The organism is Streptomyces sp. NPDC090442 (assembly GCF_044769405.1).
Taxonomy (GTDB): Bacteria; Actinomycetota; Actinomycetes; order Streptomycetales; family Streptomycetaceae; genus Streptomyces.
Window position 1 is genome coordinate 1 of record NZ_JBIVXW010000047.1, and the last position, 57671, is coordinate 57671.

The window sequence follows — 57671 nt, forward strand, 5'->3', positions numbered from 1 at the left end:
CGCCGTGGGGCGGGGGTGGCCCTGGTCCCGGGGGCGGGGGGGGGGGGGGCCCCCCCGGCCCCCCCCCGGGGGCCCCCCCCCCCCCCCGGCCCCCGGGGGGGGGGGGGTGGGGCCCCCCCCCCCCCCCCCCGACTGGGTACGGTCGCCACAGTCACGACAGGCACCCGGGAGCGGTGTCCCTGAGGTGTCTGTACGCGATCGAAGCGGCCGTGACCGGTGGGCGGCGTCTCGACCAGGGAAAACGTCTAAAATCAGACAACAATCACTGTTCTGTCTTCTGGTGCAACGCGGTCAACTGGCCCGCGTTTCAGAACGGTTGGTGCTTTTGGTGATGTACCAGGCAGTTTATTTCGGGCATGTGTTCTTTTTATGCCTTGCATGCGAAGGATCGTGATTCGTACCTTGTGGCGCGATCAAGGGGCATGACACCGGGCTCATGCCCACACGAGGGGAGGATCCGCCAGTGATGAAGAAGACGATCGTTGGGTTGGCCGTGGCTGGTGCGGCGTTGATGGGGGCGTCGCCGGCCTTTGCCGCGTACGAGAGCTACTCGCCGTCCTCCAAGGCGGGGTCGTGGACCCAGAAGAACGACACCCAGGTCGCGGTGATGATCCACAACAGGGGCACGCAGGCCCACGCGGACTACTACCGCACCACGGACTCGGGCAGCTACTACACGCACTGGAACAAGTCGGGCGTCGTCAACAACATCAGCTACAGCGGTGTCGGTGGCCGAGTGACGGACCTGCGGACCTGCAACTGGGTGCCGGACAACGACGATCAGTGCAGCCGGTGGGAAGTCCGCGGCTAGCGGTTCACGCGCGGTGGCATATGGCACCGCGAAGGTCGCGCGGTGCCATCGAGGAATCTACCCAGGGGGAAGAACACAAGATGATGAAGAAGACAATCGTCGGGCTCGTGGTTGCAGGCTCTGCGCTGGTGGGGGCGTCACCTGCTGTTGCCGCGTTTGAGAGCTACTCGCCTGGTTCCAAGGCGGGGTCGTGGACCCAGAAGAATGACACCCAGGTCGCGGTGATGATCCACAAGTTCCCTACGAAGGCTCACGCGGACTACTACCGCACCACGGATCCGGGCAGCTACTACACGCACTGGAACAAGAGCGGTAGCCCAAACAACATCAGCTACAGCGGTGTTGGTGGCCGGGTGACCGACCTGCGGACCTGCAACTGGGTGCCGGACAACGACGACCAGTGCAGTCGCTGGGAAATCCGCGGCTGATCCTCACCGTGCGCGGCCTGGCCGGCGGGCCGCGCGGCGAGAGAAGGCGTATGGGCAGGGTGGGAACGGCGGTGTGTGCCTCCCACCCTGTCGGTGTTGTGAGTGGATGTGAGAGAGGAACCAGTGGGGCAAGGCAATGGTGAACGGGCCGGCGAGTGCGTACTCGATATCAGCGGGCTCGACTATGCGGTAGCTGATCGTGTGTTGTTGGCCGGATTGGACCTGCGGGTCGGAACGGGAGAATCGGCTGCAGTGGTCGGTCCCAGCGGTAGCGGCAAGAGCACACTGCTCGGTTGCATCCTGGGGTTGATTCGACCCTCTCAAGGGCGAGTTGAAGTGGCCGGACACGATGTCGTTCGGATGCGGCAGCGTGCCCTGGAGCGTCATCGCAGCCGTCACATGGGCGTCGTCTTCCAATTCGGCGAGCTGCTGCCGGAGTTGACCCCCGTGGAAAACGTCGCCCTGGCAGCTTTGTTGGGTGGAGCGCCGACCGCAGACGCCTACGAGCGTGCGGAAGGTCTCCTCCGCGACCTGGGTGTTCCCTACGACGGTGTTCCGACCGGGCAGCTTTCCGGTGGGGAACGACAGCGGACTGCGGTGGCCCGCGCGCTGATCAATCAGCCCAAGATTCTGCTGGCGGACGAACCGACCGGCGCACTCGACCGTGCCACCAGGGATGCCGTCTCTGAGCTGCTGTTCGACGTTCCGCGCCGTTGGGGATGTGCGCTGGTGGTGGTCACCCACGATGTCGAAGTGGCGGAGCGCGCCGACCGTTGCCTGGAACTCACCGGTGCCACACTCGTGCCGCGGACGGCGGGAGAGTGTTCGTGAAGCACAACTCCCTTTCCTGGCAATTGCTGCGCATGGGACGAGCGGCCGGGAAGCGGGTCGGCGGCGGGCGTGTGCGTGCGGTGGCACTCCTGCTCGCCACGGTCGTGGTGGCACTCGGACTGACGTCGGTGGCGGCAACCTACGCCGCATACGGCGGAATTGAACAGCGGACGAACGCCCGCAGCGTCCAGTTCCACGACGCCCATCCGGACCGGTCGGTTGCGGCCCTGGCGAAGCCGACCTTCGACGAGATCGGAGGCAGGCAGTTCAGCCTGGTCTATGCGCGCCCGTTTTCCGGGCACGCGCCGTTGCCTCCCGGTGTCGAGCATTGGCCCGCGCCGGGCCAGGCGCTGCTGTCACCCGAACTCAAGCGCCTGCTCCAGGCAGAAGGCACACCGGACAGGTACGGCAAGGTCGTCGGGGTCATTCGCAACGAGGGTTTGGCGAGCCCCGGCGAGCGATACGCCTACGTCAATCCCACCGACCGGCAACTCGACAAGCAACGGGCCTTTCCCATCGTCGGCTTCGGCCCGGGAGGCATGCCGACCGGTGATGTGCGGTTCATCGCCGATCGCGGCAAGTTCCTGACCGCCCTCTACCTGCTCCTGCTGCCTGCCGCCGTACTCGTCATCGTCGCGGTGCGCATGGGGTCTGCCGGGCGGGACAAGCGCACGGCTCTGGTGAGCGCGCTCGGCGGAGGTTGGCGCCATCGCGCTTTGCTCAACCTCGGTGAAGCCGCCGTCCCCGTGGTGTCTGGCGCTGTCCTAGGGACACTTCCGGCAGTGGCCGTGTTGGCCGCCGGGGATGTACGACTGCCCTGGATCAACTACTGGCTGTCTTCCTCGGACCTGCGCCAGTGGTGGTGGGCCGTTGCTGCTGCTGGTCTTGCGGCCGCCATCGGGGTGCTGCTCCTGGTATGCCTGGCGCACCGCCCCGCAACGCGTCGCAGGTCCCGCTCGACGAGGCTTGCGGCAGGCAAGACCCGCGCGTTGCACTGGGCGGCCCTTGCCTGCCCGATCCTGCTCTTCGCCACTGTCTGGGGGCCGGCGCAACTCGATCCTTCGCACTACGCCGACCTGCGGATGAAGCTCTACAACGCCGGCGTCGTGGCGGTCATGGCGACGCTGCCGTGCGCGGTCGCGGTGGGGGCCGCAGCTCTCGGGCCTTCGCTGGCCCGGTGGTCGCGCCGCACGGGCGACGCCGGTGCTCTGATCTCCGGCCGCCACACTGCGGCGCACCCCGGTGTGGTAGCGCGCCTGGTCGCCGGAGTCAGCATTGCCCTGGTTCTGGTCAGCCAAGTACAGCTGAAGAACGCCCAGTTCGGGGAGAACGCGAAGGCGGCCCAAGCCACCGCTGACCGCGTCGGCCACAGTGTGTTGCTGGTGAACGTCACGGGGGACGTACCACGCAAGCGTCTGAAGGACGTACTCGGACGTCTTCCGGCCGGAGCGGAAATGTTCGCGGTGTATCGGCCGAAGAACCCCGGCGCCTCGGCGCCGGCTCGTATCCAAGGCCCGTGCCAAGCCCTCCGGACCTTGCAACTCCCTTGCTCCTCCAAGCCCGCGATCATCACGTCGCGTAGTGCCGATCAGCGTCTGACCGAGACTTTGCGATGGGTCAGCCCGGTCATCGACCGCGTTGAGGTGCAACAGGCCCCGCCGCTTCCGGACGACTCTTCCACCGCCCCCGAGAGGCTGGTCCTCGTCTCTGCCGACGGCCAGGATCTCCCTCAGGAGAAGATCAGGCAGCTGCTACGGGACGAACTCCCCGTTGCCGCGGCGATCGCTGATCCCCCGGGAGCGGAGTGGCTGGTCGGAGCCAGGGAAGCGGTCGCGCACGGTAAATGGGTGGTGTTCTTCGGAGTGCCGGGAGTGCTCATCGTCGCTCTGGCAGTCGCACTGGCCAACCTGGCGGAGTTCCTGCGGTTCAGCCGTAAGGTCGCACCGCTGAGCGTGCTCACCGGGCAGCGGAAGATCTACTACTCCACCGCGGCCTGGGCGCTCCTCGTCCCGTTGGTGGCCTCGATCGTCTCCAGTGTGATCGCGGCGAGTTGGCTGGCCGCTCCACAAGAAACCCCGGCCGACGGCATCGAGTTGTCGAACGGCGTCCTTGTCACCACGGCAGGCGCTCTTGCCGTCCTCGCCCTCTTCACCTGGTGGTGGGGAGCGCGAGCCGCGGTCCGGCAGTCGCGCGAGTGGCGCCCTTACGGGGAATGACGCACCGCTGTCGCGGGACCACCAACGGGCGGCAACCGCATCCAGGCGAGACACGAGTGGTTGCCACCAGGTCCCGCGCCAGCGCGTCAGGTCGAATCTCCCGGTTCACCAGGAACTCCGCCACGGTGAGGCCAGACACTCGTGCTCCGCACCGACGCCAACCAGCACCGCAGCGGCCCAACTAGATTTCCGCTTCTTCGCGTTGGAGGCGTCACCTCCTCGTCTGGTGTGGCCGCGGAGGACTGAACGCTGCCGCCCAGGAGTTTCGTCGGGCGGACTCCCTGATACCAGCAGTAGTTAATTGGAGGAGCAGTGCGGCACGGTCGCGTATCCGTCTGCGTCGGCCCCGCAGTCCTCGCGCTCGCACTCGGCTTGTGGGGCATCACACGCGAGCACAGCATGTGGCGGGACGAAGCGGCGACTTGGCAGGTAGCGCATCGACCACTGGCCGAGATAGGCCACATGGTCGGTCAGGTCGACGTCGTCCACGGCCTGTACTACACGGTGATGCACGGAGTGTTCGCCCTCTTCGACGACAGTCTGCTCACTCTCCGGCTACCTTCGGTACTCGCCACCGCCACCGCGTGTGGGCTGACCGCCCTGGTCGGTGCTCGGCTCTCGGGACGCTGGGTCGGGATGGGAGCGGGGTTCGCCCTGGCGCTCGTTCCGGCAGTTCAGGAACACGCCCAGGAGGGGCGGTCGTACGCCCTCGTCCTCGCCTTCGTGGTGCTCGCAACCTGGCTTCTCGTAGCCGCCGTTGAACGGCCGGCCGCTCGGCGGTGGGTCTGGTACACGGTGGCCGTGCTGGTTGCCGCGTGGCTCAACTGGTTCTCACTGTTCGCGCTTGTCGCGCATGGCGTCACCCTCGCGTACATCCGCCCTGGCCGAGCTCGATGCGTCGGGTGGATGCTCGCGGCTTCCGGGGCTGTCGTCGGAACCCTGCCGGTGATCCTCACCAGCCGTAGCCAAGTCTCGTTGGTCTCCTGGATCAAGCCGCTCGGCTGGTCAACCGTGCTCGGCGTGCTGATCACCGTGACGATCGCGGCCCTCTGTGCCCTTCTTCCTCGGGCGCGCGGGTCGGAGAGTACGGATGAAGAAGCACCATACAGGCGCTTGCACCTTGCGGCCGTCGCGCTGCCGCTCTGTGCAGTGCCGCAGATCGGCCTGGCGTTGGTATCCCTCGTCCAACCGCTCTACATCACCCGCTACGTCCTGTTCGCCTACGTGGGTCTCGCGCTCTGCCTAGGCGTCCTCCTGACCACCGCCGCCGCACGTCTTCGGACGCACGCCCGAATACTGCTTCCCTCCGCCCTCGTCTTGGCCTTCGTGGCGTTGCTTCCCATCGAACTCCGGCTGCGCACCATGGAGAGCCGCGTCGATGACGTACTCACTGCGGCGGCCACCGTCGACCACGTCCGCAGCGCCGCTGACGGTGTGCTCTTCATTCCCGCCGCACGCCGCGACACCGCCCTTGTCTCGCCCCGCTCGTTCGCGAGACTGCGGGATCTAGCCTTGGTCCAGGGGGCAGTTGAGTCCGGCACGTTGAAGGGGATAGAGGCCGGACCGCGTGACATAGAGCGGACGATGTTGGGCGTCCGACGCATAGTGCTCGTCACCGATCCGGGACCCCGCCACGCCGACACCGTACGTGACCGCACCAAGCAGCATGTCCTGGACGAACATTTTGTGTGCCGCTATGACAGCGTTGAGCGGGGCCGTCGGGTCAGCGTCTACGAACGACGTGAGCTGGGACAGCATGTGCCCAAGACCGGCTATCTCGGTGACCCGGCTGTCTTTGGCCATTTGCTGAGTGATTCTGTGGCCTGACGCTGATCATGCTCGCTGTTGGTGGCGCGTCCCCAATCGGTCCACTTCGAGGCGGTGCAACGGAGGGGGCTGAAGGTCGAGGCTGTCGGCCCCGGGGTGGTGCCGCATGCTGGATCGCACCCCGAATTGGACGATCACCGCAGGCCGCAGCCGAGTCGTCGATGTTCCGGTTCAACGCCCGACGCCCGCCGCAGCATCCCCATATAGCGAGCCCGTGAGCGTGCCAAGCCGACGGGGGGGTCCCAGGTGGTGGGATCGTCCCCGTTGGCCTGGTTGTTGCTGGGTTGTCTGGGCGGGGAGGGGGCCGTTATGGGGCCTGGCGGCGGGCCAGGGCGTTGGCGGTGGGGCGGCGGCCCGGGGCGAAGGCGTCGACGGTGCCCGCGCCGCTGCCCGGTTCGGTGCCCCAGGAGCGGATCTTGGCAGCGACCCGGGCCAGCTTCGTGTCGCCCGGGGTGACGTCGATCTGGAAGTGCGACTGCTTGGGCTGCGGCTCGTCGCCGCCCCAGCGCACGGTGCCCTCGCAGTCGGCCAGGATGTCCCGGATGACGGCGACGTCCTCCTTGGAAGAAGCAGTCCCGGGCCCCCAACGGGTAGGCGTCCGGGCGGACCGTGAAGGCGGTGCCGGAGAGGGTGTTGCTCTCGAAGCCGGCGGCCACCGCGCGGTCGACGGTGTGTCCGGTGACGTCCTTCCCGGTCAGGCGGTGGTCCACCTCGTAGTGGAGGCGGCGCAGCGCGGACAGCAGAACGGTGGCGACGTCGCCGCGCAGTTCCACGGTGAGGTCGCTGCCCTCCACGACGTGGTGGGCGATGCCGGCGTCGGTGATGCGCCAGCCGTTGGCGCTGGTGTCCCCGCGCCAGGTCTGCTTCTTCTCGCCAGGGGCGACTTCGGCGGCCAGTGCCGGGGTGGCCAGGGCCGTGGCGCCGGTGGCCAGGAGCAGGTCGCCGCCGGCGACGCCGAGCCCGCCCTTCAGCGCGCGGCGCCGGGAGAAGACCTTCGTATCGCTCGTTCCACTTCCTGTTCCGGTCGGTTTTCCCGTCGTGTGCGTGCTTGGTGTACGGCCATGCCGAGGCAGACCACCGCGGTGCCAATTCCCAGGTAAATCAGGGGATTTACGTAAGCGGGGACGAGCTCGTAGGTGGCGTTGCATTTGTTTGAGAGCGGGAACAGGCCGCCGGGCCCGGCGGCATCCGGATCCCATTGCCGGCCGTGAGCCAGTCGGCAGGTCTCCTCGATGTCGAACGGAGAACCCTCGAACAGGCCCCAGGCGTAACTTGAGACAGCGCCGAGCGGGCCGCAGAAGGCCCCCTCGACCCAGCGGCTGACCCGCATGCTCAACGAGACGGGACAGGATCCGGAACGCCCAGTACAGGCACACCAGCGCGACGGCGAAGCCCTGGCGGTATTCGTCGAGTTTGTCCTTCGGCAGCATGGAGGGCGCCGGCACCCCTTGACCTGGTGCTCGATGATGCCCGTCCGCATCGTGGTGACGAGGCCGTCGCTGCTCGTCAGTATCGAGTGGGCGGCGGCCTTGGCCTTTCCGGCGGTCCCGCCGAACCGGTCGTTGAAGAAGTGGGAGAACCGCTTGAGGAACCGCCCGCCGTCGCCGTAGTGCGCCTGGACGGCCTGCGCGATGTTCTTCTTCTTGGCCTTGCAGTCCTGGCCGAGGAGATAGCCGTCGGTGTCCTCGATCAGGACGGCGTAGCCGAAGGAGGAACGGACGCCCGGGCGCGCCATCTTGTCCTGGCAGTACTTGTAGCCCGAGGAGTAGCTGTCGGAGTCCCGGCGCCATTCCGCATACAGCATGTAGAGGCCTCCGGCCCATCGCATGAATTCGCCGTAGTACGCGAATTCCGGTCCGCCGGCCTTGGCTTGGCCCTCCGCGGCCGCCATGATGTGCTGCGGGTCGAGCGTGTACCCGGTGGACGGGTCGTTGAACTCCTCCAGCACCTCCATGCCCTTGCCCTTCGCGTACGCGATGATGCCGGCATCGGCGGGGTTGAGCAGGGTCTGCCACAGCTTGTCGTTGTACTTCTTGGACCGGCAGAACTGCATCACCAGTCGGTTCGGGTCGCCCTTGCCGTACGCCGTGGCGAGCTCGTAGAGCTTCGACACGTAGGCGACGAAAGTGCCCGCCGGATTGGCGGACTTGTCGACCGCGGCGACGCCCGGGTCGGTGCCGGGGCGCCAGATGTCCTTGTCCAGCGGGAAGGAACCCCCGTTGGGGCCGTTGAAGGAGGATTCCTGGATCTGGTTGAGCGACCAGTTGTCGGGGTGGGGGAACCCGAGGTTGCCGGAGAAACCCCAGGACATTCCGGAGACGAACGACCAGCGTGCGTAGGTGTGTTTCGACACCTGCGCACACACGTTGCGCGATCCGTGGACGCCGTGCAGGTACTTCTTGCCCCGGCTGTTCAGCGCGGCGACGACCCCGTTGAAATAGGGGACGATGTTGCTGGCTATCTGCTCGGTGGTCGCGTCGTAGTCGACGGCGCAGTGGATGACCGTGCCGGTGCCGAATCCGAGGCCCTCGGCGGTGTCATGGGCCCGCAGGCCGTGCAGGTATCCGGTCGGGTAGCCGAAGTCCTTCAGGTCCCGTGCGCCGTACTGCCAGATCGGGAAGACCTTGAGCTTGGCGGGGAAGATGTCCGCGAGCGCAGCACCACCCGCTCCGACGAGTTGAGCATCACCCCCGGCCCGCGTCCGGCCGGGATCGAAGGCGCCATCCTGCGCCAGGACTTGGCGCCCCTCCAGCCCTGCGGCGCCTGATCCGGGTGCCCCGGGCGGCCGCTCCGCTTCTGCTGCGCGGGGCGGCCCGCCGCTAATGCGGAAAGACCTCGAACAGGACCGCCGGCCGCCCCCGGTGACGGGCGGCCGCGGTGCGCAGCGAGCGGTCGAGGAAGTCGCTGGCGTAGGCGTGCGGGTCCTGGTCGGGGGCGACGAGGGCGGCGAGGTAGGTGGCGTGGGCGGCCAGGGAGGCGATGGCGCGGGGGACGCCGGGGCCCACTTCGACGGCGTGGGTGGGGCGGGGGGAGCCGGCCACCGCGGTCCAGCGGACGCCGGGCCAGGGGTCGAGGCCGTCGGTGTCGGCGAGTTCGGGGAAGATCCAGCGGTTGCCGGCGTCGGCGGCGGCGTCCAGGACGGCACGGCCCACCACCCGGTGGTCGGGGGTGTTCCAGTGGGTGCCGAACCAGGTGTCGCGGTGGTTGAGCGTGAGCAGCAGCTCCGGGCGGTGTCGGCGGACCGCGGCGGCGAGATCGCGGCGGAGCGCGGTGCCGGCCTCGATGACGCCGTCCCGGTGGCCGTCGAGGAACTCCACGCGGCGGACGCCGACATGGGCCGCCGCGGCGCGCTGTTCGGCCTCGCGGAGCGTGGCGCACGCCGGCGGGGCGAGGCCGTCGATGCCCGCCTCGCCCCGGGTGACCAGGAGGTAGCCGATCTCCCGCCCGGCGTCGGTCCATTCGGCGATGGCCGCAGCGGCGCCGTATTCGAGGTCGTCGGGGTGGGCCACGACGGCCAGCGCCCGCTGCCAGTCGTCGGGCATCGGGTGGAGGGAGCTGACGGCGGCGTTCTCGATCGGCATCGCGACCCCTTTCGTGCTCGGTCACGATGCTGACACGGTTGGACACGGACAGTGGTGAAGGGTGGGGTGGGGTGGGCGTTCGAGTGGGGCGTGGGGCGTGGGTGAGCTGCGCGCATCACTTTCGGTGAAGGCTTGCGGGGAGGTTGCGGACGGCAACGCGCGGTTGCCACGCTGTTGCTGACCGTCAAGCTGTTGGGAGGGGCACGTGCCTTTCGGTGAGCAGCCCGCATACCTCCGCGTCGCCGGTGACCTACGCCAGAAAATCGTCGACGGGGTGCTGGCCCCGCACACCCGCCTCCCCTCTCAGGCCCGCATCCGCGAGGAGTACGGCGTCTCGGACACCGTCGCGCTGGAGGCGCGCAAGGTCCTGATGGCCGAGGGCTTGGTGGAGGGCCGCTCCGGCTCGGGGACGTACGTACGGGAGCAGCCGGTGCCGCGCCGGATCGCCCGCGGTGGCTTCCACAGCCGGGGCTGCACGCCGTTCCGGCAGGAGCAGACGGACGAGCGGGTGCGGGGCACCTGGGAGTCCAACAGCGAGCAGGAACCGGCCAGTTCGGTGGTGGCCGCCCGGCTGCGGATCCCGGTGGGCGCCAGGGTGATGCGGACCCGCTACGTCTTTCGCGCGGAGGGGGAGCCGTCGATGCTCTCCACCTCCTGGGAGCCGCTGGAAATCACCGGGCGGACGCCCGTGATGCTGCCCGAGGAGGGGCCGTTGGCCGGGCGCGGGGTGGTCGAACGGATGGCGGCCATCGACGTGGTGGTGGACAACGTCGTGGAGGAGGTCGGGGCGCGGCCGGGCCTGGCCGAGGAGGCGATGGCGCTGGGCGGGGTGCCCGGCCACGCGGTGTTGGTCATCTCGCGGACGTACTTCGCCGGCCGCCGACCGGTCGAGACGGCGGACGTCATCACGCTCGCCGCTCGCCATCGGATCGCATACCACCTGCCGGTGAAGTAACGGCGACTTCCGGGCGCCGTGGGACATCCCGGAGGGCTCGCGGGCCCCGATAGGTGCCCGAAAAACTCCCCGTGTTCGCCAAGTCGACGCCCTGTATGGGGAACCCGTGCCATCCTCAGGGCCGACAGGCCGCGAATTCTGGCCGACTTACCTGTCCGTTTTGGCGCATTTCTTCAGGGTTTGTCGTCGGAAGAGCGGTGTTGGAAACCTCACAGACCCTCAACTCGGCGGGATTTTTTCATCGGTGTGGGAACCGGATCTTCGGTTTCGCTCATACGATGGCGAAGTTTGTGCACGGCACGGGGGAAGACCAGGAGACCAGCACGTGAGCACGACGAAGACAACGAGTGCGGAGCAGGGTTCGCACTCGAACTACCGTCGGTCCCTAGGGACCATTGCCCTGACCGCCACTGGTCTCGGATCGATCATCGGTTCCGGCTGGCTGTTCGGGGCCGAGCGCGCCGCGGCCATCGCCGGCCCGGCCGCGATCCTCGCCTGGGTCATCGGCGCGGTCGTCGCCCTGACCATCGCGCTGACCTACACCGAGCTCGGCTCGATGTTCCCCAAGGCGGGCGGCATGGTCCGCTACGGCCAGTACTCGCACGGCTCGCTCGCCGGGTACCTGGCGGCCTGGGCCAACTGGATCGCCATCGTCTCGGTGATCCCGGGTGAGGCCACCGCCTCCGTCCAGTACATGAGCAGCTGGGAGTTCGGCTGGGCCAAGGCGCTCTTCGACGGCAAGGAGCTGACCGGCTCCGGCGTCGCGGTGGCCAGCGTCCTGCTGATCTTCTACTTCTTCATGAACTGGTTCGCGGTCTCGCTGTTCGCCAAGACCAACACCGCGATCACGGTCTTCAAGGTCGTCGTGCCGATCCTCACCGCGGGCGCCCTGATCCTCGCGCACTTCGACACCGGCAACATCGACCGCGCCGGCGGCTTCGCCCCCAACGGCTGGAGCTCGATCTTCAGCTGTGTGGCGCTCTCCGGCATCGTCTGGGCCTACAACGGTTTCCAGTCGCCGCTGAACCTCGCCGGCGAGGCCCGCAACCCGGCCCGTTCGCTGCCCAAGGCGGTCGCCTTCTCGATCGTCATCGCGCTGGTCATCTACCTCGCGCTCCAGGTCGCCTTCCTCTTCGCGGTCCCCGCGGCGGACCTGGGCAAGGGCTGGGGCGGGCTCAACTACCACTCCCCGCTCGCCGAGCTGGGTCTGGCCTGGGGCCTGAACTGGCTGGCGCTGCTGCTGTACGCGGACGCCTTCGTCTCGCCGTCCGGCACCGGCATGATCTACGCCGCCACCACCTCGCGCATGATCCAGGGCGTCCAGGAGAACGGTCACCTGCCGGGCATCTTCGGCAAGGTGGACGCCAAGACCGGTATCCCGCGCCCGGCGCTGCTGCTCAACCTCTTCGTCGCGTTCCTCTTCCTCGCGGTGTTCCGCGGCTGGGGCTCGCTCGCCGAGGTCGTCTCGGTCGCCACCGTCATCTCGTACATCACCGGCCCGGTCGCCGTGATGGGTCTGCGGCGGCTGTCGCCGCACATGAAGCGGCCGGTGAAGCTGCGCGCGATGCCGGTCATCGCGCCGATCGCGATGATCTTCGGTTCGCTGGTCCTGTACTGGGGCAAGTGGCCGCTCACCGGCAAGGTCATCTTCATCATGGCCGTCGGTCTGCCGGTCTGGGCCTGGTACGAGATCGTCCGGCCGTGGAAGCAGGGCCGCAAGCCGCTGCCGGAGCTGCTGCCGCACCTGAAGGCGGGCGCCTGGATGGTGATCTACCTGCTGGTCATGGCGGCCGTCTCCTACCTGGGCGGCAAGGAGTTCGGCGGCAAGGGCTACCTGCCCCAGGGCGTCGACCTCGCCGTGGTCGCCGCGATCGCGCTGGCCTTCTACTTCTGGGGCGTGCGCAGTGCCTGGCGCAACCCGACGCTGATCAAGGTCGAGGCCGAGATCGCCGCGGCACAGGAGGCCGACGAGGCGGCCGGCGGCAAGACCCCGGCCGGGGCCTGAGCGGCCGCACCCGGCCCGCTCCGGTCCTTGTAACACGGACACAACTGACCCGAATTTCTCGGGTTTCCGGCCACTCGCGGTCGCATCTGGACCCCCAGAGCGCCCGTGGGTGGCCGGTTCGGTCTCTCTTTGTGTAAATCCATATCCGGTGTGTAAAGGTCGGGCGTAGGGTCGGGCATATGCGGATTGCGATTTCGGCATCAGCACAGGAGGGGCGCGCCGCGGCGCGCTGCGCGGCGGACGGAGGGGCGCAATGACCGAGAACGAGACCGCGTTGCCCTGGCTCGTCATCCGCCAGGACGAAGGCGGTAACCGCTATCGCGTCGGCCGCTACGCCACCCGAGCGGAGGCGGAGCGGGTCGCCGAGCGCCTCGACACCCGCGGCAATCGACGGCTCTACGCGGTCGAGCGGGTCGGTCGGGGCGCCTCGTAGGGGACGTCGTGCGGCGCGTGGAGCGGGAAGCGGGAGGCCGGCGGGAGACGTAGGCTGCCGCGCATGACGACGGTGCGCGTAGTGGTGGGCGGTGCGGTGTGCGAGCGGGGGCGGTTGCTGGCCGCCCGACGGAGTGCGCCGCCCGCGTTGGCCGGCCGCTGGGAGCTTCCCGGCGGCAAGGTGGAGGACGGCGAGACGCCGGAGCAGGCGCTGGTGCGCGAGCTGCGCGAGGAGTTGGGCGTCGACGCTGCCCCCGTGGAACGGATCCCCGGCGAGTGGGTGCTGCGGCCCGGCTACGTGCTCCAGGTGTGGACCGCCCGGCTGGTCTCCGGCCGACCCGAGCCGCTCCAGGACCACGACGAGCTGCGCTGGTTGCGGCCCGGCGAGGAGCGCGAGGTCGACTGGCTCGACCAGGACCGCCCGGCGGTCGCCGAGGTGATGCGTCGGCTCGGCGCGCGACCCGCGATGGGGATCCCGGGCGCGCGGTTGTAGCGCGGAGGTTCGGCGCCGGACGCGAGCCCCCGGCGGGCGGTGGGTCGCGCACCGCCCCGGATCGGCCGCCGGTGTCCGCCCGCTCGGGGCGTGCGCCACCGCCGTGACGGCCCGCCGCGAGATGCGCCATTTGTGCCACAGTGCACGGTTGAAGGCGGTACTTGCCGCTCGATACCGGGTATGTCCTGATTGGCCCTATTCGGCGTGGGCCGGGTACGACGGGGGACCCCTCGGCCTGGGAAGTGATCGGCGTGAGCGACAGCGCAGCGGCAGAGGTCCCGGAGTCCGGCCCGACCGATGTCCGCGGGCGCAGCCGGAACTGCGGTGCGCCGAGCGCGGAATGGAGCCTCCCGGCCGACCCCGGCGCGGTGCGCACCGCCCGCACCATGGTCCGTCAGGTGCTGGACGACTGGGGGTTGGACGGCGCCGCCGACGTCGCGGTCCTCCTGGTCAGCGAACTCGTCACCAACTCCCTGCGGTACGCCAGCGGCCCCATCGGCGTGCGGATGGTGCTGCTCGGCGCCGGCGCGCTGCTGGTCGAGGTCTCCGACCCGCTGCCCGACCCGCCCCGGACCCGCACCGCCACCCCCGATGACGAGGGCGGCCGCGGCCTCCAACTCGTCGCGCACAGCGCGCGTCGCTGGGGCACCCGCCAGGGGAAGAGTGGGAAAACCGTGTGGTTCGAGCTGGCGGTGGCTGGTTAGGAGTCATGAGGGGTCCTGATCGTTGCCATTTCATCGACATTTTGTAGATGGCCTGCGATCGAGACTGTGCTGTGATCGTGAAGACCGTGTTCCGGATAGCCGACGTACTGGAATACTCGGCAGGTCCGGTCCGGGCACGATGAGCTGGAGGGGACGGGGCTCGTGAGCGAGATGTCATCTGGCGGGGTGGTACCCGCGCGCAGCGAGGGCCTGGGCGGCGCGTACGGTCCGAGGGACCCCAAACGCCGTCACCATGCCCGCGAGCCGCAGGGTCCGCCCGTGTGGCAGAGCAGCCGACCCGGCTCCATCTACGACTACATCAAGGTCGCCTCGTTCTCGCTGGGCCCCGACGGGTGCATCGACCAGTGGAGCGAGCGCGCCGAGCAGATGCTGGGCATCCCGGCGCGCTACGCCCTCGGCAAGGACCCCGTCGAGGCGTTCGTCCCCAGCGAGTTCCGCGAGACCGGGCGCCGCAAGGTCTCCGAGATCCTCGACGGCCGGGAGTGGACCGGGCTGGTGCCCTACCGCCGGGAGACGGAGGGCGCGCCGGAGGGGCTCGCCGAGATCTATGTGATGCCCGCCGAGAACGAGGACGGCGCACGCGGCGCGGTCTGTCTGGTCGTCGACGTCCGGGCGCTGCGCGGCATCGAAACCGACCTCGCCGCCGCGCAGGCCGTTTTCGGTCAATCTCCCATGGGCTTCACCCTGTTCGGCACCGATCTGCGGCTGCTGCGGGTCAACCAGCGCTTCGCCAGCGTCTTCGGCGGACCGGCCAGCAAGTACCGCGGCGGCACCCCGCACGACTTCCTGCCCCGCCCCGAGGCCGACCGGATGACCGTCGCGCTGCGCCGCGTTCTGGAGACCGGCGAACCGGTCAGCGAGATGCAACTGGTCGGCGTCGTCCCGGGCGAGGAGGACCGCCGCCGCTGGTCGGTCTCGCTCTACCGGCTCCACGGCGCCAGCGGTCGCCCCATCGGCGTCGCCGCGCTCGCCTCCGACGTCACCGGCCGCCGCCGCGCCGAACGCGAGGCCGCCAACGCCCGCCGCAACCTCGCACTGCTCAACGAGGCCGGCGCCCGGATAGGCAACTCCCTCGACCTGGAGACCACCGCCCGCACCCTCCTCGACGTCGCCGTACCGCAGTTCTGCGACCTGGCGTCGGTCGACCTCTACCAAGGGCTGCTCTCCGGCGACGAGGCGCCGCCCGGGATGAGCGACGGCAGCGCGGAGTTGCGCCGGGTCGCCTTCGCCAGCGCGGTCTCCGACGCACCGCTGCCCGGCGGGGTGCCCGACGAGGCGGCCGTCGCGGTCGGCGCCGTGCACCGCTACCCCTTCAACTCCCCGTGCGCGGCCGCCCTGCGCACCGCCCAGGCGCAGGTCATCCCCGGCCGGGAGGGCGACGGCGGGCCGGAGCTGGGCGCGGTGGTGCACTCCACCCTCGCGGTACCGATGGTCGCCCGGGACACCGTCGTCGGCCTGGTGCGCTTCTCCCGCACCAAGGGCAGCGAGCCGTTCGGCGAGCGGGACACCGCGCTGGCGGTCGAACTGGCCGCGCGCGCCGCGGTCTGCATCGACAACGCCCGGCTCTACCGCCGGGAGCACGAGCGCGCCCTGATACTGCAGCGCAGCCTGCTGCCGCCCGGGGACCCGGAGGCCGCCGGACTCGACATCGCCTGCCGCTATCTGCCCGGCACCACCGCCACCGAGGTCGGCGGCGACTGGTTCGACGTCATCGAACTCCCGGGTCACCGCACCGCGTTGGTGGTCGGCGACGTGATGGGCCGGGGCCTGCGGGCCGCGGTCGCGATGGGCGAACTGCGCACCGCGGTACGGACGTTGGCCCTGCTCGACCTGGAACCGGCCGAGGTGCTGGGCGCGCTGGACGAGATCGCGCAGGGGCTGGGCGGCAGCGGGAACCGGGGCGCGGGCGCGCGGTCCGGGCGCGGCCGTCCGGGGGCCGCGCCCGGCCAGGACCGCCCGGCCCGGGACGCCGACCTCTCCGAGGTCTATCTCGCCACCTGCGTCTACGCCGTCTACGACCCGATCACCCGCAGGTGCACCTTCGCCAACGCCGGCCATCTGCCGCCGGTGCTGGTCGAGGAGGGCGAGGAGGCGATGCTGCTCGACGTCCCGCCGGGGATGCCGTTGGGCGTCGGCGGGGAACCGTTCGAGGAGATCGAGGTCGAGGTGCCGGACGGCGCGCTGCTCGCGCTCTACACCGACGGCCTGGTGGAGTCCCGGCACCACCCGCTGGACGAGGGGCTCCAGGCGTTCCGGCGCGCCCTCTCGGACGCCGACCGGCCGCTGGAGGACGTCTGCGACCACGTCCTGGGCGCCCTGGACACCTCGCACGGCGAGGACGACATCGCGCTGTTGATGGCCCGGGTGCACGGGCTGCCCAAGGACGCGGTGGGCGACTGGAGCCTGGCGCCGGAGCCGCGCTCGGTGGCCCGGGCCCGGGAGCTGGCCCGCGACCAGCTCACCGACTGGGGGCTGTCGGCCCTGGTGGACACCACCGAGCTGCTGGTCAGCGAGCTGGTGACGAACGCCCTGCGGCACGGCCACGGCGAGATCCGACTGCGGCTGCTGCTGGACCGGACCCTGGTCTGCGAGGTCTGGGACGCCGACCTCGCCCAGCCGCGGCGCCGGCGGGCCCGGGACACCGACGAGGGCGGTCGCGGCCTCCAACTCGTCGGCCTGCTGAGCGAGCGCTGGGGCAGTCGCCGCACCCCGCGCGGCAAGACCGTCTGGTTCGAACTCGCCCTCCCGGACGGCGAGACCACACCGGTGGACCCGGCGGAGGCCCTGCTGAGCCTGTTCTGAGGCGCCGGGCGCGGGGGCGTCGCCCACGGACGGGCGCGGCGCCCACGAGGGTGGCGGCGTCCACAGGGACGGCGGCGGGGACGGCCGCGCGCCTACCCTGGGTGAAAGGGGGGCCATCGGCCCCGTAGGGGATCTCCCGTACGGGCCGTCTCACGCCTCCCGGACGTGCCGGGCGGCCAACTCCGCCTCGTGGACGACGCGTTCGACGTCCACGTGCGGCAACGTGCCCCGCGACTTGCGCAGGTGGCCGTCGACGAAGACCTCGCTGACGTTCGGCGGCTGGCCGTTGAGGACGATCTGGCTGGTCCAGTCGGTGCGCGGGGCGAAGTTGAGGGTGCCGGGGTCCAGGACGACGACGTCGGCGCGCTTGCCCGGCGTCAGCGAGCCGACCCGGTCCGCCATCCCGATGGCCTCCGCGCCGCCCAGCGTCGCCATCCGCAGCACCGCCGGGATGGTCGGGTGGATCGCGGCGTCCTCGTGCCGGGCCCGCTGGACGCCGACCGCCGCCTTCATCAGGTTGAACATGTCCGAGGTGTCGTTGGTCCCGCCGTCGTGGCCGAGCCCGGCCTTCACCGCGTGCCGGTGGAACGCCGGCAGCGGGCAGATGCCGGACGCCAGCCGCATGTTGCTCAGCGGGCAGTGCGCGATCCGCACGTCGTGCTCGCCGGTCAGCGCGATCTCCGCGTCGGTGAGGTGGATCGCGTGGTTCATCAGCAGGTCCGGTCCGAAGGCGCCGATCTCGCGCAGCGAGCGGATCGGGTCGTCCCTGCGGTCGCGGCGGCTCTCCAGGACGTGGGAGTTGAACATCACGCCCAGGTTCCGGGCGATTTCGTGGAGCGTCCGCAGCTCCTTCAGCCACGGCGTTCCCGCGTGCGCGGCCACCTGGACGGAGGCCAGCGGCAGGGGGTCCAGGAAGTCCTTCTTCACCCGGGGGATGAGGGCGGCGTCGGCGGCGCCCTGGGTCGCGGCGTAGACGAAGCGCAGCCCGGAGTCGTCCAGCGCCCGGACGTACTCCGCGCTGGTGTCGTAGGGGAGGGGGTGCACCCAGTCGACGACCGTGGTGACGCCGGTCCGGAGGACGTCGAGCGCGGCCAGGTGGACGAAGCGGTACATGTCCCGCGGGTCGATCCTGGGCAGCGCGGTGCGCTCGCAGTCGCGCAGCCAGCCGGTGACGTCCTCGCTCGCGCAGCCGCCGCGGATGCTGGACTGCCACAGGTGGTTGTGGACGTCGACGAAGCCCGGCAGCACGATCCGGCCGCGGGCGTCCAGGACGCGGGCGCCGGCCGGCGCGGTCAGGCCGCGTCCGACGGCGGCGACGGTGCCGTCCCGGAGGAGCACGTCGACGCCGTTCTCCAACTGGCCCAGCGGGCCGTCGCCCACCCGGGGGTCCATGGTGAGGACGAGGTCCGCGCCGCGCAGCAGCGTGGTGCGGCGGTCGCCTGGGGCGTCCGCCGGGCCCGCCGGGCGGTCCGACTCGGGGAGGCCGGCGGCAGCGGCCAGCGGGGCGGTGCTCAACCCGGCCAGCACGCGCCGTCGGCTCATTCTCGGAAGATTCATTCCGTCCTTATACCGCGGGCGTTCGAATCCGCGGTAAGGACGTTTTCGGCCACCTGATGCCGCGTCAAGAAGGCGGCGTGGGCGACCACTTGGGCGCGAGCTGGGTCATTCCGTCCGGCGCCTGATCTTGTTCCCGAGCCATACCAGGGGGTCGTACTTGCGGTCCGCGGCGCGCTCCTTCAACGGGATCAGCGCATTGTCGGTGATCTTGATGTGCTCGGGGCAGACCTCCGTGCAGCACTTGGTGATGTTGCAGTAGCCCAGCCCGTGCTCGTCCTGCGCGGTGCGCTTGCGGTCCACCCCGAGGGCCGGCGCGGCGTCCAACGGGTGCATGTCCAGCTCGGCGACCCGCATCAGGAACCGCGGACCGGCGAACGCCGGCTTGTTCTCCTCGTGGTCCCGGACGACATGGCAGGTGTTCTGGCACAGGAAGCACTCGATGCACTTGCGGAACTCCTGCGACCGGTTCACGTCCTCCTGCCGCATCCGGTACTCGCCGGGACCCAGATCCGTCGGCGGCACGAACGAGGGAATCTCGCGCGCCTTGGTGTAGTTGAAGGAGACGTCGGTGACCAGGTCGCGCAGGACCGGGAAGGTCCGCATCGGCGTGATGGTCAGGGTCTCGGTGCGCGCGAAGACCGACATCCGGGTCATGCACATCAGCCGCGGCCGGCCGTTGATCTCCGCGCTGCACGAACCGCACTTGCCCGCCTTGCAGTTCCAGCGGACCGCGAGGTCGGGGGCCTGGGTCGCCTGGAGGCGGTGGATGATGTCCAGCACCACCTCGCCCTCGTTCACCTCCACCGTGAAATCGCGGAGTTCGCCGCCGTCCGCGTCGCCCCGCCACACCCGGAAGTGCGCCTGGTAGGCGCCGGTCCGCGCCTGTGTCTGCCGCTCGCTCACCGGCTCAGCTCCTCGTCCGTCAGATACTTCACCAGCTCGTCCTTGTCGAAGAGTTCGAGGAGGTCGCGCCGGATCGGCGGGGTCTCCCGGCGGGAGAGCCGGATCTGCCCCAGCGCCGGGTCCGGGCCGTCCGACTCGGGCCGCGCATCGGCGAGTTCGCAGACCAGGTTGACGTTGCGCCAGTGCCGGTCCATCTCCGGGTGGTCGTCGCGGGTGTGGCCGCCGCGGCTCTCCGTGCGCTCCAGGGCGGCCCGCGCCACGCACTCGCTGACCAGCAGCATGTTCCGCAGGTCCAACGACAGGTGCCAGCCCGGGTTGTACTGCCGGTGGCCCTCCACCCCGGCCCGCCGCGCCCGCGCCCGCAGCTTCGCCAGCCGCTCCAGCGCCTCGGCCATCTCGCCCTCCCGGCGGATGATGCCCACCAGGTCGTTCATCGACTGCTGGAGCTCCTGGTGCAGCGCGTAGGGGTTCTCCGGCCGGTCGCCACCGTCCTCGGCGCTGAACGGGCGCAGCGCCTCCGCCTCGGCCGCGTCGATCCCGCGCTCCTCGGTGGGCGGTCGGCGGTGCAGCGCCGAGACGTACTCGGCCGCGTGCAGCCCGGCGCGGCGGCCGAAGACCAGCAGGTCGGAGAGGGAGTTGCCGCCCAGCCGGTTGGAGCCGTGCATGCCGCCGGCCACCTCGCCGGCGGCGAACAGCCCGGGCACCCCGGTCGCCGCCGCGGAGTCCGGGTCCACCTCCACCCCGCCCATCACGTAGTGGCAGGTCGGGCCGACCTCCATCGGCTCGGCGGTGATGTCCACGTCCGCCAGCTCCTTGAACTGGTGGTGCATGGACGGCAGTCGGCGCTTGATCACCTCGGCCGGCATCCGCGTCGAGACGTCCAGGAACACCCCGCCGTGCGGGGAGCCGCGGCCCGCCTTGACCTCGGCGTTGATGGCCCGGGCCACCTCGTCGCGGGGCAGCAGCTCGGGGGGCCGGCGGTTGCGGTCGGGGTCGTCGTACCAGCGGTCGCCCTCGGCCTCGGTCTCGGCGTACTTCTCCTTGAAGACGTCCGGGACGTAGTCGAACATGAACCGCTTGCCGTCGCTGTTGCGCAACACCCCGCCGTCCCCGCGCACCGACTCGGTGACGAGGATGCCCTTCACCGACGGCGGCCAGACCATCCCCGTCGGGTGGAACTGGACGAACTCCATGTTGATCAGCGGCGCCCCGGCCAGCAGCGCCAGCGCATGGCCGTCCCCGGTGTACTCCCAGGAGTTGGAGGTCACCTTGAACGACTTGCCGATGCCGCCGGTGGCCAGTACCACGGCCGGCGCCTCCAGCACGAAGAAGCGGCCGGACTCCCGGTCGTAGCAGAAGACGCCGGAGACCGCGCCGTCCGTCTTGAGCACCCGGGTCACGGTGCACTCCTGGAAGACCTTCAGCCCCTCCTCGTAGGAGCCGGAGACCCGCTCGTCCTCCTGCTGGAGCGAGACGATCTTCTGCTGGAGGGTGCGGATCAGCTCCAGTCCGGTCCGGTCGCCGACGTGCGCCAGCCGCGGGTACTCGTGGCCGCCGAAGTTGCGTTGGGAGATCCGGCCGTCCGCGGTGCGGTCGAAGAGCGCGCCCCAGGTCTCCAACTCCCAGACCCGGTCCGGGGCTTCACGGGCGTGCAGCTCGGCCATCCGCCAGTGGTTGAGGAACTTCCCCCCGCGCATGGTGTCCCGGAAGTGCACCTGCCAGTTGTCGTGCTCGTTGGCGTTTCCCATGCTGGCCGCGATGCCGCCCTCGGCCATCACCGTATGGGCCTTGCCGAACAGGGACTTACAGATCACCGCCGTCCGCATCCCGGCCTCGCGGGCCTCGATGGCGGCGCGCAGCCCTGCGCCGCCCGCGCCCACCACGACCACGTCCCAGGTCTGCCGGTCCACATGCGCCATCCGTGGCACACCTTCCCTCGAAGTTCCTTGGTTTTCCCCGGAGTTGCCCCGTCAGAAGAAGCGTGGGTCCTCGAACGCCCCGCTGGCCAGCAGGAAGACGTAGAAGTCCGCCAGCGCCACGCTGATCAGGGAGGACCAGGCGAGCAGCATGTGGCGCGCGTTGAGCCTGCTGACCCAGCCCCACAGCCGGTAGCGCACCGGGTGCTTGGAGAAGTGCCGCAGTCGGCCGCCGACGATGTGCCGACAGGAGTGGCAGGAGAGGGTGTACGCCCAGATCAGCCCGATGTTGGCGAGGAAGATCAGCGAGCCCAGGCCCATGTGGCCCCAGCGGTAGTGGTCGTCGCGGAAGGTCAGCGCGGTGTCGTAGGTGAGGACGCCGGCCACCAGCACCGCGAAGTAGAAGAAGTAGCGGTGGACGTTCTGCAGGATCAGCGGGAAGCGGGTCTCCCCGGTGTACTTCTTGTGCGGCTCGGCGACCGCGCAGGCCGGCGGGGAGGCCCAGAAGCCGCGGTAGTAGGCCTTGCGGTAGTAGTAGCAGGTCAGCCGGAAGCCCAGCGGGAAGATCAGGATCAGCAGGGCGGGGGACAGGCCCCACCAGCTCCCGAAGAGGTCCCAGTTGGGGCCGCCGTGCATGGTGCGGCAGTTCTCCGCCAGGCAGGGCGAGTAGAACGGCGAGACGTAGGGGGCGTGGTAGTAGTCCGCGTTCGCGAACGCCCGCCAGGTCGAGTAGACGACGAACGCGAGCAGCCCGGCGGCGGTGCCGGCCGGCGCCAGCCACCAGCGGTCGGTGCGCAGGTGGCGGGCCGGGATGGCGGCGCGCGAGGCACCGCGCACGCCGGTCGGCGCCGATTGCGATGCGGGTTCGATGCCAGTGGCCAACGTATTCGTCTCCGTCCTTTAGGGCGCGTGCCGGTCCTTGGCGCCCAGGCCCTCGTCCTCGGCGTCCGTCCACAGCGCGGAGTTGTAGGGGGTGTCCGGGATCGTCACCATCTCGTCCTCGGCCTTGGTGCCCGGGGCCGGACGGGTGCCGGCCAGGCCCTGCTTCAGCAGCGCGAGGCTCTCCCGCAGATGGTCCGTGTCGCTGCGGACCCGGCGGAGGTCCAGCCCGCCGCCGATCCGCGTCTCCAGCTTTCCGACCGCCTGGACCAGGGCGTCCAGGCTGCGTTCCACCGCCGTCAAGTCGTCCTGTACCGACATCACATGCCCTCACTTCATGACGTGTGGCGGGCGATCTCATGCGCCCGAGAGTGTCGCGCGTCACAGTAGGGCTTGGGAAGGGGGCAGACGCGAGTACGACTCGAACCGGTGCGTTGCGGCCAGTCGTCGCTCACCATGTGTCGAACTCCGGTACGAGCGGGGCGGGATGAGGGCGCGCGCGGCGGCCCGCGCGCCCCTGCGGGCGTCAGCCCGTGGACCGGGGGTTGCGCCGGGCGGGTGGCGTTGGCCGGACCCCCGACGTGTCGGGCGGCCCGGAAGCGGACGGTCACCTTCAGTAGGGAGCCCATAGATGTGATGAGCCGCAAAGTCGGCCGGACGTGTTGCTGCGGGTCGGTGCGGCGCGGGCGAGCCCGGAGGGAAAGTCATGACCGACCACGTCAGCCCAGGCGGAGCGGTGTGCCGGAGGCGCCGCTGTGCCGCGCTCGTCGCGGTGGGCGCACTGCTCCCGCTGCCGGTACTGGCCGGATGCGGCCAGGGCGACACCGCGCCCTCCGTCGCCCAGTCCCAGGACATCGCGCCGGCCCCGCGTGGGATGGTCAAGGACGGCGGCACGGTCCGCTGGGCGATCGACGCGCTGCCCAGCACCTTCAACGCCTTCCAGAGCGACGCCGACGCGGCCACCACCCGGGTCGCCGGCGCCGTGCTGCCCAGCCTGTTCACCCTCGACGGCAGCGGCCGGCCGCAGCGCAACGCCGACTACCTCACCGCCGCGGACGTGAGCGCCCGCGAGCCCCGACAGGTCGTCACCTACCAGCTCAACCCCAAGGCGCGGTGGAGCGACGGACGGCCGCTCACCGCCGCGGACTTCATCGCCCAGTGGAACGCGCTGCGCGGCAAGGACAACGCCTACTGGACGGCCCGCAACGCCGGTTACGACCGGATCGCCAAGGTCGAGGCCGGCGCCAAGCCGCACCAGGTCAAGGTCACCTTCGCCCGCCCCTACGCCGACTGGCAGGCGCTGTTCACCCCGCTCTATCCCAAGAGCGTGATGGGCGAGGCGGACGCCTTCAACGACGCGGCGCGGGAGAAGCTCCCGGTCGGCGCGGGGCCGTTCCTGGTGCGCAAGCGGGACGCCGACCGCGGCACCGTCACCCTCGTCCGCAACCCCAAGTGGTGGGGCGACCGGGCCAAGTTGGACCGCCTGGTGCTGGAGGCGCTGCCTCGGGACAAGCGGGCCAGGGCGCTGGCCGCCGGGTCCGTCGACGTCGCCGCGGTCGACCAGGGCGCCGCCAAGCGGGTCGCCCAGGCCGCCGCGCCGGCCACCGTCAAGGCCGCGGACGGCAAGGCCGTCGACCGCGCCGGCGCCGCCCGGCAGGGCACGCTGCGCGACTACACCATCCGCAAGGCCCTGGAGCCCGCCTACACCCAACTCGCCCTCAACGGCAGCGCCGGGCCGCTCGCCGACGACCGGGTGCGCCGCGCGGTGGCCCGCGCCATCGACCGGCAGGCGCTCGCCGACACCGTCCTCAAGCCGCTGGACCTGCCCGCCAAGCCGCTCGGCAACCACCTGCTGCTGGCCGGTCAGCACGGCTACGAGGACCACAGCGACGCGATCGGCGAGGCCGACTCGGACGCGGCCAAGAAGCTGCTCGCGGAGGCCGGTTGGAAGCCGTCCGCGGGAGGCGGGTCGCGGCCGGCGGGCGAGGAGCGGGCCGGCGTCGGGCGCGCGGTGACGCCGGACCGGCGGGACGACGGGGACGGGGCCGGCGAGGACCCCGACGTGGACCGGCGCGGCGACGGCACCTCCGTCGACCACTCCGGCGACGCCGGGACCGACGACCGCAACCCGGAGCGGCCGGCCGCGGGCGAGGCCGAGGCCCGGGCGGACCGGGACGGCGCCCGCCCGGCCGCCGCCGAGGCGCCGCTGTCCTTCGCCGGGGCGGTCGGCTCCGAGGTCCAGCAGGCCGCCCTGCTGCGGCAGAGCGCGGGGTTCTACAAGGCCGGCGCCACCGAGGAGAAGGTGGCGGCCCACGGGGACACCCGGTCCGCGGCGTACGGGAAGTACCGGCAGTACAAGCAGCGGGCCGCGCAGGCGCTGGGCGCCGCCGAGCTGATCGAGACCGGCCAGGCTCCGCACCTGCCCGGGGCCGCCGCCGGCCACGCGGGGGCGCGGCGGGCGGGCAACGGCCTCCGCGCCGCCCAGCAGGCCGAGACGGGGCGTTCCCCGGCGGCGGCGGCCGGCCGGGCCCCCGGTCGGGCGCCGATGATGCGCAAGGACGGCCGGCCGCTGGCGCTGCGCTTCGTCCTCCCCGACGGCCCCGGCTCCGAGCAACTGCGCACCGTCGGCCGGCGGATCGCCGGGATGCTGAACCGGATTGGGGTGCAGACCGCGATCCAGCGGGTCCCGGACGCCAGCTACTTCAAGGACCACATCGCCTCCGGCGACTACGACCTGGCCCTGTACTCCTGGCCGGGCACCGCCTACCCGGCCACCGACGCCCGGCCGATCTTCGCCAAGCCGGAGCCGGCCGCGGACGGTTCGCTGACCGTCGAGCAGAACTACACCCGGGTCGGCACCGACCGCATCGACCAGCTCTTCGACCAGGCCGCCTCCGAACTCGACCCGGACGCCGCGCACACCCTGGTCGAGCAGGCCGACGCCCGGATCTGGGCCGCCGCCGGATCGATCCCGCTCTACCAGCGGCCGGAACTGGTGGCCACCCGGAAGTCGCTCGCCAACATCGGCGCGTTCGGCTTCGCCACCCCCCGCTTCCAGGACATCGGTTACACGAAGTAGAGGTCCAGTCAAAGCCGAAGTTCGAGACGAAATCGCAGGTCAGAGTGGGTTTGTACGGGCTGGGGCGGCCGTTGCCGCACCAGCCCCGTACCATGGGGTAAGGCCGTGGCGTGTCCAGCCCGGCAGGGCCCGCGTAACAACAGAGGTACGCGCAGCCGACCACTCACTCCAGGAGTACGCCGCAATATGGCCACGCGCCACGACATCCGTAACGTCGCCATCGTCGCCCACGTCGACCACGGCAAGACCACCATCGTCGACGGCATGCTGAAGCAGGCCGGTGCCTTCGCCGCCCACCAGCTCGAGTCGGTCGACGACCGGGTCATGGACTCGAACGACCTGGAGCGTGAGAAGGGCATCACGATCCTCGCCAAGAACACCGCGGTGAAGTATCACCCGAAGGACGGCGGGGACCCCATCACGATCAACATCATCGACACCCCCGGCCACGCCGACTTCGGTGGCGAGGTCGAGCGCGGTCTGTCGATGGTCGACGCCGTGGTCCTGCTCGTCGACGCGTCCGAGGGCCCGCTGCCGCAGACCCGCTTCGTGCTGCGCAAGGCGCTCCAGCAGCGCCTCCCCGTCATCCTGTGCATCAACAAGACGGACCGCCCGGACTCCCGGATCGACGAGGTCGTCAACGAGACGTACGACCTCTTCCTCGACCTGGACGCGGACGAGGACCAGATCGAGTTCCCGATCGTCTACGCGTGCGGTCGTGACGGCGTCGCCTCCCTGACCAAGCCGGACGACGGCACGGTCCCGGCCGACTCCACGAGCCTGGAGCCGTTCTTCTCCACGATCCTGGAGCACGTCCCGGCCCCGACGTACGACGAGGCCGCTCCGCTCCAGGCGCACGTGACGAACCTGGACGCCGACAACTTCCTCGGCCGTATCGCGCTGCTCCGCGTCGAGCAGGGCGAGCTGCGCAAGGGCCAGACCGTGGCCTGGATGAAGCGCGACGGCTCGGTCCAGAACGTCCGCATCACCGAGCTGCTGATGACCGAGGCGCTCACCCGCAAGCCCGCCGAGATGGCGGGGCCCGGTGACATCTGCGCCGTCGCCGGTATCCCGGAGATCATGATCGGCGAGACCCTGGCCGACCCGGAGAACCCGGTCGCGCTGCCGCTGATCACCGTCGACGAGCCGGCGATCTCCATGACCATCGGCACCAACACCTCGCCGCTGGTCGGCCGCGGTGGCACCGGCAAGGGCGCGGAGGCCAAGGCCGCGGTCAAGGACCGCAAGGTCACCGCCCGCCAGGTCAAGGACCGCCTGGAGCGCGAGCTGATCGGTAACGTCTCGCTGCGCGTCCTGGAGACCGAGCGCCCCGACGCCTGGGAGGTGCAGGGCCGCGGTGAGCTGGCGCTGGCCATCCTGGTCGAGCAGATGCGCCGCGAGGGCTTCGAGATGACCGTCGGCAAGCCGCAGGTGGTCACGCAGGAGATCGACGGCAAGGTGCACGAGCCCGTCGAGCGCATGACGATCGACGTGCCCGAGGAGCACATGGGCGCCGTCACGCAGCTCATGGGCGTCCGCAAGGGCCGGATGGACAACATGTCGAACCACGGCTCCGGCTGGGTCCGCATGGAGTTCGTCGTCCCCTCCCGCGGTCTGATCGGCTTCCGCACGGAGTTCCTGACCCAGACCCGCGGCACCGGCATCGCGCACTCCATCCACGAGGGCCACGAGCCCTGGTTCGGCACCCTGGCGACGCGCAACAACGGCTCGCTGGTCGCCGACCGCTCCGGCGCCGTCACCGCGTTCGCGATGACGAACCTCCAGGAGCGCGGCGTGCTCTTCACCGACCCCGGCACCGAGGTGTACGAGGGCATGATCGTCGGCGAGAACTCGCGCTCCGACGACATGGACGTGAACATCACCAAGGAGAAGAAGCTCACGAACATGCGGTCCTCGTCGGCCGACTCGTTCGAGGCGATCGTCCCGCCGCGCAAGCTGTCGCTGGAGCAGTCCCTGGAGTTCTGCCGCGACGACGAGTGCGTCGAGGTGACCCCGGAGGCCGTCCGCATCCGCAAGGTCAACCTGGACGCCCGCGAGCGCGCCCGCGCCGCGTCCCGCGCCAAGCACGGCTGACGCCGAAACGGCACCCCGAGCGCCCCGTCGGACCCCGGTCCGGCGGGGCGCCGCCGTATCCGGACGCGGGGCGCTGTCGACCGGCCCGGAGCCAAGGCCCCCTGGCGGGCGGCCCGTCCGGGGTGCGGGGATCGTTCGTCCGAGGGGTTTCCCGTGGGGTTCGGAGCAGTGGCGGACGGTGTGGGGGTGCGCTGTGTCCCGGTGTGGGCTCTGATGTGGGCTACGACTGGCCCCGGTGGCCAGGCGTGAGCCCGTCAGTTTGGACCGTCAGGGAGGCGCCATGCGCGGAGCCGCGCGCGCGAAGTGGGCCGTCGGCGCGGCGGCCCTGGCCCTCGCGGCCTCCGCCTGCGGGGGCGGCACCGCGGGCCCGGGCGGCTCCGCCGTGGTCAGCGCCTCCTGGGGGGATCCGCAGAATCCGCTGGAGCCGGCCAACACCAACGAGGTGCAGGGCGGCAAGGTCCTGGAGATGCTGATGCGCGGCCTGAAGCGCTACAACCCCAGGACCGGCGCCGCCGAGAACGTCCTCGCCAAGAGCATCGGGACCACCGACGCCCGGCACTACACCGTCACCCTCAAGCCCGGCTGGACCTTCAGCAACGGCGAGAAGGTCACCGCCAAGTCCTTCGTGGACGCCTGGAATTACGGGGCGCTGCTCGACAACAAGCAGAAGAACGCGTCCTTCTTCCAGTACATCGACGGCTTCGACAAGGTCCACCCCGACCAGGGCACGGCCACCGCGAAGACCCTCTCCGGACTCCGGGTGAAGGACGACCACACCTTCACCGTCGCCCTCAACCAGAAGTTCTCCAGTTGGCCGGACACCCTGGGGTATTCGGCGTTCATGCCGCTGCCGCGGGCGTTCTTCCAGGACCACGAAAGCTGGTTGAAGAAGCCGATCGGCAACGGCCCGTACGAGGTGGACTCCTACGACAAGGGCACCGTGTTGCGGATGCGGAAATGGAAGAAGTACCCCGGCCCGGACCCGGCCCAGAACGGCGGCATCGATCTGCGGGTCTACACCGACAACGACACCGCCTACACCGATCTCCAGGCGGGGAACCTGGATCTCGTCGACGACATCCCGGCCTCGCAGTTGCGAAACGTCCGCAGCGACCTCGGGGACCGCTACATCAACCAGCCGGCCGGCATCATCCAGAACCTCACCTTCCCCATGTACGACCCGCAATGGGGAAAGCCGGGCCGGGAAAAGGTGCGACGCGGCCTGTCGATGGCGATCAACCGGCAGCAGATCACCAAGGAGATCTTCCAGCACACCCGCACCCCGGCGACCGACTGGACCTCACCCGTCCTGGGCGAAAAGGGCGGTTACCAGGCCGGGGTGTGCGGCGATGCCTGCGAGTTCAATCCGGCCAGGGCCCGGCAACTCATCAAGGAGGGCGGGGGACTTCCCGGCGGCGGGATGACCCTCACGTACAACGCGGACACCGGGTCCCACAAGGACTGGATCGACGCCGTCTGCAACAGCATCAACAAGACGCTGGGCAACGACCGGGCGTGCCTGGGGAATCCGGTCGGCACCTTCGCGGACTTCCGCAACCAGATCAGCGCCCGGCACCTGACCGGTCCCTTCCGGGCCGGCTGGCAGATGGACTACCCGCTGATCCAGAACTTCCTCCAACCGCTCTATTACACCGGCGCCTCGTCCAACGACGGGAAATTCAGCAACCCCGAGTTCGACAGGCTGGTCAACGAGGCGAACGCCGCCCCCGATTCCCGGCAGGCGGTGGCGAAGTTCCAGGAAGCGGAGCGGATCCTCGCCCAGCAGATGCCGTCCATTCCGCTGTGGTACCAGAACGGCAGCGGCGGCTATTCGGAACGGATCAGCAATGTGCGGCTCAATCCGTTCAGCGTGCCGGTCTACAACGAGATCACCGTCGGCTGACCACGAAAGCGGGCGCGCTCATGGGACGTTATGTGATCCGGCGGCTGCTCCAGATGATCCCGGTCTTCATCGGCAGCACCTTCCTGATCTTCGTCATGGTCTACGCGTTGGGCGATCCGGTCGCCGCGATGTTCGGCGACCGGGCGCCGGACCCCGCCACCGCGGCGCAGATCCGCCACGACCTCTACCTCGACCAGCCGCTGTGGAAGCAGTACCCGCACTACATGGGCCAGATCTTCCGCGGGAACTTCGGCACCGCGTTCAACGGCCGGCCGGTCACCGAGCTGATGTCCACGGCCTTCTCGGTCACCCTCCGGCTCACCCTGGTCGCGATCGTCCTGGAGACGCTGATCGGGATCGCGCTGGGCGTGTTCAGCGGGCTGCGGCGCGGTCGGGGCGTCGACACCACCGTGCTGGTGCTGACCCTCGTCGTGGTCTCGGTACCGACCTTCGTCAGCGGCTATCTGCTCCAGTTCATCTTCGGCGTGAAGTTCGAGTGGGCCGCACCGACCGTCGCGCTGGACGCGCCGCTGGGTCAACTGCTGCTGCCCGGGCTGGTGTTGGCACTGGTCTCGCTCGCCTACGTCACCCGGCTGACCCGCACCTCGATCGCGGAGAACGCCCGCGCCGACTACGTCCGCACCGCCGTCGCCAAGGGGCTGCCCCGGCACCGGGTCATCACCCGCCATCTGCTGCGCAACTCCCTGATCCCGGTCGTCACCTTCATCGGCACCGACATCGGGGCGCTGATGGGCGGCGCCATCGTCACCGAACGCATCTTCAACATCCACGGCGTCGGCTACCAGCTCTACCAGGGCATCCTCCGGCAGAACTCGCCGACCGTGGTGGGTTTCGTGACGATCCTGGTGCTGGTGTTCCTGATCGCCAACCTGCTGGTCGACCTGCTGTACGCCGTCCTCGACCCGAGGATCCGCTATGCCTGATCCGTACGTCCCCAAGGAAGCCGTCGGCCATGGTGACGGCGGCAACGCCGCGCTCGCCATCGGGGCGGCCGAATCCCTGGAGCGCGCCCCCGGCGCCGCACCCCCGCCCCCGGGCGGCGAACCCACCGGAAAGCCCCGCAGCCTGTGGAGCGACGCCGGGCACGACCTCAGCCGCAACCCGGTCTTCGTGGTCTCCGCGCTGGTCATCGTCTTCCTGGTGGTCATCGCCATCTGGCCGCAGGCGATCGCCACCGGCAACCCCTACCGCGCCGACCTGTCCAAGGCCCAACTGGGCGCCTCGCCCGGCCACCCCTTCGGCTTCGACACCCAGGGCCGGGACGTCTACACCCGGGTCGTCTACGGGGCCCGCGCCTCCATCACCGTCGGCACCTGCGCCACCGCCGGCGCCGCCCTGCTCGGCAGCCTCCTCGGCGGCCTGGCCGGTTTCTTCGGCGGCTGGTGGGACACCCTGCTCTCCCGGATCGCCGACATCTTCTTCGGCATTCCGGTCCTGCTCGGCGGGCTGGTCTTCCTCTCCGTGGTCGTCAGCACCACTGTCTGGCCGGTGGTCGGCTTCATCGTGCTGCTCGGCTGGCCGCAGATCGCCCGGATCGCCCGCGGCTCGGTCGTCACCGCCAAGCAGAACGACTACGTCCAGGCCGCCCGGGCACTGGGCGCCGGCAACGGGCGGATGCTGCTGCGGCACATCGCGCCCAACGCCGTCGCCCCCGTCATCGTCGTCGCCACCATCGCGCTGGGCACCTACATCGCCCTGGAGGCCACGCTGTCCTACCTCGGCGCCGGCCTGAAGCCGCCCACCGTCTCCTGGGGCATCGACATCTCCGCCGCCTCCACCCACATCCGCAACGCCCCGCACATGCTGCTGTGGCCGGCGGGCGCGCTGAGCGTCACGGTGCTGGCGTTCATCATGCTCGGCGACGCGGTGCGCGACGCCCTCGACCCCAAGTTGCGCTGAGGAGGCGGGAGATGGCGAACCACGGCGGCGCGGACCCCGAGGGACCGCTGCTGGACGTCCGGGACCTCCAGGTGGAGTTCCGCACCCGCGACGGCGTCGCGAAGGCCGTCAACGGCGTCAGCTACACCGTGGCGGCCGGGCAGACGCTGGCGGTGCTCGGCGAGTCCGGCTCCGGCAAGTCCGTCACCGCGCAGGCCGTGATGGGCATCCTGGACTCCCCGCCGGGCTTCGTCACCGGCGGGGAGATCCTCTTCCGGGGGCGCGATCTGCTCACCCTGGGCCGGGAGGAGCGCCGGCGGATCCGCGGCGCCAAGATGGCGATGATCTTCCAGGACGCGCTCTCCGCCCTGAACCCGGTGCTCAGCGTCGGCGCCCAACTCGGCGAGATGTTCCGGGTGCACACCGGTGCGTCCCGCAAGGAGGCCCGGGCGAAGGCCGTCGCGCTGATGGAACGGGTCGGCATCCCGGCCGCGCGGGCGCGGGTGGGCGACTACCCGCACCAGTTCTCCGGCGGGATGCGCCAGCGCATCATGATCGCCATGGCGCTCGCCCTGGAGCCGGACCTGATCATCGCGGACGAGCCGACCACCGCCCTGGACGTCACCGTCCAGGCCCAAGTCATGGACCTGCTCGCGGAGTTGCGCCGGGAGTACCAGATGGGGCTCGTCCTGATCACCCACGACCTGGGCGTGGTCGCCGACGTCGCCGACACCATCGCCGTGATGTACGCGGGCCGGGTCGTCGAGACCGCCCCGGTCCACCAGCTCTACAAGGCGCCCGCGCACCCGTACACCCGCGGCCTGTTGGAGTCCGTGCCCCGCCTGGGGCACCGGGGCCGGGAGCTGCACGCGATCAAGGGCCTGCCGCCGAACCTCACCGCCGTCCCGCCGGGCTGCGCCTTCCACCCGCGCTGCCCGCTCGCCCGCGACGTCTGCCGCACCGACCGCCCACCGCTCTACGAGGTCGGGCCGGGCCGGGCCAGCGCCTGCCACTTCTGGAAGGAGGCCATGAATGGCGGCAGTTGACGAACCGCTCCTCGAAGTCCGCGACCTGGTCAAGCACTTCCCGCTCACCCGCGGGGTGCTGGTCAAGAAACAGGTCGGCGCGGTCAAGGCGGTCGACGGGATCTCCTTCGCGCTGCGGCCCGGCGAAACCCTCGGCATCGTGGGGGAGTCCGGCTGCGGCAAGTCCACCGTCGCCCGGATGCTGGTCGGCCTGGAACGCCCGACGTCCGGTCACATCCGCTACCGCGGCGAGGACCTCACCCGCCTCTCCGGCCGCGCCATGAAGGCCGTCCGCCGCAACATCCAGATGGTGTTCCAGGACCCCTACACCTCGCTCAACCCCCGGATGACGGTCGGCGACATCATCGGCGAGCCCTACGAGATCCACCCCGAGGTGGCACCCAAGGGCGACCGCCGGCGTCGGGTCCAGGAACTCCTCGACGTCGTCGGCCTCAACCCGGAGTTCGTCAACCGCTATCCGCACCAGTTCTCCGGCGGCCAGCGGCAGCGCATCGGCATCGCGCGGGGGCTCGCCCTCCGCCCGGAGATCATCGTCGCGGACGAGCCGGTCTCCGCCCTCGACGTCTCCGTGCAGGCCCAGGTGGTCAACCTGCTGGCCCGCCTCCAGGACGAGTTCCACCTCTCCTACGTCTTCATCGCGCACGACCTGTCCGTCGTGCGGCACCTCTCCGACCGGGTCGCGGTGATGTACCTCGGCAAGATCGTCGAGTTGGGCACCGGCGAGGAGATCTACGACCACCCCACCCACCCGTACACCCAGGCGCTGCTCTCCGCCGTCCCGGTGCCCGACCCCGAGGCCCGGGCCCGCCGGGACCGCATCCTGCTCAGCGGCGACGTCCCCTCGCCGGCCGACCCGCCGTCCGGCTGCCACTTCCGCACCCGCTGCTGGAAGGCCCGGGAACTGTGCGCCCGGGTCGAGCCACCGCTGGCCGTCCCGACCGACTTCCGGCATGCGGAGGGCGGCGTGCGGCACCCGTCGGCTTGCCACTTCGCGGCGGAGCGGCGGGGGGTGTTGAGCGAGTAACCGGCCCACGACGCACCGGAGCCCGCTTCCCTGAGGGAGGCGGGCTCCGGTGCTGTCGCGTGGGTGCGGGGGTCAGTCCTGCGGCTCGTCCGCCCCGTCCACGCCCTCGATCGCCGCCAGCGCCGGGTCCAGGACGATGTCCTCGCCGCGGGCTGCCGTCGTCGGCTCCTCCGGGAAGTGGCAGGCCGTCAGGTGGCCGGCGTCGCTGCCGCCGAGTTGGACCAGCGGCGGCTCCTCGGCCGCGCACTTGTCCTGGGCCTTCCAGCAGCGGGTACGGAAGCGGCAGCCGGAGGGCGGGTTGACGGGGGAGGGGACGTCGCCGGCGAGGCGGATCCGCTCGCGGTCGTCCTCGCCCTCCTCCGTCAGCCGCGGCTCGGGGACGGCCGAGAGGAGGGCGTGGGTGTACGGGTGGCGGGGGCGGTTGTAGATCTCGTCGCGGGTGCCGACCTCGACGATCTTGCCGAGGTACATCACCGCGACCCGCTCGCTGAAGTGCCGTACCACGGCCAGGTCGTGGGCGATGAAGACGAACGCGATGCCCAGCTCGCGCTGGAGGTCCTGGAGCAGGTTGACCACCTGCGCCTGGATCGAGACGTCCAGGGCGGAGACCGGTTCGTCGGCGACGATCAGCTTGGGCTCCAGGGCGAGCGCCCGGGCCACGCCGATGCGTTGGCGCTGGCCGCCGGAGAACTCGTGCGGGAAGCGGTTGTAGTGCTCGGGGTTGAGCCCCACGGTCTCCAGGAGCTCGCGGACCCGCTTCTCCCGGCCGCCGGTCGGGTTGATCCCGTTGATCTCCATCGGGCCGCTGATGATGGTGCCGACCGTCTGCCGCGGGTTCAGCGAGGCGTACGGGTCCTGGAAGATCATCTGGATCTCGGAGCGGATCGGCGCCAGCTCCTTGCGGCCGGCGTGGGTGATGTCCCGCCCCGCGTAGGTGATCTTGCCGCCGGTGGGCTCCATCAGCCGGGTCAGCAGCCGGCCGGTGGTCGACTTGCCGCACCCGGACTCGCCGACCAGGCCGAAGCTCTCGCCGGCGTGGACGGTCAGGTCCACCGCGTCGACGGCCTGGACGGCCCCGACCTTCCGCTTGAACGGGAAGCCGCCGTAGATCGGGAAGTGCTTGGTCAGTCCCTCGGCGGTGAGCAGCGGCTCGCCCTGGGCGGGCGCGGGGGTCCGGGGCGCGGGAAGGGTGTCGTTCTTGGACATGGTGGTAACTCCCTAGCCCAGCCGGGGCTTGATCTGCTCGGTGAAGAGGGTCTGCTTCTGCTCGGCGGTCAGGTGGCACGCGGCGGCGCGGCCCTGTTCCAGCAGCGGTCGCTCGGTGGCGCAGCGGTCGCCGTCGACCTCAGCGGTGTAGGCGCACCGCGGGTGGAAGGCGCAGCCGGAGGGCGGGTTGAGCAGGCTCGGCGGGGAGCCCGGGATCGGGTGCAGTGCCTCGCTGACGTCGGAGGAGAGCCGCGGCATCGAGCTGAGCAGGCCCCAGGTGTACGGGTGGCGGGGCTGGCTGAGGATCTCCTTGACGGTGCCGCGCTCGACCGCCCGGCCCCCGTACATCACCAGCACGTCGTCGGCGGTGTCGGCGACCACGCCGAGGTCGTGGGTGATCAGGATGATCGCGGAGCCGAACTCCTGCTGGAGGTCCTTGAGGAGGTCCAGGATCTGCGCCTGGACGGTGACGTCCAGGGCGGTGGTCGGCTCGTCGGCGATCAGCAACTGGGGGTTGCAGGCCAGCGCCATGGCGATCATCGCGCGCTGGCGCATGCCGCCGGAGAACTGGTGCGGGTAGTCGTCCACCCGCAGGTTGGGCTGCGGGATGCCGACCTTGGTCAGCATCTCGATCGCCCGCTGTCGGCCCTCGCGCTTGTTGGCGCCGGTGTGCTTCATGAACGGCTCGGCGATCTGCCGGCCGACGGTGTAGTACGGCGACAGGGCGGTCAGCGCGTCCTGGAAGATCATCGCCATCTTGTTGCCCCGGAGCTTCTCCAGGGTCTTCTCCTTGGCGCCGGTGAGCTCCTGGCCGTCCAGGTGGATCTCGCCCGTGATCTCGGTCGACTTGGGGTTGTGCAGCCCCAACACCGCCAGGTTCGTGACGGACTTGCCGGAGCCCGACTCGCCGACGATGCCCAGGGTCTTGCCGCGCTCCAGGTCGAAGGAGAGGCCGTCGACCGCCTTGACGATGCCGTCCTCGGTGGAGAAGCGGACGTACAGGTCGCGGACGGAGAGGAAGGAGCCGGTGCCGGACCCGTTCGGGGCCGGCGTCTCCGCGGTCTTGGTGGGTGTGGTCACGACTTAGCTCTCCTAGGACAGGCGCACGCGCGGGTCGATGAACGCGTACGCCGCATCCACGATGATGTTGAAGACCAGGATCAGGGCGGCGCTGAAGATCATCACGCCCATCACCATGGGCAGGTCCAGGGTGATGACCGAGTCGACCGCCAGCCGGCCAAGTCCCGCCAGCTGGAAGGTGAACTCGGTGATCATCGCGCCGCCGAACAGCGAGCCCAGGTCCACACCGAGGATGGTGACGATCGGGATCAGCGAACCACGCCAGGCGTACCGCAGGAAGACGTAACGCGCCGGCATGCCCTTGGCCTTGGCGGTGCGGACGTGCTCCTCCTGGAGCTGCTCGATCATCGTCGAGCGCGCCATACGCGTGTACTGCGCGGTGAAGATCGTCGCCATCACCAGCCACGGGATCAGCAGGCCCATGAACCAGCCGACCGGATTGCTGGTGAGGTTCACGTACTGCGGGGCGGCCATGATGCCGCTGTAGACGAAGATGCCGAGCACGACGGGGCCGAGGATGTAGATCTGCACCGAGCTGAGAACCATCGACACACCGGTGACCGCCTTGTCCAGCAGCGTGCCGCGCTTCCAGGCCGCGATCAGGCCGGCGCCCAGACCGATCACCAGGAAGGCCACGGCACCGCCGACGGCCAGCGACGCGGTGAGCGGCAGCCGGTCCATCATCGTGGACCAGACGTCCTGCTTGGTGGCGAAGGAGTAGCCGAAGCAGGGGGCGCTGCAGTGGCCGAGGGTGAAGTCGCGGCCGGCGAAGATGCCGACGAGGAAGTGCCAGTACTGGACCGGCACGGGCTGGTCCAGCCCCAGGTTCTTGTGGATCAGCGCGACGTTGTCGGCCGTGCAGTTCTTGCCGCAGGCCATCAGCGCGGGATCGCCGACGGAGAAGAAGACGAAGAACGTGAAGGCGCTGAGGAGGACGAGGATGACGACCGCGCCGATCGTCCGGCGAAGGAGGAAGGGAAACATGACAGTTCGCTGCTCTCAGGACGGCGGCTGCAGTGGGGTGAGGGGTGGCGGGAAGGCCCCGGAGTGCGCGCCCCGCCTTGCGCGCGCACTCCGGAATGCCTTCGGCTGTGTGGTGCCTACTTCTTGATGAACAGCGTGTTCACGTCGAGGTAGTTGGTGTCCGTGTTGTACCGGATACCGCCGATATTCGAGCCGTAGAGCTGGAGCGACTTGACGTAGAAGACCGGGGCGGCCGGGTTGACCTTCTCCACGATGTAGTGGTGGAGCTTCTGCCACTCCGCGGTCTGCTTCTGGACGTCGGGGATCTGCCGGATGCGGTCGATCTCCTGGCTGATCTTCGGGTCACGGACGTGCGAGTAGTTGGAGGCGCCGTCCGCGATGGTGCGGCCGTCGTAGGACGGCGGGATCACCGTGGAGGCGTCCGGCCAGTCCTGGCCCCAGCCGGTCAGGTAGATGTCGAAGCCGTTGTCGACCTTGCCCATCTGCTGGTACCAGGAGGAGGAGTCGATCTCCTTCTTCTGCACGTCGAAGCCGGCCTTGGCCAGTCCGTCGGCGATGGCGACGGCTTCCTTCTGCCGGATCTCGGTGTTGGCGTAGGCGTAGACGAGCTTCATGCCCGTCTTGCCGGCTTCCTTCAGGAGCTGCTTGGCCTTCTCCGGGTCGCCGTTGGGCTTCTTCAGCTTGCCGTAGGGGTCGTAGCCCTTCTCGTAGCCCGCGACGGTCGGGGAGAGCAGACCGCCGGCGACCTCACCGCCGTAGCTGCCGCCCTCGATCCGGACGACCTGCTGGCTCGGCAGCGCGTAGGTGATGGCGTCACGGATCCGCTTGTCCTTGATGCGGTCCATGTTCATGTTGAGCTGCCAGACGTAGGGCTGGTAGCCCTGCACCAGGCGCTTGCTGGCGCTGGGGTTGTCCAGCACCTGCTTGGTCAGCGTCGGCTCCACGGCGTTGGTGAAGCTGATGGCGGTCTTGTCGCCGCCCTGATCGGCCATCAACCGCTTGGTGGAGTCGGAGAACTGGTGGTTGAAGGAGATGTTGTAGCCGTCGACGTACTGGTGGCGCGCCGGGTCGGTCTTGGGGTCCCAGCCGGTGTTCTTCACCAGCTGCATGGACTTGCCGGACTTGAAGGACGCGATCTTGTACGGGCCGGCGCAGACCGGCTTGACGTCGTAGTTGTCCTTGGTGTCCTTGGCGCTGTCCGGGACGACGCTGTAGCCCGCCATCGCCAGCGCGTAGGGCAACTGCGTCTGGGGCGCCTTGAAGTGGAAGACGATGGTCTTGCCGTCCGGGGTGTCCAGGACGGACTTGGGCAGGTGGTCGCCCTTGTACGGACCGTCCGGCAGCGCCTTGCGGTAGGTCGTGCCGTCGCCCGACAGCCACTGCTGGATGTAGGTCGGACCCTCGGTGATGAACGGCGCGTACATCCGCTCGATGGAGTGCCGGATGTCCTTCGAGGTGATCGGCGTGCCGTCCTCGAACTTGATGCCGTCCTTGAGGGTGTACGTCCAGGTCTTGCCGCCGTCGGACATCTTGCCGGCGTCGGTGGCGAGGTCGCCGACGAGGGTCTTGTTGCCCTTGTCGTCCTGGGTGTAGGTGGTCAGGCCACGGAAGATCAACTTGGCCAGGTCGCCCACGTCGCTGACGTACATCTGGGCCGGGTCCAGGTGGTTGAAGCTGTCCCGCTGGTAGACCGTGATGGCGCCGCCGTTCTGTGCGCCCTTGACCGGGGCCGCGGGGCCGTTGGACTGCGCCGCGGTGCCGAGCGGCACCACCTTGGACTGGGTGGCCGCGTCCTTGTCGGTCTGCGCGTTGTCCTTGCCCGCGCGGCCGCCGCCGCTGCAACCGGTGAGCGCGAGCGAGCCGGCCGCCAGGGCCACGATCGCCGCGCGAGCTCTACGCGTGGAGAGTGCATTCATGAGGATCCAAGCACCTGCCTGTCAGTCGTTGTCCCGATGTGCTGTCTGACGCATCCGGTGCGCCACCGGCGCGGGGGTGACAGCTCCCCCGTCAAGAGGGCGATCAGCGCCCGGACTTGGGGTCGAAGGCGTCCCGTACCGAGTCCCCGAGCAGGTTGAAGCAGAGCACGAAGATCACCATCGCGGCGCCGGGGAAGAGAAGGTAGGTCGGGTCGTTCTCGTAGATCTGGCCGGCCGTCTTGAACAGTCGGCCCCAGTCGGGAGTGGGGTCCACGATGCCGACGCCCATGAAGGACAGGCCGGCCTCCGCCGTCACGAACAGCGGGAGCATGTAGGTGCTTTGCACGAGGATCGGGGTCACCACGTTGGGGAGCAGTTCCTTGGTGATGATGCGCCAGGGGGAGGCGCCGGTGATCCTCGCGGCCTCGACGAAGTCGCGCTCCCGTAGGGACATCACCTGGCCGCGCAGCAGACGGGCCAGACCCATCCACCCCAGCGCCCACTGCACGAGGATCAGCGCGATCACGCGGATATAGGTGGGGGTCTCGTCGCCCGGTGCCACGAAGAGCGCGATCACCGCGGGCATGAACGCCACGAACGTCAACTGGCTGGGGAAGGCGAGCAGGAAGTCGATCAGTCGGCCGACCCAGTAGTCGGTCCGACCGCCGAGGTAGCCGGCCGTGATGCCGATGATGGTGCCGGTGACGACCACCAGGATGGTGACCGCGAGCGAGATGCCCAGCGAAGTCCGCATGCCGTAGAGCAGGTTGGTGAACAGGTCGCGGCCGAGGCCCGGCTCGATGCCGAACCAGAAGTCGCTGGACATGCCGCCGTTGGGCCCTGCCGGGTAGCTGAACTCGTCCAGCAGGCTCGGGTCCTGGCCGCCGTAGAGCGTGTACGGGTCCTTGCCGTAGAGCGAGGCGATCACCGGGGCCAGGGCCGCGACGAGGAAGAAGGCGAGCACGACGATCGCGCAGATCATGCCCGTGCGGTCGCGCTTGAAGCGCGCCCACATCAACTGCCCGGGGGAACGGCCGACGAGCTCACCGCCCGTGCCCTTCTTCTTCTCCTTCTTCAGACCCTTGGGCGCAGGTCCTGGTGAATCAGACGTGCTTGCCGCGGTCTGGGATGGACTAGTCATCGCGAAGTGCCCCCGCGCCGAGTTCTCTTGGAACGTGAAGCGGCACCGGTCGCACCGCTGGATGAGCGCGACTTTCGCAAGTGGTTTACGGCGGAGTCAAGGGTATGAGGTGTGCTTGTGCACAGGTCGTCCGCTTCTTGAGCGAAGATTGCGCAGATCGTCGCCATGGCGTGCTTGACATGGGACCGTCATGTGCCGCATTTAGGACATCTCACCGTCAATCGCTTTAACACGCGGGCAACTTGACCGTCGCAACACCGATATACGGACGCGCCATGATGAACACCGTACGGCCGTGCGGGTGCCGTAGGTCGGTCGGGGACGCCAGCGGCGCCCCGGCCGACCGTCGTTTTGTGCGGCTTTCACGGTCTGGTTCCCGCCATGTCTGTTGTCCGACGGCTGAGATGGGAGTAGATCTGTGGTAGCGCCTTCGCGAACGCGGGGGCGCCGTGGGCCTCGTGGGTCACCGACGCGGACGGGGGCGGGTCGTGTCCACCATCCGGTCGTCCGATCTCACCCGGGGCGCCCGCCGTGCGGCGGTGGCGGCCGCTCTGCTGCTCACCGCCTCCGAGGCGGCCTGGCTCGTCCGGGACCTGGCCGTCGTGCGGCACCCCGTGGGCCTGTTGGGCGGGGAACCCGGGGCGGCAACGGCGGTGTACGACCCCCTGCTTGCGGCGACCGGGCTCGCGGCCGCCCGCACGGCGCGGCGCGGCGACGGCGCCGGGCGCGCTGCTGTCCCTGGCGGCCGCCACCGCGCTGCTGCGCCTGCCGGTGCTGTGGCTGCCGGACCCGCCGCCGGGCGGCTCGGCGCGCCGACGGGTCCGGGCGCGGGCGGCCACCCGGCCGCGCCGGTGGGCGACTTCGCCCCCGGGGCGGTGCTGCGGACCCCGCCGCACTGGACGGCCCTCGCGCTGCTCCTGCTGGCCGCGATCGCCGGAACGGCCGCGCTGCGCCGGGCGTCGTGGTCCCGGCCGGCCGCCCTGACGGCCGGGGCCCTGCTGCTCGGCCACGGCGTCGCCGGGCTCGCCGCCGCCGTGCGGAGCGGCACGCTCGCCCACCTGGTCGCGGCGCCCGCGCCCGCCCGACTCGCCCTCGTCGCGACCGTGCTGCTCGCCGTCTGCGGGCTCGGCGCGCTGTGCGCGGCGGCCCTGCCCGGGGTGCCGGACGACGCCGGGGGCGGGCGCCGGCCGGTGGCCTACGGCGACGGGCCGGACGCGGCGCGCCCGCGCAACGCCCCGCCGCCGCCCTCGGCGCCCCCGCCGGGCTGGTGAGCCGGCGCCGCGGGGGGCCGCCCTCAGGCGATCCCCAACGAGCGCTTGAGGAAGTCCACTTGGAACAGCAGCAGGTTCTCCGCCACCTGCTCCTGGGAGGCCATATGCGTCACCCCCGTCAGCGGCAGCACCTCGTGCGGTCGGCCGGCCGCCAGCAGTGCGGAGGAGAGCCGCAGGGAGTGCGCCACCACCACGTTGTCGTCCGCCAGGCCGTGCACGATCAGCATCGGGCGGTGCGGCTCCACCGCGCCCGACAACCCCCCGTCCGTCACCAGGGAGTTGCGCGCGTACACCTCCGGCTCCTCGGCAGGGTGGCCCAGATACCGCTCCTGGTAGTGGGTGTCGTAGAGCCGCAGGTCGGTGACCGGCGCCCCCACCACCGCGGCGTGGAAGACGTCCGGCCGGCGCAGCGCGGCCAGGCCCGCCAGATAGCCGCCGAACGACCAGCCGCGGATCGCCACCCGCGTCAGGTCCAGGGGGAAGGCGTCGGCCAGCGCGGTCAGCGCGTGCACCTGGTCCTCCAGGGTCACCGACGCCAGGTCCCGGGAGACCGCCTTCTCCCAGGCGGGGGAGCGGCCCGGGGTGCCCCGGCCGTCCGCCACGATCACCGCGAAGCCCTGGTCGGCGAACCACTGGGAGGTCAGATGGGCGTTGTGCGCGGCGACCACCCGCTGGCCGTGCGGGCCGCCGTACGGGTCGAGCAGCACCGGCAGCGGACCGTCGCTCTCCGTATGACCGGTGGGCAGCAGCACCGCGCACGGGATGCGGCGCTCGCCGGCGAGCACCAGCCGCGGCCGGGCGACGAGATGGGGCGTCTCGGCATGCGAACCGATGACGGCCAGGGTCTTCTCGGCGCCGTCCGGATCCAGCCGCACCACCTCCGAGACGGCACCCGGCCGCTCCAACGACGCCTGGGTCAGCACCATCAGCGGCCCGCTGCGCACCGCCGAGGACACCGTCGGATACGGCCGCTCGCCGACCCGCTCCCAGGCGGTCAGGGCGGGGGAGACGCCCCCGCCCTCCTGGCCGCCGCTGTGGAACCACGCCCGATAGACGCCGATGTCGTGCAACTCCGGCCCGCTGGCGGCGAACAGGACGTCGTCCTCGCCGATGTCCAGCACCGCCCGGACGTGCAGCGGCTCCCCGGTCAGCGGCCGGTCGCCGACGAACAGCCTCCGGGCGCCGCCCTCGTCGGCGATCCGCACCAGCCGGCCGTCGGGCGTCCAGCCCGGCGCCCCGGGGAACGGCTCGACCCACACCTCGTCCTGGTCCTCGTGCAGCACGGCGGTCTCGCCCGTCTCCGGGTCGACCGTCAGATAGCGCTGGGCCCGTTGGTCCCGGGTCTGCACCAGGAGCAGCGGCGGGCCGGCCGCCGACCAGTGGACGCGGGCCAGGTACGGATAGCGCGCGGTGTCCCAACGGACGTCCGTGCGGGCGCCGTCCAGCCCGAAGAAGGCCAGGGAGACCTCGGCGTTGGCGGTGCCGGCGGCCGGATACGGCACCTGGGCGGGTGCCCGGTCCGGGTGCGCGGGGTCGGCGATCCACCAGCGGGCCACCGGCGACTCGTCGACCCGGGCGGCCAGCAACCGGTCGCTGTCGGGGGACCACCAGAAGCCGCGGTGGCGGCCCATCTCCTCGGCCGCGATGAACTCGGCCAGCCCCCAGGTGACATCGGGCCCTTCGGGCTCCGCCAGCGCGCGGTCCGCGGCCGCGCCGGCGTCCCCGCCGCCGTCCGCCGCGACGACCCGCAGCGCGCCGCCCGACACATAGGCGACATGGCGGCCGTCGGGGGCCGGGCGGGGGTCCACCACCGGGCCGGCCGCGGGGAGTTCGCGGGTGGTGCCGGCCCGCAGCTCGGAGACGAACAGCCGCCCCGAGAGCGCGAAGGCGGCCAACTCCACGGCGGCGTCCACCGCGTAGCCGACGATGCCCGCCGAGCCCTCGCGGCTGCGCTCGCGGCGCGCCCGCTCCTCGGGCGGCAGGTCCTCCTCCGCGCCGGCCAACAGGGCGCCCGGGTCCGCGGCGGTGAACTCCCGTCCACCGTCCAGCTCCAGGACCCAGAGCTGCTGGCTGCGGTCGGTGCCGGTGGCGGAGCGGAGGAAGGCGACGCGGGCGCCGTCGGGGGCCACGGCGAAGGCGCGCGGGGCGCCGAGCGTGAAGCGCTGCGTGCGCGCCGAGTGCCGGGGGAAGGGAAGCTGTCCGGTCATGTGCCGAGCCTACGGCGGCAGCGGCCGCGGCGGGTGGGACTGTGGAAAACGGCGTGCGCCCCCATCGTGCTCCGGTGCACCGACTTATGCGCAACGACGGAAAGTTATGATCCCATGCGCGTAGGGGGTGCGGGGTACAAGAGCCCTTGGCATACCCGGGTACGTCGTGCTGTCCGTTTGGCTCACGTACCGTCAACCCTGTCCGGACCATGCGTACTTGGAGGTGGGCCGCCGTGGCACTCTCGATTTCGGCGGTGGTGCTGCTGGCGATCATCGTCTTCTTGTTGATCAGGAAGTCCGGGCTGAAGACGTTGCATGCCTTCGTCTGTATGCTGCTCGGCTTCTATCTGGCCAGCTCGTCCGTAGCCCCGACGATCAAGAGCCTGACGACCAACGTCGCGGGGATGATCGGCGGCATCAAGTTCTGAGCCGCTGACCGTCCCAGTCGGCCCGCCCCGGCCACGGCCCCGGCGGGCCCCGGGACGATCGTGCAGAGCGGCTGCCGGGGGCGCCGCGGCCGGCTCGTAGGCTGTCGGCATGACCTCCCACCCGCCCGCGGGGCGCAGCGACGCTCCCAGTCGCCGCCTCCTCCTGGTGCACGCGCACCCGGACGACGAGTCGATCAACAACGGCGCCACCATGGCCAGGTACGCGGCCGAGGGCGCCCGGGTCACGCTGGTGACCTGCACCCGCGGCGAGGAGGGCGAGGTCATCCCGCCCGGGCTCGCCCACCTGGCACCGGACCGCGACGACACCCTGGGCCCGTACCGCGTCCGCGAGCTGGCCGACGCGATGGCCGCCCTCGCCGTCACCGACCACCGCTTCCTCGGCGGCCCCGGCCGCTACCGGGACTCCGGGATGATGGGCGCGCCCCAGAACGACCGGCCGGGCTGCTTCTGGCGGGCCCCCGTGGACGAGGCGGCGGCCCACCTGGTGGCCGTCATCCGGGAGGTCCGCCCCCAGGTCCTGGTCACCTATGACCCGAATGGCGGATACGGGCACCCCGACCACATTCAGGCCCACCGCGTTGCGATGCGGGCCGCGGAGCTGGCCGCGCGGGCGGACTTCCGCCCGGACCTCGGCGGCGCGTATGCGATCGAAAAGATTTACTGGAACTGCAACCCCCGCTCCGAGGTCGAGGCCGGTCTGGCCGCGGTGGCCGCCGCCGAGCACGGCTTCGCCGGGGTCGCGGCGGTGGACGAGGTCCCCGGTGTGGTGCCGGACGACGCGGTCACCGCGACGCTCTCCGGTGCGGGCGAATACGCGGACGCGAAGGCTGCGGCGATGCGCGCGCACGGGACGCAGATCGTGGTCGACGGGGCGTTCTTCGCGCTCTCCAACGACCTGGGCCAGCCGCTGTTCGGTACGGAGCACTACCGGCTGGTGCACGGGAAGTCCGGCGCGGCCGACGGGGAGCGCGAGGACGATCTCTTCGCGGGGATCTTGGAGTCGGCCGGTTCGACGGGGGCGCCCGAGCGCGCCCGACGTGAGGAGGCGGCGGAATGACGACGTCGAAGGGCGGCGGGACCGCGGCACGGCGCGGCCCCCACAAGGGCGGCGCCGACGCGGACAAGGGCCAGCGGACCAGGGCGTCCGGTGGCGGCGCGGCGGCGCGCGGTGGAGCCCCCGCGGCACCACCGGGCGGGGCCTCCGCGAGCGCACCGTTGACGCCGGGCCGGGTGGGCGTCTACGTCCTGCTACTGGTGGCCGGTGTCCTGGTCGCGCTCGCCGGCACGCTCGTCCAAGCGGCCTGGTTCCCGGGCGGGTTGCTGCTGGCGCTGGCCGGAATCGGTACCCTCTTCCACGGGGGCGCCAGGGCGACCGGGACCGCGGGCGGGGTGCTGGTGCCCGGCGCGGCCTGGCTGGTGACGGTGTTCCTGCTGATCAGCGACGTCCGGCCGGAGGGCGACTTCCTGTTCGGGCCGGGGCTCGGCTCGTACGCCTTCCTCCTGGGCGGCATCGTGATCGCTGTGATCTGCGCCACCGCTCACCAGTTCCGCGCTACCGCCGCGCCCCGTGGCCGAGTTGGCGGATGACGCGGCCCATATCGGGGCGTGCGCCGGGCAGTTACGGGCGGCCGGCCCCGATGCCGGCGTCACGGCCGATGCGGCGGTCTTGCCGCGCACTCGGAGTGCCGGACGGCGGCGGACAGTATGGTGGTGCGCGCCGCCGCGCCGCCCTGGGGGCGCCCCTCCCGCTGACGCTGGAGACTCCCCGCCCGGCCTTCAGGTCGGGGGATCATGTCTGACGAGCGGCGGAGCCAACCGGGAGAACCTGCTTTGAGTCGTGAATCTGACAGTTCGTCCTCCGGCCCTCGGGGCCGTGGCGGAGCCGTTTACCCGTCGGGGACACCGCCCTACGGCTCGCCCAGGGGAGAAGCCGGCGAGGCGTCGGCGCCCGGATCCGCGGACCGGCCGGAGGAGCCCAAGACCGAGACCACGCTGACGACGCGGATCAAGATCAATATCCCGGGGTCCCGCCCCATCCCGCCGGTCGTCGTGCGCAAGCCCGTCGGTGAGGAGTCCGGCATGAACGCATCGGCTGCATCCGGCGGTTCCGCCGGCGGCTCCGGTTCCCCGGGGACGTCCCGTCCTGCCTTCGGTGGCGAGCGCGCCGCCGAGCGGACGGCGGAGACGCCGCGCCCGGAGGCCGCGGCGGGCGAGGCACCCGCCACCCCGAAGGAGAAGACGACCAGCGACTGGTTCTCGCCGCGCAAGCCCCAGGGGCCGGCCGGTGGGCAGTCCTCCACCACGGGCACCCACCAGGTGCCGGGGGCGCCGGCAGCGGCGGCGGGCGGCCCGTCCACCCCGCAGCGCCCGGACCTCCCGTACTTCTCGGACGCCCCGGCGGCGGCCTCCGGGCCCGTCCCGCAGGGCGGCGGCACGCCCTTCGACGGCGCCCGCGGCCACACCGCCTCGCCCTACGAGAACGACCCGCTGGGCGGCGACCCGCTGGGCAACGACCCGTTGGGCAAGGACCCGCTGGGTGGCGATCCCCTGGGCGGCGACCCCTTCGGCGGCGACGCGCCCGGTGGCGACCCGCTGGCCGGCCCCTCCCCGTTCGACGGCGGTCGGCGCGCCGAGGCGTCGCCCTTCGACGGCGGCCCGCGCGGCGACTCGCCGTTCGACGCCCCGGCGCAGCCCGCCGCCGACCGCAGCCCGTTCGACGGCCCGCAGGCCCCCAGCGGCCCGACGGCCGGCCCGGCGCGCGGCGACTCCGCGCTCGACCTCCCGCCCGGATTCAGCGACCCCAGCGCGGGGAAGAGCGCCGCCGGCCGGCTGAGCGACGACACCGCCGAGCTCACCCCGCAGCCCCCGGCCGGCGCCGGCCCCGGCATCGCGGGCGGCCCCCGACAGGACAAGGGCGCCCGGCCCGGCCCCAAGGGCGGCCCGCGCAGCGGCGGCCCCGTTGGCCAGGTGTCCGGCGACACCCTGGTCGGCGGGATCCCCAAGGTCCCCGGGAAGGACGGTCCGAAGACCGCCACCCCGTTCGCCGCGGCGCCCGGCAGCGCCGAGGAGAGCGCGGCCGCCAAGCCCCGCCCCAAGATCCCCGAGCCGATCAACCCGCCCAAGAAGGGCCGCAACAAGCTGGTGCTCCTCGGCGTGGCTGTGGTTGTCCTGGCCGGCGTCGCCTACGGTGCCGGGTTGCTGCTCGACCACGCCGACGTGCCGAACAACACCACCGCGCTCGGCGTGGACATCGGCGGCACCTCCAAGGACGACGCGGTCAAGAAGCTGGAGACGGCCCTCAAGGACCGCCGCACCGCACCGCTGAAGATCACCGTCGACGGCAAGTCCGAGAGCCTGCTGCCCGCCCGGGCCGGCCTGGACGTCGACCTCCAGGCGACGGTCCGCAACGCGGCCGGCCGGGACTACAACCCGGTCTCCGTCATCGGCTCGCTCTTCGGCGTCAAGCGCACCGCCCAGCCCGCGGTGATCGCCGACAAGGAGAAGCTGGGGGTCGCGCTCCAGAACGTGACCGGCCCGGCGGACGCCACCGCCGACGGCGGGATCACGTTCGAGAACGGCAAGGCGGTGCCGCACTACGGCGCGCCCCACAAGGCGATCGACGCCGCGGCCTCCGAGAGCAAGATCACCGACGCCTACCTCAACCGCGTCAGCACCGGCAGCGACGCCCCCGTGGTGCTCGCCGCCACCACCCAGCAGCCCAAGGTCAGCAAGGCCGCGGTGGACAAGGCGCTCAAGCAGTTCGCCGAGCCGGCGATGTCCGGGCTGATCACGGTGCGGACGGACCCCCAGCACGCGGTCTCCTTCAGCCCGCAGAAGTCCATCCCGAAGTTCTTCTCCTTCAAGATCGTGAGCGGCGAGCTGGTGCCCTTCTACGACCGGACGGCCCTCAAGGAGCTCTACGGGACCACTTTCGACGGCGTCATGGTGACCAAGGGGGACGGCAGCAAGCACCCGGTCAGCGTCGAGGAGGTGGCCGGCGCGGTGGGCAAGGCGCTGCAGGGCAGCACCCCCGCCGAGCGCGTCCAGACCATCGCGACCAACGGCAACTGACGGCCGGGATCTCCGCTTCCCGACCGCCGTATCCTCAACACCAGCAGGTCAGAGGCCCTCTGGGGAGAGTCCTCCGGGATTCCCCCTAGGGGGCCTCACCCATGACATCTGTCATGCCGCTTTGCGGACACCTGACACTGCCGGACCGCACCGCCGATCGAGGAAGCTGAGTGCCATGACGACGACAGCGACCACCACACTCACCGCCGCGCGGGACGCGGGCCGGGCCCCGGTGGTCAGCTTCCAGGGGGTCAGTAAGAGTTACGGCGCGGTGCGCGCGGTGGCCGACCTCCACCTGGAGCTGCACCCCGGCGAGACCGTCGCCCTCCTCGGCCCCAACGGCGCGGGCAAGTCCTCCACCCTCGACCTCCTCCTCGGCCTGCGCACCCCGGACACCGGCGAGGTCTCCCTCTTCGGCACCACCCCGCAGCGCGCCATACAGGAGGGCAAGGTCGGCGCGATGCTCCAGAGCGGCGGCCTGATGGAGGGCGTCAAGGTCCGCGAGCTGGTCCGGCTCGCCCGCGATCTGCACCCGCGCGGCTATTCCGTGGACCAGGTCATGGCCACCGCCGGCATCACCGACATCGCGGACCGGCTCGTCGGCAAGCTCTCCGGCGGCCAGGAGCAGCGGGTGCGCTTCGCCCTCGCCACCGCCGGTGCCAACGACCTGATCGTGCTCGACGAGCCCACCACCGGCATGGACGTCTCCTCCCGGCAGACCTTCTGGGGCGCCATGCGCCGCCAGGCCGACGAGGGTCGCACGGTCCTCTTCGCCACGCACTACCTCGAAGAGGCCGACGAGATAGCCGACCGCGTGATCGTGCTGCACCGCGGCCGGGTACTGGCCGACGGCACCTCCGCCGAGATCAAGGCCCGGGCCGGCGCCCGCCGGATCACCTTCGACCTGGACGAGCTGCCCGACCGCAGCGCGCTGGAGGCCCTGCCGCACCTGACGTCCCTGACCGTGTCCCACAGCGGCTCCGCCGCGGGCGCCGCGCGCACCGTCCGCATCCAGTCACAGGACGCCGACGCCACCGTGCACGCCCTCTACGGCCTCGGTCTCTACCCGCGCAACCTCGAAGTCTCCGGCCTCGGCCTGGAGCAGGCGTTCATCGCCATCACCACCGCCGAGGAGGCGGCCCGATGACCACTCTGATCAAGCTGGAGATCCTCCGCGCGCTGCGGAACAAGAAGTTCATGTTCTTCTCGGTGATCTACCCGCCGGCGCTCTACCTCCTCATCGCCGGCGGCGCCGACAACAAGCCGCTCACCGGCACCGGCCTCACCATGGGCCTCTACTACATGGTCTCGATGTCCGCCTTCGGTGCCATGACGGCCGTCCTGCTCGGCAACAGCGAGCGGATAGCCAAGGAGCGCGAGCAGGGCTGGGTGCGCCAGCTCCGCCTGACCGCGCTGCCCGGCCGGGGCTATGTCGCCGCGAAGATAGCCGCCGCGGCGACGGTCAGCCTGCCTTCGATCCTGCTGGTCCTGATCGCCGGCGCGGTCGTCAAGGACGTCCGGCTCGAAGCCTGGCAGTGGCTCGCCATCGCCGTCGGCACCTGGCTCGGCAGCTTCGTCTTCGCCGCCCTGGGCGTCGCCATCGGCTACGTGGCCACCGGCGACGCGGTCCGCCCGGTCTCCATGCTCTGCTTCTTCGCGCTGGCCTTCCTCGGCGGACTGTGGATGCCGATGACGCTGCTGCCACAGTGGGTGCAGAACATCTCCGAATGGCTCCCGACGCACGCCTACGCGGCGCTGGGCACCGCCGTCGAGGCCGGCGGCGCCCCGCACGTCAAGGACGTGGCCATCCTGCTGGGCTACCTCATCCTCTTCGTGGGCGGTGCGGCCTGGCTGTACCGCAAGGACACGCGAAAGGCATGAGACCGGTGAAGACGACGAGCGTGGCGGACGACCGCAACCCGGTGCTGATCGGGCAGCGGCCGCGCAGTCGCCGCCAGGCCGTCGGCAAGTCGATGTGGATCGCCATCTGGCTGCTCTACCTCGCCGGCCCGGTGGCCGAGCTCACCAACCGCGGCTTCAGCACCGGCCAGCGGATATGGGGCGTCGTCGGCCTCACGCTCTTCGTCCTCGCCTACGCCCTCCTGGTCTTCCGCCACATGCTGCGGAAGCCGCCGCTCGCCCTCCGGTACACCCCGCTGATCGTGATGGTGCTGCTGTCCGTCCTCCTGACCTGGACGCTGGGCTACTCCTGGCTGGTGCTGTTCATCTTCACCAGCGTGGCCTCCGCGGTGGTCCTGCCCTGGCAGCGCTCCCGCTGGGTCATCCCGCTCATCACCGCGGTGCTGATCGCCGTCGGCATCCGCTATCCGGAGATACGCAACTACTACCTCTTCGCCTACGCGCTGCCCGCCCTCGGCAGCGGCTTCGTGATGGTCGGCGTGCAGAACCTGGTCCGTACCACCCAGGAGCTGCGGGCCGCCCGGGAGGAGGTCGCCCGCCTCGCCGCCAACGAGGAGCGCCTGCGGCTCGCCCGCGATCTGCACGACCTCCTCGGGCACTCGCTCTCGCTGATAACGCTCAAGAGCGAGCTGGCCGGGCGGATGCTGCCCGGCCGCCCCGACGACGCCGCCAAGCAGGTCGCCGACATCGAGCGGGTCAGCCGCCAGGCCCTGGTCGACGTCCGCGAGGCGGTCACCGGCTACCGCCGCCCTCGCCTGGCGGTGGAGCTGGCCGGCGCCCGCGCCGCGCTGCGCACCGCCCAGATCGCGCTCACCGTCGACGCGTCGCTGGAGGAGGAGCACCGCGGGCTGACCGACGACACCGAGGGCGCCCTGGCCTGGGCGCTGCGCGAGGCGGTCACCAACGTCGTCCGGCACAGCGGCGCCCGCCGCTGCGAGCTGCTGCTCACCGAGGAGTGGGAGGCCGACGAGCGCCGCTACGTCTGCCTGACCGTGGCCGACGACGGGGACGGCCCGTCCCGCGCCCAGCACGACGGCAACGGCCTCGCCGGCCTGCGCGAGCGGCTGGCGCTCACCGACGGCTACTTGGAGACCGGCCAGGCTCCCCGCTCCGGCGGCTTCGTGCTGCGGGCTTTCGTCCCGCTGCGCGCCCCGTCCCCGGACGGCCCGATACCCGCGCCGGACAGCTCCCCGGAGCCGGTGAACGGCCCCGCCTGAGGGGCGGGCCCCGCCGGGTCCACCCCGCTGCCCCGCACGCGGACTCCCGGCCGCCGTGCCCGCGTCGGGCCGTAAGCTGGCCCGCATGATCAGACTGCTGCTGGCGGAGGAGGAGTGAACCCTTAGACACCTTGCGCTGACCAGCGGTTTTGCTGGAAACCCTTGCGTTCTAGGTGCTTCCAAAGGGGCAACGCCTACCGGGAGCGCACTGATCATGACCGATGAGCACGTCTGCACCATCTGCGGGAAGACCGAACCGAACGCAATCGACCTGTACACACGGAAGTCCAAGAAGCTCCGCAAGGACGACCACCGCAGGGAACAGAGCACTGACGCCCAGCAGGAACAAGGCCACCGCTGGGCCCACCGCAACGGCTACGCCGTCCGCAAAGTCTGGACAGACATACAGAGCGCCTTCAAAGACGTGAAGCGCTCCGACTTCGACCGCGCGTTGCGTGCCTTGGCCACGGGAGAGGTACCCGCGCTGTGGTGTTACCTCATCGACCGGTTTAGCCGCCGCGGCGCCGAAGACCTTCTCAAGGTCATCGGGAAGGCACGAGTTGTCTTCGAACTGGACGGCCTCGACTCCAGCGAACCGCGTGACCGGCGCTGGATCATCAATCGCGCTGAAGAGGCACGCGAGTACAGCGAGAACCTTTCCAAGCGAGTACGCGACACCAAGGAAGACCAACGCGACGCCGGCCGTTGGGTCGCGGGACGCGCCCCTTGGGGATACATCGTCTCCCGTGACCGCATCTTGTCGCCGGACGAGACTCCGTATGTCTGCCACCTTGCGACGCGAACTGAATGGACACGCGCCGGACTGCTGCGGGAGATGTTCCGGAAGATCGCTGAAGAGTACGCATCAACTCTTAGCGTCTGCCGTTGGCTTGACGGCATGGGGATTCCGTCGCCAGGCGGCAAATCGTGGGGCTTCGCCTACGTGCACCGGATGACCCGCAACCCTGCTTACTCGGGGACTCAGGTGATCCAGATACGTCCTGGCCACCCGGAGCCCTACCGCAACAGCGCCGGAAAGGTCGTACACCTCAAGGTCAACGGCGGGGCGCTGGTCACCCCGGAGCGGCAGCGTGCTGCACGTACGGCACTATCCAAGGGACACGTAATCCCCGAGGGAACCCGGTCTAAGTCCACCCGCGCGAAGCACCTTCTTACCGGTCTGCTGCGCTGTGCTGGCTGTGGTCGGTCCGTGTCCATGGGAGGGCGCGCGTACTTGTGTCAGGCAGCGACCGGCGGAACGGGGTGCCCGTCCATCGCGTCAGCTAAGAAGCACTCCATTGAGGAATTCGTCTTTCAAGCGTGGCTTGCCCGGCTTACCCACGCTGACACCGATGATCCGATCATGCTCGCCGTCTCTGAGCGCTGGACGGCCCGCATGAGGCCCGAGGAGACGGAGGAGGAACAGGCAGCGCGGGCGGCACTGCGCGCCGCTGAGGCGGGTTTGAAGCGACTCCTTGATGACCGCCAGGCTGGTGTCTACGACGGCGCGGCGGCGCGGTACTTCGGCCCGCTGCTGCGTGAGGCCAACGAAGCAATTGAAGCCGCCCGTGCAGAACTCAGCACGTACAACGGTGGTGGCACGGTTCAACTTCCGTTCCGCTCCGCCAGCTTGGACGCGCTGACGGCTGCATGGGATGCCGCATCACTGCCCATGAAGCGGGACCTTCTTCGGTTGGCGATAGACCGGATCACGGTGCGCAGAGCGCCGCGCCAAGGTGTCCGGTTCAACGGCCACGAACGACTTGACATCGAGTGGGCGCAACCCACCCAGCAACAGGACTGCGAAAAAGCTGCGTAAGCGCATCTAGAGCGCCACGACAGAGAGCCCTGGCGAAACCCCTGCCGGGGCTTTCTCATGCCCGCAGACGGCCATACAGACGGTCCAGACACGCGGTACGCGGGGAACCGTCCCGCTCCGGACGTACTGAGGGGCACGAGGGAGCGGCCGACACGGCAGCAACCACCAACAACACCCCCAACCGACGCACGCCAACACGACGAAACGGGGGAGTCCTGATGACTACCGACCCCATATGGAAGGGCCGACTCAGCCGGGGGGCCGACGGCATCCGGCACGTTGACTACGCGCGTTACTGCGCCGAACGCTTCGACGGCCGCCTCCGCTTCTCCCCACACATGGGCTGGCTCCAGTGGAACGGCAACGCATGGACAATCGGGCACAAGCAGGCGCCCGCCATGGACGGCATTACCACCGTTAGCGACGACATGCTGAAGGAGGCAGGCGAGACCGGCAACGAGTGGCTAGCGGAGGCCGCCATGAACCTCCGCCGCACCCACCACCGCAGGCACATCGCGGGAGAACTAGAGGCACTGCCAGAACTGCATGTGGCGGCTGACGAGTTGGACGCATACCCTCACCTACTCACCTTCGCCAACGGGATTGTCAATCTCTACACCGGCGAGATTCGCGACGCGTACCCCGAGTGCCTGCTCACCAAGGCGGCACCGACCAACTACCGGCCCGACGCGCAGTGCCCCCAGTGGGAACAGTTCCTCGCCGACGTGTTCCCCGACCAACCCGAGGTCATCGACTACATGCAAACGCTCCTCGGGTACGCCATCACCGGAGAAAACCGCGAACACGCCTTCGCTGTCTGGTTCGGCAACAAGGGCCGCAACGGCAAGGGCACCATCATCCGCGCCCTGAAGAAGGTGTTCGGCCCGGACCTCGTCAAGGACGTTGACTTCAGCGTCTTCGAGCGCGGAGGCGCCGCACACACAGAAGACATTGCCCGGATGCGAACGGCCCGCATCGTCACAGCATCCGAAGGCAGCGAGGGCACCCCGATGAATGACGAGCTGCTGAAACGCCATGCAGGCGGCGACTCCATCCAGGCACGACACCTCTACCGCGAAACATTCGAGTACGTGCCCAAGTACCTCATTGTCCTACTCTCCAACTACCTGCCGCAGTTCCAGAGTCAGGGCGCGGCGATCTGGTCACGCGTGCGGGCAGTCGAGTTCACCCAGAGTTTCGAGGGCCGGGAAGACCGCACCCTCGATGACCGACTCGCCGCAGAGGCGGAGGGCATTGCGGCCTGGTGCGTACGCGGCGCCATGCGCTACTACGCGGAAGGGCTCAAGTCCCCTGAGGCGGTGAGCGAGACAACCCGCAAGCACAAGGAGGCCGTCAACCCCCTTAGCCCGCTCATTGACGATCTCTTCGTCTACGACGCGGACGCGAGGGTGCCGCGTGCGGCGTTCAACTCAGCTCTCAAGGAGTGGAAGGACGCCAACGGCATAGCCCGGAACCGGTTCACGCCCCAGTTCACCAAGCTCCGACTCGGGGAAGCCGGCGTGCAAGAGGTCAAGATCGAGGGGTGCTGGTACTTGACCGGTATCCGACTCACCCCGGAGTACGGTGGCACGCCTGCCGTCCCCGACTCCCCCGCCTCCCTCGACGTGGGTAGGAGCATCTTCGGCAACGGCTGACATGAACGAACGGGGCAAAAAGTTGCCCCTTCCTGAAAACCCCTTACACGTATGGAGGGGTTTGCAGAGAGGGGCAACTTTTTGCCCCGCCGTGGCGGAGACGGCGCCCTATCGCCACGTGACCGGGCCCACGGCAGGTACCGCCGCAACTGGGGCCGGCGCATCCGTTCCAAGGCAACCGTCCCGCTCTAGTAAGGGCAGAGACGGGGCGGTTACCGCGCACCCTCACCATGCGGCCGTACGGCCACGAACACGGCGGACTGAGTCCACCCCGTCTCTCTACGGCCAGTAGCTCAAGTGGTAGAGCACGCCCGATGCACTTCCGGGCTCTGATGCGGGTTCGAGTCCCGCCCGGCCGGCTAGCGCGTGAAAACTCCCGTGTGGGACGAGTAGCGCGCTTACAGGGCTCGCCCCGGTGATCCCTTGGCGTGGCGGGTAGCTCCCGCGGAAACGCCTAAAGCGTCTGTAGTTCAGCGGCCCAGAACTCCCCGTGTGGGGCGACGCCGGTTCGAATCCGGCCGGACGCAAGCTAGCCCGCCTAGCCCAACTGGCAAGAGGCACCGCTCTTAGAAAGCGGGTGTTCCCGGTTCGAGTCCGGGGGCGGGCACGCAGGGCACCGCATCACGTGATGCGGTGGTCAGCTCTGAGGGGGTGCCCATGCGGGTTCGCTGCATTGAATGCCCCGAGTGGGCAACTCACCGTGGGCGGTGCGACGTTCACCACCAGGCGTACGAGGACAGTGGTCCCCGTAGGGCCCATCGTAGGCGCCGCGCGGCCATAGCTCGGGGCAGCGATGCGGCAGCGCTCATGCGCAAGGCAGTACGCAAGGCCGGCTACGTTCGATGCGCTACGTGCCGAATGCAGTTCCTTCCGTCTGCCGTGGACGTGGACCACATAACGCCCCTGTCTCAAGGGGGTGAGGACGTGCCGGACAACGTGCAGATCCTTTGCCGTCCGTGCCACAAACTGAAGACCCGGCAGGACTTTGGAACGGGGGCCCCTCCGTTCTGACCCCGGGCATACGGGGGTGAGTGGGGGCATGGGGGCTAGCGGGGGATGGGCAGGGAGCACGCGGCAAGAACGCCTACCTGTTGACTGGCGGTCGCGTCGTGCGCATGTGTTGCAGCGCGATCAGTGGCTATGTCAGTGGGTACGTGCGGATACCGGTGCCCTGTGTGGGTTGCTCGCTACTGACGTTGACCACATCGAACCCGGAAACAATCACGCTCCTGAGAATCTACAAGCGCTTTGCCGCTTTCATCACGCGAGAAAGTCGGCGCGTGAAGGTGCGAACGCTGCGAACTCTAAGCGTCAAAGACGCGAACGAAAGCGTGAAAGTCACGGATCAGCACGAACGCAAATGTTGAATTCTTCGCGTGAAATGCGAAGCGGGGAAAGTGATGCTGACGCCGGTTAGTGAATTCGTGCGTTGAGGGTGGGGGGGGGGACCCCCCTTTGTTCTGTCCCCGAGCCGGGGGCCAATAGCAGACCTGTCCGTGTACGGGTCTGGGGGTTTTTATATTACACCTGAGCTAGGTGTGTAGGTAGGGGGCAGTGTGAATGAGGGGGCGATTCCCGGAGTCTTTCCGTTCTCAGTGCTACGGAGCGACCTGGGGGCGTGGAGGGAACGGCAACGGGCATGGCGTGACTTCGGCCTGGCGGGCGAGTCGGGACGGGAACACGTTGTCACGATCGGCAAGAACGGGGGGCGATTCGCCGAGGACATGAAGCGCCAGATGCCCGGAGTAGCGGGTAAGGCGTCGATCTTCGATCCTGTGCTCACGGAGGCGTGCTACACGTGGTATTGCCCCGAGGGCGGGCGCATTCTTGACCCTTTCGCGGGCGGTCCCGTGCGTGGGCTGGTTGCCGGGAACGGGGGCTACCAGTACACGGGTATCGATCTGTCCCCGGTGCAGGTAGACGTGAACGAGGAGAACGCGGCGGATTGGCGTGCGCGCGACCTTCTAGTTAGCCCCCCGCGGTGGATTCTTGGAGATTCGAGCGAGGTACTGTCATCTCTTCCAGATGGCGGGTTTGACTACGTGTTCACGTGCCCTCCTTACCACAATCTAGAGCGCTACTCGGATCACCCGGCGGACCTATCCGCGATGCGCTGGACGGACTTCGAAGAGACGTACCGGAAGATCATTTCTGAATCGGTGCGCTGCCTCGCTGACGACTCTTTTTGCACATGGGTTGTTGGGGAGGTGCGGGCATCTACCGGGATGTTGCGCGGGCTCATCCCTTTGACTATTGCGGCCCATGAGGATGCCGGGGCGCGCTTTTACAATGACGGAATCCTTTTGAATCAGATCGGCACTACTGCGATGCGTCTTCAAAACCAGTGGCGCCCTTCGCGGAAGGTCGGCCGGCACCATCAGTACGTGTTGACGTTCGTCAAGGGGAATCCGAAGCGGGCAACGGCGAAGCTCCCGACGCCCGATAGGTACTAGATGTGAGGGGGAGGCATGGCAGGTTTCGGGCCTCCCCCGAAAGAAAACAAGCGCAGGCGGAACGCTGACACATTTGGCGTTGAGTCGTCGGATTCCAGCGCATCACGTGATGCGGTGCCCGCGCCGTCTATTCCTACGCCTAAGCGATGGCTCAAGGCCACTCGCGAATGGTGGCAGACGTGGGCGGAGAGCGGGCAGGCTGCGCACTTCGCTGGGACGGATTGGCAGCGTCTTCTAGCGCTGCTTCCGCTGGTCGATAGCTATAACCGTCTGACGGTGGCGGAGCATGCGACGGACACGCGCAAGATGCGCGCGGCACTGGAGATCATGAAGGAAGTCAGGCAGAACGAATCCCTTCTTGGCGCCACGCATGTTGACCGTCTACGAGGGCGAATGGCGAATACGGCGAACACTGTCAAGCCTGCCGATGGGGCGGCCGAAGTTCTTGACCTGAGCGCCTATAAGGGCATGTTTTCTGACGAGGGGTAGTCATGCAAACTGGAAATCTCCCCGACGGGTGGCCTAGGCGCACGCTCGGTTGGTCAATTTGGGCGTGGGCTATCAAGTACATTCGGCAGCCCGACGGCCCCCGAGCCGGGGAGCCTTTCGTGTGGACGAAGGAGCAACTTAGGTTCCTGCTCCACTTTTATGCGCTGGATGAGCGCAACCGATTTGTCTATCGCATGGGAGTGTTGCGGAGGTCTAAGGGCTGGGGAAAAGCCCGCTGCTCGGTGCATTTGCTCTGATTGAGTACGTCGGCCCGTGTGTGGTGGACGAGGATGCGCCGGGCATTCGAGATCCTTTCGGTAATTGGCATCCTGCGGGGAAGCGGCGTAATGCGCCGTGGGTGCAGATGGCTGCTGTTAGTTATCAGCA

General features: G+C 69.9%; 46 protein-coding genes and 3 tRNA genes (1 of these 49 running past the window's edge). 35 read left to right on the forward strand and 14 right to left on the reverse strand.

Annotated features, from left to right (window positions below; all coding sequences use genetic code 11):
* Positions 1–466: 466 nt before the first annotated feature.
* From ACIQU6_RS28800 to ACIQU6_RS28820, 5 genes are all read left to right on the forward strand, one after another.
* A complete protein-coding gene (locus ACIQU6_RS28800) occupies positions 467–811 on the forward strand; it encodes a hypothetical protein (RefSeq protein WP_403484605.1) in 345 nt (114 codons plus the stop codon).
* An 80-nt stretch (positions 812–891) separates the two neighbouring features.
* Positions 892–1239: a hypothetical protein gene (locus tag ACIQU6_RS28805; protein ID WP_403484606.1), complete on the forward strand. Its 348-nt coding sequence runs from the start codon at positions 892–894 to the stop codon at positions 1237–1239.
* Between the two features lie 123 nt (positions 1240–1362).
* Complete coding sequence (locus ACIQU6_RS28810) at positions 1363–2070, forward strand: ABC transporter ATP-binding protein (RefSeq protein WP_403484607.1); 708 nt, start codon at positions 1363–1365, stop codon at positions 2068–2070.
* Positions 2067–4286 carry an ABC transporter permease gene (locus ACIQU6_RS28815; protein ID WP_403484608.1) on the forward strand — a complete coding sequence of 740 codons (2220 nt, stop codon included), beginning with the start codon at positions 2067–2069 and terminating at the stop codon, positions 4284–4286. The genes ACIQU6_RS28810 and ACIQU6_RS28815 overlap by 4 nt, the downstream gene beginning before the upstream one ends.
* A gap of 462 nt (positions 4287–4748) precedes the next feature.
* Complete coding sequence (locus ACIQU6_RS28820; protein WP_403484609.1) at positions 4749–6113, forward strand: glycosyltransferase family 39 protein; 1365 nt, start codon at positions 4749–4751, stop codon at positions 6111–6113.
* A 307-nt stretch (positions 6114–6420) separates the two neighbouring features.
* Here ACIQU6_RS28820 and ACIQU6_RS28825 read toward each other — a convergent pair whose 3' ends face one another.
* The 3 genes from ACIQU6_RS28825 to ACIQU6_RS28835 form a co-directional block, all read right to left on the reverse strand.
* Positions 6421–6624, reverse strand: coding sequence for a hypothetical protein (locus ACIQU6_RS28825; RefSeq protein ID WP_403484610.1), 204 nt, complete (start codon positions 6622–6624; stop codon positions 6421–6423).
* Between the two features lie 456 nt (positions 6625–7080).
* Positions 7081–8937 carry a glycoside hydrolase domain-containing protein gene (locus tag ACIQU6_RS28830; protein ID WP_403484660.1) on the reverse strand — a complete coding sequence of 619 codons (1857 nt, stop codon included), beginning with the start codon at positions 8935–8937 and terminating at the stop codon, positions 7081–7083.
* On the reverse strand, positions 8933–9694 hold the full coding sequence (locus ACIQU6_RS28835; protein WP_403484611.1) for a PIG-L deacetylase family protein: 762 nt from the start codon (positions 9692–9694) through the stop codon (positions 8933–8935). The genes ACIQU6_RS28830 and ACIQU6_RS28835 overlap by 5 nt, the downstream gene beginning before the upstream one ends.
* A 205-nt stretch (positions 9695–9899) precedes the next feature.
* Between ACIQU6_RS28835 and ACIQU6_RS28840 the strand changes: the two genes are divergently transcribed.
* The 6 genes from ACIQU6_RS28840 to ACIQU6_RS28865 all read left to right on the forward strand — a co-directional run bounded on the left by ACIQU6_RS28840 (position 9900) and on the right by ACIQU6_RS28865 (position 17106).
* The gene (locus tag ACIQU6_RS28840; protein ID WP_403484612.1) at positions 9900–10649 is read left to right on the forward strand and encodes a GntR family transcriptional regulator; all 750 of its coding nucleotides are present in this window, start codon (positions 9900–9902) and stop codon (positions 10647–10649) included.
* 325 nt (positions 10650–10974) lie between these two features.
* Positions 10975–12654 (forward strand): APC family permease, encoded by a 1680-nt coding sequence (locus ACIQU6_RS28845; RefSeq protein ID WP_403484613.1) that lies wholly within the window; start codon positions 10975–10977, stop codon positions 12652–12654.
* Positions 12655–12907: 253 nt separating this feature from the next.
* The gene (locus tag ACIQU6_RS28850) at positions 12908–13087 is read left to right on the forward strand and encodes an SPOR domain-containing protein (RefSeq protein WP_274913533.1); all 180 of its coding nucleotides are present in this window, start codon (positions 12908–12910) and stop codon (positions 13085–13087) included.
* A 63-nt stretch (positions 13088–13150) separates the two neighbouring features.
* Positions 13151–13579, forward strand: coding sequence for a (deoxy)nucleoside triphosphate pyrophosphohydrolase (locus ACIQU6_RS28855; RefSeq protein WP_403484614.1), 429 nt, complete (start codon positions 13151–13153; stop codon positions 13577–13579).
* Between the two features lie 242 nt (positions 13580–13821).
* On the forward strand, positions 13822–14283 hold the full coding sequence (locus ACIQU6_RS28860) for an ATP-binding protein (RefSeq protein ID WP_403484615.1): 462 nt from the start codon (positions 13822–13824) through the stop codon (positions 14281–14283).
* A gap of 279 nt (positions 14284–14562) precedes the next feature.
* Positions 14563–17106 (forward strand): SpoIIE family protein phosphatase, encoded by a 2544-nt coding sequence (locus tag ACIQU6_RS28865; RefSeq protein WP_403484616.1) that lies wholly within the window; start codon positions 14563–14565, stop codon positions 17104–17106.
* 150 nt (positions 17107–17256) lie between these two features.
* On the opposite strand, the gene ACIQU6_RS28870 is transcribed toward ACIQU6_RS28865, so the two are convergent.
* The 5 genes from ACIQU6_RS28870 to ACIQU6_RS28890 all read right to left on the reverse strand — a co-directional run bounded on the left by ACIQU6_RS28870 (position 17257) and on the right by ACIQU6_RS28890 (position 22682).
* Positions 17257–18648, reverse strand: coding sequence for an amidohydrolase family protein (locus ACIQU6_RS28870; protein WP_403484617.1), 1392 nt, complete (start codon positions 18646–18648; stop codon positions 17257–17259).
* 120 nt (positions 18649–18768) lie between these two features.
* Positions 18769–19566 (reverse strand): succinate dehydrogenase/fumarate reductase iron-sulfur subunit, encoded by a 798-nt coding sequence (locus ACIQU6_RS28875; RefSeq protein WP_403484618.1) that lies wholly within the window; start codon positions 19564–19566, stop codon positions 18769–18771.
* Positions 19563–21485, reverse strand: a complete 1923-nt coding sequence (locus ACIQU6_RS28880) for a fumarate reductase/succinate dehydrogenase flavoprotein subunit (RefSeq protein ID WP_403484619.1) — start codon at positions 21483–21485, stop codon at positions 19563–19565. The genes ACIQU6_RS28875 and ACIQU6_RS28880 overlap by 4 nt, the downstream gene beginning before the upstream one ends.
* 51 nt (positions 21486–21536) lie before the next feature.
* Positions 21537–22364, reverse strand: coding sequence for a hypothetical protein (locus ACIQU6_RS28885; protein ID WP_403484620.1), 828 nt, complete (start codon positions 22362–22364; stop codon positions 21537–21539).
* Positions 22365–22382: 18 nt separating this feature from the next.
* Positions 22383–22682 (reverse strand): hypothetical protein, encoded by a 300-nt coding sequence (locus ACIQU6_RS28890; RefSeq protein ID WP_403484621.1) that lies wholly within the window; start codon positions 22680–22682, stop codon positions 22383–22385.
* A gap of 385 nt (positions 22683–23067) precedes the next feature.
* Here ACIQU6_RS28890 and ACIQU6_RS28895 point away from each other — a divergent pair, with 385 nt between their 5' ends.
* The 7 genes from ACIQU6_RS28895 to ACIQU6_RS28925 all read left to right on the forward strand — a co-directional run bounded on the left by ACIQU6_RS28895 (position 23068) and on the right by ACIQU6_RS28925 (position 33406).
* Positions 23068–25440 (forward strand): ABC transporter family substrate-binding protein, encoded by a 2373-nt coding sequence (locus tag ACIQU6_RS28895; protein WP_403484622.1) that lies wholly within the window; start codon positions 23068–23070, stop codon positions 25438–25440.
* Between the two features lie 186 nt (positions 25441–25626).
* Positions 25627–27534: a translational GTPase TypA gene (typA, locus tag ACIQU6_RS28900; RefSeq protein WP_403484623.1), complete on the forward strand. Its 1908-nt coding sequence runs from the start codon at positions 25627–25629 to the stop codon at positions 27532–27534.
* A gap of 280 nt (positions 27535–27814) precedes the next feature.
* Entirely contained in the window at positions 27815–29437 is a 1623-nt protein-coding gene (locus ACIQU6_RS28905) for an ABC transporter substrate-binding protein (RefSeq protein WP_403484624.1), read from the forward strand.
* A gap of 20 nt (positions 29438–29457) precedes the next feature.
* On the forward strand, positions 29458–30381 hold the full coding sequence (locus ACIQU6_RS28910; protein WP_403484625.1) for an ABC transporter permease: 924 nt from the start codon (positions 29458–29460) through the stop codon (positions 30379–30381).
* Positions 30374–31357: an ABC transporter permease gene (locus ACIQU6_RS28915; RefSeq protein WP_403484626.1), complete on the forward strand. Its 984-nt coding sequence runs from the start codon at positions 30374–30376 to the stop codon at positions 31355–31357. Before ACIQU6_RS28910 ends, ACIQU6_RS28915 begins: the two co-directional genes overlap by 8 nt.
* Before the next feature lie 11 nt (positions 31358–31368).
* Positions 31369–32382, forward strand: coding sequence for an ABC transporter ATP-binding protein (locus ACIQU6_RS28920; protein WP_403484627.1), 1014 nt, complete (start codon positions 31369–31371; stop codon positions 32380–32382).
* Positions 32369–33406, forward strand: coding sequence for an ABC transporter ATP-binding protein (locus tag ACIQU6_RS28925; RefSeq protein ID WP_403484628.1), 1038 nt, complete (start codon positions 32369–32371; stop codon positions 33404–33406). The genes ACIQU6_RS28920 and ACIQU6_RS28925 overlap by 14 nt, the downstream gene beginning before the upstream one ends.
* 72 nt (positions 33407–33478) lie before the next feature.
* On the opposite strand, the gene ACIQU6_RS28930 is transcribed toward ACIQU6_RS28925, so the two are convergent.
* From ACIQU6_RS28930 to ACIQU6_RS28950, 5 genes are all read right to left on the reverse strand, one after another.
* Positions 33479–34612, reverse strand: a complete 1134-nt coding sequence (locus ACIQU6_RS28930; protein WP_403484629.1) for an ABC transporter ATP-binding protein — start codon at positions 34610–34612, stop codon at positions 33479–33481.
* Between the two features lie 12 nt (positions 34613–34624).
* Positions 34625–35692, reverse strand: a complete 1068-nt coding sequence (locus ACIQU6_RS28935; protein ID WP_403484630.1) for an ABC transporter ATP-binding protein — start codon at positions 35690–35692, stop codon at positions 34625–34627.
* Positions 35693–35704: 12 nt separating this feature from the next.
* Positions 35705–36676: an ABC transporter permease gene (locus ACIQU6_RS28940; protein WP_403484631.1), complete on the reverse strand. Its 972-nt coding sequence runs from the start codon at positions 36674–36676 to the stop codon at positions 35705–35707.
* 116 nt (positions 36677–36792) lie between these two features.
* Positions 36793–38592, reverse strand: a complete 1800-nt coding sequence (locus tag ACIQU6_RS28945; protein ID WP_403484632.1) for an ABC transporter substrate-binding protein — start codon at positions 38590–38592, stop codon at positions 36793–36795.
* Between the two features lie 103 nt (positions 38593–38695).
* Entirely contained in the window at positions 38696–39733 is a 1038-nt protein-coding gene (locus tag ACIQU6_RS28950; RefSeq protein WP_403484633.1) for an ABC transporter permease, read from the reverse strand.
* Between the two features lie 488 nt (positions 39734–40221).
* On the opposite strand from ACIQU6_RS28950, the gene ACIQU6_RS28955 reads away from it, so the two are divergent.
* Positions 40222–41004 (forward strand): hypothetical protein, encoded by a 783-nt coding sequence (locus ACIQU6_RS28955; protein WP_403484634.1) that lies wholly within the window; start codon positions 40222–40224, stop codon positions 41002–41004.
* Between the two features lie 23 nt (positions 41005–41027).
* Here ACIQU6_RS28955 and ACIQU6_RS28960 read toward each other — a convergent pair whose 3' ends face one another.
* Positions 41028–43211: a prolyl oligopeptidase family serine peptidase gene (locus tag ACIQU6_RS28960; protein ID WP_403484635.1), complete on the reverse strand. Its 2184-nt coding sequence runs from the start codon at positions 43209–43211 to the stop codon at positions 41028–41030.
* Between the two features lie 233 nt (positions 43212–43444).
* Here ACIQU6_RS28960 and ACIQU6_RS28965 point away from each other — a divergent pair, with 233 nt between their 5' ends.
* From ACIQU6_RS28965 to ACIQU6_RS29040, 16 genes are all read left to right on the forward strand, one after another.
* Positions 43445–43639, forward strand: a complete 195-nt coding sequence (locus ACIQU6_RS28965) for a hypothetical protein (protein WP_274913505.1) — start codon at positions 43445–43447, stop codon at positions 43637–43639.
* A 109-nt stretch (positions 43640–43748) separates the two neighbouring features.
* On the forward strand, positions 43749–44717 hold the full coding sequence (gene mshB / locus ACIQU6_RS28970) for an N-acetyl-1-D-myo-inositol-2-amino-2-deoxy-alpha-D-glucopyranoside deacetylase (RefSeq protein ID WP_403484636.1): 969 nt from the start codon (positions 43749–43751) through the stop codon (positions 44715–44717).
* Positions 44714–45247 (forward strand): DUF6113 family protein, encoded by a 534-nt coding sequence (locus ACIQU6_RS28975; RefSeq protein ID WP_403484637.1) that lies wholly within the window; start codon positions 44714–44716, stop codon positions 45245–45247. Before mshB ends, ACIQU6_RS28975 begins: the two co-directional genes overlap by 4 nt.
* Positions 45248–45739: 492 nt before the next feature.
* On the forward strand, positions 45740–47731 hold the full coding sequence (locus tag ACIQU6_RS28980; RefSeq protein ID WP_403484638.1) for a hypothetical protein: 1992 nt from the start codon (positions 45740–45742) through the stop codon (positions 47729–47731).
* A 175-nt stretch (positions 47732–47906) separates the two neighbouring features.
* Entirely contained in the window at positions 47907–48878 is a 972-nt protein-coding gene (locus ACIQU6_RS28985; protein WP_403484639.1) for an ABC transporter ATP-binding protein, read from the forward strand.
* Entirely contained in the window at positions 48875–49612 is a 738-nt protein-coding gene (locus ACIQU6_RS28990) for an ABC transporter permease (protein ID WP_403484640.1), read from the forward strand. Before ACIQU6_RS28985 ends, ACIQU6_RS28990 begins: the two co-directional genes overlap by 4 nt.
* Positions 49609–50868, forward strand: a complete 1260-nt coding sequence (locus ACIQU6_RS28995; protein ID WP_403484641.1) for a histidine kinase — start codon at positions 49609–49611, stop codon at positions 50866–50868. The genes ACIQU6_RS28990 and ACIQU6_RS28995 overlap by 4 nt, the downstream gene beginning before the upstream one ends.
* Before the next feature lie 214 nt (positions 50869–51082).
* Entirely contained in the window at positions 51083–52687 is a 1605-nt protein-coding gene (locus ACIQU6_RS29000; RefSeq protein ID WP_403484642.1) for a recombinase family protein, read from the forward strand.
* Positions 52688–52905: 218 nt separating this feature from the next.
* Positions 52906–54342, forward strand: coding sequence for a phage/plasmid primase, P4 family (locus tag ACIQU6_RS29005; protein WP_403484643.1), 1437 nt, complete (start codon positions 52906–52908; stop codon positions 54340–54342).
* A gap of 282 nt (positions 54343–54624) precedes the next feature.
* Positions 54625–54701, forward strand: a tRNA-OTHER gene (locus tag ACIQU6_RS29010).
* Positions 54702–54801: 100 nt separating this feature from the next.
* Positions 54802–54869 (forward strand) — tRNA-His (locus ACIQU6_RS29015).
* A 5-nt stretch (positions 54870–54874) separates the two neighbouring features.
* Positions 54875–54949 (forward strand) — tRNA-Leu (locus ACIQU6_RS29020).
* A 200-nt stretch (positions 54950–55149) separates the two neighbouring features.
* Entirely contained in the window at positions 55150–55353 is a 204-nt protein-coding gene (locus tag ACIQU6_RS29025; protein ID WP_403484644.1) for an HNH endonuclease, read from the forward strand.
* A 545-nt stretch (positions 55354–55898) separates the two neighbouring features.
* Positions 55899–56795 (forward strand): class I SAM-dependent methyltransferase, encoded by an 897-nt coding sequence (locus ACIQU6_RS29030; protein ID WP_403484645.1) that lies wholly within the window; start codon positions 55899–55901, stop codon positions 56793–56795.
* 15 nt (positions 56796–56810) lie between these two features.
* A complete protein-coding gene (locus tag ACIQU6_RS29035; protein ID WP_403484646.1) occupies positions 56811–57284 on the forward strand; it encodes a hypothetical protein in 474 nt (157 codons plus the stop codon).
* A 358-nt stretch (positions 57285–57642) separates the two neighbouring features.
* Positions 57643–57671, forward strand: the beginning of a protein-coding gene (locus ACIQU6_RS29040) for a terminase (protein ID WP_403484647.1). Its footprint extends 1231 nt past the window's final position; only the first 29 of its 1260 coding nucleotides appear in the window; its start codon is at positions 57643–57645; its stop codon lies beyond the right edge, outside the window.

What these genes read in the sequence shown, in the direction of transcription:
- ACIQU6_RS28800 (WP_403484605.1), top strand. Translation starts at nt 467, where the DNA reads ATGAAGAAGACGATCGTTGGGTTGGCCGTGGCTGGTGCGGCGTTGATG.
- ACIQU6_RS28805 (WP_403484606.1), top strand. Translation starts at nt 892, where the DNA reads ATGATGAAGAAGACAATCGTCGGGCTCGTGGTTGCAGGCTCTGCGCTG.
- ACIQU6_RS28820 (WP_403484609.1), top strand. Translation starts at nt 4,749, where the DNA reads ATGGTCGGTCAGGTCGACGTCGTCCACGGCCTGTACTACACGGTGATG.
- ACIQU6_RS28835 (WP_403484611.1), bottom strand. Translation starts at nt 9,694, where the DNA reads ATGCCGATCGAGAACGCCGCCGTCAGCTCCCTCCACCCGATGCCCGAC.
- ACIQU6_RS28850 (WP_274913533.1), top strand. Translation starts at nt 12,908, where the DNA reads ATGACCGAGAACGAGACCGCGTTGCCCTGGCTCGTCATCCGCCAGGAC.
- ACIQU6_RS28855 (WP_403484614.1), top strand. Translation starts at nt 13,151, where the DNA reads ATGACGACGGTGCGCGTAGTGGTGGGCGGTGCGGTGTGCGAGCGGGGG.
- ACIQU6_RS28870 (WP_403484617.1), bottom strand. Translation starts at nt 18,648, where the DNA reads ATGAGCCGACGGCGCGTGCTGGCCGGGTTGAGCACCGCCCCGCTGGCC.
- ACIQU6_RS28880 (WP_403484619.1), bottom strand. Translation starts at nt 21,485, where the DNA reads ATGGCGCATGTGGACCGGCAGACCTGGGACGTGGTCGTGGTGGGCGCG.
- ACIQU6_RS28890 (WP_403484621.1), bottom strand. Translation starts at nt 22,682, where the DNA reads ATGTCGGTACAGGACGACTTGACGGCGGTGGAACGCAGCCTGGACGCC.
- ACIQU6_RS28895 (WP_403484622.1), top strand. Translation starts at nt 23,068, where the DNA reads ATGACCGACCACGTCAGCCCAGGCGGAGCGGTGTGCCGGAGGCGCCGC.
- typA (WP_403484623.1), top strand. Translation starts at nt 25,627, where the DNA reads ATGGCCACGCGCCACGACATCCGTAACGTCGCCATCGTCGCCCACGTC.
- ACIQU6_RS28905 (WP_403484624.1), top strand. Translation starts at nt 27,815, where the DNA reads ATGCGCGGAGCCGCGCGCGCGAAGTGGGCCGTCGGCGCGGCGGCCCTG.
- ACIQU6_RS28910 (WP_403484625.1), top strand. Translation starts at nt 29,458, where the DNA reads ATGGGACGTTATGTGATCCGGCGGCTGCTCCAGATGATCCCGGTCTTC.
- ACIQU6_RS28915 (WP_403484626.1), top strand. Translation starts at nt 30,374, where the DNA reads ATGCCTGATCCGTACGTCCCCAAGGAAGCCGTCGGCCATGGTGACGGC.
- ACIQU6_RS28920 (WP_403484627.1), top strand. Translation starts at nt 31,369, where the DNA reads ATGGCGAACCACGGCGGCGCGGACCCCGAGGGACCGCTGCTGGACGTC.
- ACIQU6_RS28925 (WP_403484628.1), top strand. Translation starts at nt 32,369, where the DNA reads ATGGCGGCAGTTGACGAACCGCTCCTCGAAGTCCGCGACCTGGTCAAG.
- ACIQU6_RS28930 (WP_403484629.1), bottom strand. Translation starts at nt 34,612, where the DNA reads ATGTCCAAGAACGACACCCTTCCCGCGCCCCGGACCCCCGCGCCCGCC.
- ACIQU6_RS28940 (WP_403484631.1), bottom strand. Translation starts at nt 36,676, where the DNA reads ATGTTTCCCTTCCTCCTTCGCCGGACGATCGGCGCGGTCGTCATCCTC.
- ACIQU6_RS28945 (WP_403484632.1), bottom strand. Translation starts at nt 38,592, where the DNA reads ATGAATGCACTCTCCACGCGTAGAGCTCGCGCGGCGATCGTGGCCCTG.
- ACIQU6_RS28950 (WP_403484633.1), bottom strand. Translation starts at nt 39,733, where the DNA reads ATGACTAGTCCATCCCAGACCGCGGCAAGCACGTCTGATTCACCAGGA.
- ACIQU6_RS28960 (WP_403484635.1), bottom strand. Translation starts at nt 43,211, where the DNA reads ATGACCGGACAGCTTCCCTTCCCCCGGCACTCGGCGCGCACGCAGCGC.
- mshB (WP_403484636.1), top strand. Translation starts at nt 43,749, where the DNA reads ATGACCTCCCACCCGCCCGCGGGGCGCAGCGACGCTCCCAGTCGCCGC.
- ACIQU6_RS28975 (WP_403484637.1), top strand. Translation starts at nt 44,714, where the DNA reads ATGACGACGTCGAAGGGCGGCGGGACCGCGGCACGGCGCGGCCCCCAC.
- ACIQU6_RS28980 (WP_403484638.1), top strand. Translation starts at nt 45,740, where the DNA reads ATGAACGCATCGGCTGCATCCGGCGGTTCCGCCGGCGGCTCCGGTTCC.
- ACIQU6_RS28985 (WP_403484639.1), top strand. Translation starts at nt 47,907, where the DNA reads ATGACGACGACAGCGACCACCACACTCACCGCCGCGCGGGACGCGGGC.
- ACIQU6_RS28990 (WP_403484640.1), top strand. Translation starts at nt 48,875, where the DNA reads ATGACCACTCTGATCAAGCTGGAGATCCTCCGCGCGCTGCGGAACAAG.
- ACIQU6_RS28995 (WP_403484641.1), top strand. Translation starts at nt 49,609, where the DNA reads ATGAGACCGGTGAAGACGACGAGCGTGGCGGACGACCGCAACCCGGTG.
- ACIQU6_RS29000 (WP_403484642.1), top strand. Translation starts at nt 51,083, where the DNA reads ATGACCGATGAGCACGTCTGCACCATCTGCGGGAAGACCGAACCGAAC.
- ACIQU6_RS29005 (WP_403484643.1), top strand. Translation starts at nt 52,906, where the DNA reads ATGACTACCGACCCCATATGGAAGGGCCGACTCAGCCGGGGGGCCGAC.
- ACIQU6_RS29025 (WP_403484644.1), top strand. Translation starts at nt 55,150, where the DNA reads ATGCGCAAGGCAGTACGCAAGGCCGGCTACGTTCGATGCGCTACGTGC.
- ACIQU6_RS29035 (WP_403484646.1), top strand. Translation starts at nt 56,811, where the DNA reads ATGGCAGGTTTCGGGCCTCCCCCGAAAGAAAACAAGCGCAGGCGGAAC.